Origin of the sequence: Pseudomonas sp. 7P_10.2_Bac1, assembly GCF_025465935.1 — a bacterium.
Lineage (GTDB): Bacteria > Pseudomonadota > Gammaproteobacteria > Pseudomonadales > Pseudomonadaceae > Aquipseudomonas.
In genome coordinates, this window is the sequence record NZ_JANLNV010000094.1 from 1 (window position 1) to 57,671 (window position 57,671).

Genomic DNA, 57,671 nt, shown 5'->3' on the forward strand with positions numbered 1-57,671 from the left:
TAAATAAAAACGCCCGCGCCCAACCCCCGCTCCTGCAGGGTGTTGCTGTATGGATCAGGACGTACGCCAGGTGATTTCTTCTTCGCCCTCTGCGCTGACGCGGATCCAGCGGTCGGCGTCGTCTTCACCTTGCTCCTCTTCCCACGTGCCGGGTGCGCAACGGACTTCTACGTTCAGCGCCTTGAAAGCGTCTCGGGCGCAGGCAATGTCGTCGTCCCACGGTGTTTGATCGCTTTCCAGGTACAGGCTGTTCCATTTGCCCACGGCTTTTGGCATCCAGGTCACCGGGACATTACCGGCTCTGCATTTCCATACCTGGCCTTTTTGTTTCCACTGCGAGCAGGTGCCCAGAGCGGTGGACAGCCACTCGGCGACTTCTTTGTAAGTGACCGCTTCCTTCAGGTAAATCTCGATATCGGGCTGGCGCATGGATGGTCCTCACTGCGTGTCTGAAAAATCCATTCGCGGATTAGTCGGGCCTGCCGCAGTCGCAGCAGGCCGTAAAGTGGGTTATTGAAGCACGAAGTAATCGTAACGCATGGACACCGTCACCTTTAAAGGCTCAGGGTGCTCGATGACCTGCGCCCGACGCTCGGCACTGGCGCGCCAGCCGTGGGGGGTCATGGCCAGCAAGTTCGCGCGGTCTTGAGGTTTACTCAAGCTCAGCGTGAATTCCAGGGTTTCGCTGTGTTGCAACTGCATGCCTTCAGGCACCAACGCCAAATGCTTGTCATCGGTGTAGTCGCGCACTTCGTCGTACAGCCGTTCACGCAGCTCCATCAGGTGGCCGCGGGTAGGGCCGACCCTCATCAAACCGCCACCGGGGCTGAGCAGGCGCTTGGCTTCGAGCCAGTCCAGCGGGCTGAAAACGCTCGCCAGAAATTGGCAACTGGCATCGGCCAGCGGTACGCGGGCCATGCTGGCGACCAGCCAGGTCACGCTCGGGTCACGCTTGCAGGCGCGCTTGACTGCCTCGCGGGAGATGTCCAGTGCGTAGCCGTCAGCCTCAGGCAAGGCTTCAGCGATTTGGGCGGTGTAATAGCCCTCTCCGCAGCCGATGTCGAGCCAGCGTTGCGGCGCGCGTTCAGCGGCCAGTTCGGCCAGGCGCTTGGCGACGGGGGCATAGTGGCCTGCGTTGAGAAAGTCGCGGCGGGCTTCAACCATGGCCTGGTTATCGCCTGGGTCGCGGCTGTTTTTGTGCTGTACCGGCAACAGGTTCAAATAGCCCTGGCGAGCGCGGTCAAAGCGATGGCCTGCCGGGCAGACCACGCCATTGTCGACCGCGGTGAGCGGTTCTGAGCAAATAGGGCACGCGAGCATCAGGCGAGCAACTTGATCAGGGTTTGGTAGTAGATCTCGGTCAGCACGTCGAGATCGCTGGCCAGCACCCGCTCATTGACCTGGTGAATGGTCGCGTTGACCGGCCCCAGTTCAACCACTTGCGTGCCCAGGGTGGCAATGAAGCGACCATCCGAGGTGCCACCGCTGGTGGAGGCTTTGGTTTCGCGGCCTGTCACTTGTTTGATGCTCGACGAGACGGCGTCCAGCAGGGCGCCCGGCTCGGTCAGGAACGGCAGGCCAGACAGTGCCCACTCGACGTGCCAGTCCAGGCCGTGTTTGTCGAGGATGTCGGCCACACGCTGTTGCAACCCTTCGACGGTGGATTCGGTCGAGAAACGGAAGTTGAAGACTGCAAACAGATCACCAGGGATTACGTTGGTCGCGCCGGTACCGGAGTTGATGTTGGAGATCTGGAAGCTGGTCGGCGGGAAGAACGCGTTGCCGTCGTCCCAATGTTCGGCAGCCAATTCGGCCAGCGCAGGCGCGGCCAAGTGGATCGGATTCTTTGCCAGATGCGGGTAGGCAACGTGGCCCTGAACACCGCGAACAGTGAGCTTGGCGCCCAACGAACCGCGGCGGCCATTTTTGACCACGTCACCGACCAGTGTGGTGCTCGAAGGCTCGCCCACGATGCACCAGTCCAGACGCTCGTTACGTGCTGCGAAGCGCTCGACCACGGCTTTGGTGCCGTGGTGGGCCGGGCCTTCTTCGTCGCTGGTGATCAGAAATGCGACCGAACCCTTGTGGTCCGGGTAGTCGGCCACAAAGCGTTCAGCGGCAACCACCATGGACGCCAGGCTGCCTTTCATGTCGGCAGCACCGCGGCCGCAGAGCATGCCGTGCTCGTCGATCAACGCATCAAACGGGTCGTTTTGCCAGGCTTGCACCGGGCCGGTGGGCACCACGTCGGTGTGGCCGGCGAAGCACAGCACCGGGCCTTCGTGTTTGCCATGGGTGGCCCAGAAGTTGTCGACGTCTTCGATGCGCATGGGTTCCAGCTTGAAGCCGGCATCACCCAGGCGCTGCATCATCAGCTTCTGGCAGTCGGCGTCGATCGGCGTCACGGAAGGGCGACGGATCAGATCGCAGGCAAGTTGCAGGGTCGGCGAAAGGTCGGCATGGGCCGTCATGATAGGGACTCCGAAGCGGGACAAGTGCGGGCGGCACGGCACAAAAGGGCGGTTATCTTAAAGCAAAACGGCGGCCAGAGGCCGCCGTTTAGTCGTGATGCGCAATTTAGGCTGCGGGTTGTTCTTCGCTGGCCTCTGCCGGTTTGGGCAGAGACGAGGCGAAGGCCATGATCAGCGCTGCCAGATAGGGCAGCGATTGCACCAGCAGCATCACCACCCAGAAGCGCATGTCGTTGCTGGGCAGGCCCTGGACACAGTAGATCCCCAAGGCGGCGCCCCACAGCAAGAGCATGATGAACAGCTCTTCACGGGCTTCCGAAATGGCCACCCAAAAGCCGTGGTTGTCGGCGTTTTTAGGGGTGCGAAAGAACGGAATGCTGGTGGTGAAGAAACCGTACAGCACCGCTTTGGCAATGGTGTGCGACAACGCCAGACCGGCCAGTGCTGCAGCAAACGCATCCTTGAGGTTGACCCCCACGGCGCGGCGGTACAGGAAGATGATCTTGCCGACCTTGAACGCAAACAGCGCCAACGGTGGGATAGCAAAGATCAGCAGCGGCGGATCGACCCGCGTCGGCACAATAATCATCGCCGCCGACCACAGCAGGGCGCCGACGGTGAAGAAGATGTTCATGCCGTCTGCCACCCACGGCAACCAGCCCGCCAGGAAGTGATAGCGCTGGCCGCGAGTCAGCTCGGTATTTTTGCCCAACAGCAGGCTGGAAGCGTGACGCTTGATAATCTGAATCGCACCATAGGCCCAGCGGAATCGCTGTTTCTTAAAGTCGATAAAGGTATCGGGCATCAGCCCTTTGCCGTAGCTGTTGTGGGAATAGGCTGCGGAATAACCTTTCTCGAATACCCGCAGGCCCAGTTCGGCATCTTCACAGATGCACCAGTCCGCCCAGCCCAGCTCTTCGAGCACCGAGCGACGGGTCATGGTCATGGTGCCGTGCTGAATGATCGCGTCACGGTCGTTGCGGGTCACCATGCCGATGTGGAAGAAGCCCTTGTATTCCGAATAGCAGAGCTTTTTAAAGGTGCTTTCGGCCTGGTCGCGGTAGTCCTGAGGCGACTGCACGATGGCGATTTTAGGATCGGCAAAGTGCGGCACCATGTGCTTGAGCCAGTTAGGGTCGACACAGTAATCGGAGTCGATGACGGCGATCACTTCGGCATCGGGTGCAGTGTGCGGGATCAGGTAGTTCAGTGCGCCGCCCTTGAAGCCGGCCAGCGGTGCCACATGGAAGAACTTGAAGCGCGGGCCGAGGGTGGCGCAGTAGTCGCGTACCGGCTCCCAGACGGCCGGGTCCTTGGTGTTGTTGTCGATCAGCAACACTTCAAAGTCCGGGTAGTCGAGGTTGGCCAGGGCATTGAGGGTCTGTTTGACCATCTCTGGCGGCTCGTTGTAGCACGGCACATGAATCGAGACTTTCGGTCGGTAGGCATTGTCGCTTTCGACCGGTAAAAACTCGCGGCGACGTTTGCGAATCCAAACCGCTTCGGCCAGTTCATGGGCCTCGGTGAGCAACACAATAAACACCCCGAGTGCGCCCAACCCGAGCAGGAAGCCCACGGTCAGGCTGAACCAGGTGCTGTATTGCTGGCTGTAGTCGTAGCCGATCCATACCAGCGCCGAACCGCACAGGAACGCGGTGAAAGTCAGGAAGGTACGGCCACGTTGACGCAGGGCCGAGCCGTCGATCAGCAGCAAGGCCAGGGACAGCAAGCCCATCACCACCGACCCGATGGCCAGCACGCGCCATTGCGGGATGGCAACCACAGGGCCTTCAAAGTTGAATTTTTGTTGGCGCGCTGCGTTGTAAACGCCCCAATAAGCGCCTACCGAGCCTTCATCGCTGGCTTTCCAGGGCTGGTCGAACGCCTCAATGACGAAATAGTTGTAACCGCGACGGTTCAGGTTGTTGACCAGCGTGCGCAGGTAAATCGCCTGGTCAGCCGGTGAAGCGTCGGCACCACCACGCATGCGGCCGTTGCTCGGCCAGCCCACCTCAGACAGCAGCAGCGGCTTTTTCGGGAACATTTTTTTCAGATCGCGGGCGCGGTCCAGAACAAACTGGCCCGCCTTGTCGACCGGGATAAATTCCCAGTACGGCAGAATGTGCGCGGCGATCAGGTCTACGTGCTTGGCCAGTTGCGGGTTTTTCTCCCAGATGTGCCATTGCTCGGACGTGGTAACGGGTACTTTCACCGCGGCACGCACCCGGTCCAGCAACACGATCAACTCCTCAGGGGTGATCTCTTCGCGGAACAGAGCTTCGTTGCCGACCACCACGCGCACGACGCTGCGCGAGTTATTGGCCAGTTCGATGGCTTTTTGAATTTCGCGCTCGTTGCGCTCTTTATCGGGGCTGATCCAGATACCGAGGGTCACCCGCAGCCCGAACTCCTCCGCCAACTTGGGAATGTCCCCCAATGTTTCGTCGACCGAGTAGGTCCGGATGTTGTCGGTCTGCTTGCTGATGATCTCCAGATCGCGACGCATTTCATCGTCGGTCGGGTATTGGTCTTTCTGCGGGTACTGGCCTTGCTGAAACGGCGAGTACGAAAAACCGGAGATTTGATCAGGCCAGTTGGGGGCCGAAACCGGGCGGTTGATCAGCGCCCAGAAGCCTGTGAACAGGGCAGCGATGGCCAGCACGACCACCAGGTTGAGTCCAAATTTACGCGATGACATAACGTTTACGGGTTCCAAAGGGAGTGGAACGAAGATCGATCGGCAGGTGCCAAACGGCGCGCATCCTACACTGCGCTTTGACTCACCGTACAGCGCACGGAAACAGGTCGGGCGTTGGGCAGTGGCAGCCGACTTAAGTTCTTTCTTTTTTTCGTGTAATGCTTGTCGTGTTACCTAATGTGTAATTAAAGCAGGCTTAGTCGCCCAGAGTGCGGGAAAGATACTCAACGGCGCGCATGGCCCCTATAATGCGCGCCGGTTTTTGGGGTGTTGGCGATGAGTACAGAAGATCCGCGGTTTGCCGGTGTAGCCCGGTTATATGGGCTGGAAGGCTTGGAGCGACTGCGTGCAGCGCATGTGGCGATCGTTGGTGTGGGCGGCGTAGGGTCGTGGGCGGCCGAGGCCATTGCCCGCTGCGGCGTCGGAGAAATCTCGTTGTTCGACCTCGATGACGTGTGCGTCAGCAACAGTAACCGCCAGTTGCACGCGTTGAGCTCGACCATCGGTCGGGACAAGGTCGAGGTGATGGCCGAGCGTCTGCGCCAGATCAACCCGGACTGCACCGTGCACGCGGTGGCAGATTTCGTGACCCGCGAAACCATGGCGCAGTACATCACCCCGAACATTGACTGCGTGATTGACTGCATCGACAGCGTCAATGCCAAGGCGGCGCTGATCGCCTGGTGCAAGCGGCGCAAGATCCAGATCATCACCACCGGCGGTGCGGGGGGGCAAATTGACCCGACATTGATCCAAGTGTGTGACCTGAACCGTACCTACAACGACCCTTTGGCCTCGAAAGTGCGTTCGACCTTGCGCCGCGATTATGGTTTTTCGCGCACTGTGACCCGTCATTACAGCGTGCCGTGTGTGTTTTCGACCGAGCAACTGCGCTATCCCAAGCCTGATGGCAGCATTTGTTTGCAAAAGAGTTTTGTTGGTGACGGGGTGAAGCTCGACTGTGCCGGTGGTTTTGGCGCCGTGATGATGGTTACGGCCACGTTTGGCATGGTGGCGGCGACCAAGGCCGTGGACAAGATTGTGGCGGGTGTGCGTCGGCCTTCTGAAAAGATCAAGGCAAAGCCCTCACCCTAACCCTCTCCCGGAGGGAGAGGGGACCGACCGCGTTGTTCGGCAATAATCATCACCCCGAAAAGCGCGTCGACTATGGGTTCAATGCAGTGACTTCAACGGTTCGTAAATCTGCAGCATCCCCCGATCAGTTTCCTCTCCCGGAGGGAGAGGGGACCGACCGCGTTGTTCGGCAATAATCATCACCCCGAAAAGCGCGTCGACTATGGGTCCAATGCAGTGACATCAACTGTTCGTAAATCTGCAGCATCCCCCGATCAGTTTCCTCTCCCGGAGGGAGAGGGGACCGACCGCGTTGTTCGGCAATAATCATCACCCCGAAAAGCGTGTCGACTATGGGTTCAATGCAGTGACTTCAACGGTTCGTAAATCTGCAGCATCCCCCGATCAGTTTCCTCTCCCGGAGGGAGAGGGGACCGACCGCGTTGTTCGGCAATAATCATCACCCCGAAAAGCGCGTCGACTATGGGTTCAATGCAGTGACATCAACGGTTCGTAAATCTGCAGCATCCCCCCGATCAGTTCCTTCTCCCTCCGGGAGAGGGTTAGGGTGAGGGCGCTTTCAGCCTGCCAATTCTTTCATGCGTTGCAAGACGGCATTCAGCCCGTTGCTGCGCGACGGTGACAGTTGGCGGCTCAGGCCCAATTGGTTAAACCAGTCGGGCAAATCGACCTGTTGCAGCGCTTCGCTGGACAAGCCATTGACCCGCGCCAGTAGCAATGCCACCAGCCCGCGAATCAGACGGGCATCGCTGCTGGCGGCAAATTGCCAGTGGCCGTCTTTCAGCGCGCCTGTCAACCACACCTGACTTTCACAGCCATGCACACGGTTGGCGTCGGTCTTGTCGGCATCCGCCAGTTCCGGCAGACGCTGGCCCCATTGCATCAACAGGCGGGCGCGCTGTTCCCAGCTGGCGCAGTGTTCAAAGCTGTCCAGGGCGGCCAGTGCGTCAGCAGGCAAGGTCATTGCAGTAGCTCCAGGGCCTGGTCGAGCGCGTCGAAAAAGCGCTCAAGATCTTCAGAGTCGTTGTACAGCGCCAACGACACGCGAATCGCTCCCGCCAACCCCAGGCTTTTCAGCAACGGCATGGCGCAGTGATGGCCGGCGCGCACGGCTATGCCTTGCTCGGTCAGCAGGTGGGCAAGGTCGGCGTTATGCACGCCCTCTACCACAAAGCTCACCAGCGCCAGTTGCGGCGAACCCAGCACGCGAATGCCCGGGCGCTCTTGCAATCCTTCAACCAGTAGTGCGTGTAACGCCGATTCGTGGGCGTCGATGGCAGTCTGGTCGAGGCTGCTCAGGTAGTTCAGGGTCGCGCCCAGGCCAATTACGCTGGCAATCGGCGGCGTGCCCGCTTCAAAACCCAGCGGCGCAGGACGGAAGGTGGCGTGGTGGTAATCAGCGTCTTGCACCATTTCGCCGCCAAACTGCCAATGTTTCAGGCTGGCCAGTGCGGCATGCCGACCAAACACTACGCCCAATCCGTCCGGGCCATACAGTTTGTGGCTGGAAAACACATAGAAGTCGCAGCCCAGTGCCTCCACGTCTTGCCGGCCGTGAACAACGCCCTGCGCGCCATCGACGACGGTCAGCGCGTTCTGCGCCTTGGCCAGTGCCAGTAATTGGGGCAACGGTTGCCACACGCCCAGCACGTTGGACAACTGGCTGACAGCCAGCAGGCGGGTGCGCGGGGTGATCAGGCGGGCGGCGGCATCGAGATCGATCACGCCGTCGGCATCCAGCGGCAAAACTACCAGGCTCAGTTGTTGACGCTGGGCAAGTTGCTGCCACGGCAACAGGTTGGCATGGTGTTCCAGGGCGCTGATAACAATCTCATCGCCCGGATTGAAGAGGTGTTCCAGCCCGTAAGCCAGAAGATTGAGTGCCGAGGTGGCACCGTGAGTGAAGATGATCTGCCCGCTGTCGGCCGCGTTGAGCCATTGGGCGACTTTGCAGCGGGTGTCCTCGAATGCCTGGGTGGCATGGGCGCCCGGTAAGTGCTGGGCCCGGTGCACATTGGCGGCGCCACTGGCGTAGTAGTGCGTCAGGGCGTCGAGCAGGGCTTGAGGTTTTTGCGTGGTCGCAGCGTTGTCCAGATAGGTCTGGTCCTGACGTTGCAAGGCGGCGATGGCAGGAAAGTCAGCGCGCCAGGGAGAGGGCAAAAGCATGGTGTTCAAGGCTCTGTTGACGAGGCTGCAACCAGCCAGCCTCGTCAGTGGCAGACAAACGCTTAGTTGTGAGCGTGCAGCGCTTCGTTCAGTTCGATGGCCGACTTGTGGGTTTTGCATTCCACAGCGCCGGTTTCTGAGTTGCGACGGAACAACAGGTCAGGTTGGCCAGCCAGATCACGGGCTTTGACCACTTTGACCAGTTGGTTGTTTTCATCCAGCAGCGCGACTTTGGTACCGGCGGTCACGTACAGGCCCGACTCAACGGTGTTGCGGTCGCCCAACGGAATGCCGATACCGGCGTTGGCGCCGATCAGGCAGCCTTCGCCGACTTTGATCACAATGTTGCCGCCGCCCGACAGGGTGCCCATGGTCGAGCAACCGCCGCCCAGGTCCGAACCTTTACCCACGAACACGCCAGCCGATACACGGCCTTCGATCATGCCCGGGCCTTCGGTGCCGGCGTTGAAGTTGACGAAGCCTTCGTGCATCACGGTGGTGCCTTCGCCGATGTAGGCGCCCAGACGGATCCGCGCGCTGTCAGCGATACGCACGCCAGCAGGGACCACGTAGTCGGTCATTTTCGGGAACTTGTCCACCGAGAAGACTTCCAGCAGGTCGCCACGCAGGCGGGCTTCGAGTTGACGTTCAGCCAACTCGCCCAGGTCGATGGCGCCCTGGTTGGTCCAGGCCACGTTCGGCAGCAGCGGGAATACGCCCGCCAGGCTCAGGCCGTGCGGCTTGACCAGACGATGGGACAGCAGGTGCAGCTTCAGGTATGCCTCTGGGGTGGAGGTCAATGCGGTGTCTTCGGCCAGCAGGGTGGCAACCAGCGGCTTGTGGCTTTCGGCCAGGCGGGTCAGCAGCGCGGCCTGGGCAGCGTCGACCGGCTTGACGGCTTCTGCCAGTTGAGCGGCCTGAGCGGTGGTGAAGGTGATTGCCTGATTGCCGCCGGTGTAGCCCAGGACCGGTGCGATTGCCGCGATCAGTTCGGCCGATGGGTTGATCAGGGGCTGTGCGTAGAACACTTCCAGCCATGCGCCTTGACGGTTTTGAGTGCCGACACCGAAGGCCGCGCTGAATAGGGTAGTAGACATGCAATTACCTCTTACAAAAATGAATGGGCGGGCTCTGGCCATCGGGCTTAGAGAAGGGCCGCCGCATAAAGATCAGGTTTGAAGCCAATCAGGGTTTTGTTACCGAGATCGAGCACCGGGCGCTTGATCATCGAGGGTTGGGCGAGCATCAGCTCAATGGCTTTCGCTTGGTCGAGATCGGCTTTCTGTTCGTCTTCGAGTTTGCGAAAGGTTGTGCCGGCGCGGTTGAGCACTACTTGCCAGCCGTGTTCGTCGCACCATTGGGTCAGGTGCTCACGGTCGATACCACTGCTTTTGTAATCATGGAAGTCATAACGCACGTCATGTTCATCCAGCCAGGTGCGAGCCTTTTTCATGGTGTCGCAGGCCTTGATGCCGAAAAGGTGCAACGTCTTGCTCGAATCGGTCACTGAATTGCCCTTCCTTTGGAGATGCATGGAAATACGCGGTGGCAGATTATGCCATGGGCGAGGCGCTTGGGGCGCAGGCTGACTGCAACCTTGGCAGGTTCTTGTGACATGTGAGCGTATTGAGACTTATGTTCAAGCTCGACTTCGTACATTTGAAGCTACTATGGGGCTGAATCTAAATTCATTTCTAGTTATGTTTGATTAAAAGCTGTTTAGTCAAAGCTGATCGTTCGGGAATTCTGTAGATATGCAAACCGCCTATACCGTACTCATCCTGCTGATGCTGGTAGGAGTCTCGCGTTTACTGGGGCGTGTGATCCCTCTACCTCTACCCTTGGTGCAAATTGCTGCGGGTGCCGTATTGGCCTGGCCTACCTTGGGTTTGCACGTTGCACTGGACCCTGAGCTGTTTCTCTTTCTGTTCTTGCCGCCTTTGCTGTTCTCCGATGGCTGGCGCATGCCCAAGCGTGAATTCTGGCGTTTGCGGGGGCCTATCCTGACCTTGGCCGTGGGCTTGGTGTTGTTCACCGTGGTGGGCGCGGGCTATTTCATTCACTGGCTCTTGCCGACCATTCCCTTGCCGGTGGCGTTCGCCCTGGCTGCCGTGCTGTCACCCACCGATGCCGTGGCCGTGTCGGCCATTTCCCAGAACCGCTTGCCTGGCCCGTTGATGCATATGCTTCAGGGCGAAGCCTTGATGAACGATGCGTCGGGCCTGGTGACCTTTAAATTTGCCCTGGTCGCGGCGATTACCGGGGTGTTCTCGCTGACCAATGCCAGCGTGACATTTGTGTTGGTGGCCTGCGGCGGTTTGGCCATCGGCGTGGCCTTGAGCTGGCTGGTCGGGCGCCTGCGGGCCTGGATGATCGGTCGCGGCTGGGATGACCCGGCGACCCATGTAGTCTTCATGCTGTTATTGCCATTTGCGGCTTATGTGCTGGCCGAACGCCTGGGCGCCTCGGGCATTTTGTCGGCCGTGGCGGCGGGGATGATGCAAAGCTGGCTTGATCTGTTGCCGCGGCAAACCAGCACCCGGCTGCTTAACCGCAGTGTGTGGGGGCTGTTGGAGTTTGCATTCAATGGCCTGATCTTTCTGCTATTGGGCTTGCAACTGCCAGACATCATCAAGGCGGTGGTCAGCCACGAAACCACCCTGTGGCCAACTTTGTTTTATCGCTGCCTGGATGTGATCGCGATTTTCCTGGTGCTGGTCGCGTTGCGTTTCATCTGGGTGCAAAGCATCTGGCGCTTGTTTGGGCTATTGCGTCGCTGGCGTGGCAAGGGCGAGCTGACCATGGTGCCGACGGCCCGTTCGTGCTGGTTGCTGACGGTCGGTGGGGTGCGCGGTGCGGTGACGTTGGCGGGCGTGATGTCGGTCCCGCTGTTGATCAGCGCGGGCGTTGATTTTCCGGAGCGTGACCTGCTGATCTTTATTGCCGCCGGGGTGATTCTGCTGTCGTTGGTGGCCGCCTGTATCGCTTTGCCCTTGTTGCTGCGCGGCATTCCCAAAAGTCCGGATGACGCCATGCGTAGAGAAGTGCGTGAGGCCTGGCGGCGTACCGCTGAGGCCGCGATTCATGCGCTGGAAGCCGAAGATGTGGTGGAGCCCACCGATAGCCCGCAAGATGCGGCTCAAGCGGCACTGGCGGCTGAGTTGAAGGCGCGGATCATGTCTGAGTATCGTCATCAGCTCGAAGTCTTCAATGACTCGGCTGAGGCGCAGGCGCTGGCCTCGCAGATGGACCTGCTGGAAAGCCGATTGCGGCTTAAGGCGCTCAGGGCGCAGCGTCTGGAGCTGTACAGCTTGCGTCGTCACCATGAGATCGGCGATGACGTGCTCAGTGAGATTCTGCGTGACCTGGATTTGAGCGAAGCGAATCTTGGGACGGTGAAGTAGGGCGGGTCATACACCGATTCCCTGTAGGAGCGAGCTTTTGAACGATCAAAAGATCGCGAGGCAAGCTCGCTCCTACAGGCTTGGTTTAGCGGCGGCGCTGGATGAAGTCGCGGATCCGCTCGGCAGCTTCTACGCATTCGGCCAACGGGGCGACCAGTGCCATGCGCACTCGCCCGGCGCCTGGGTTAAAGCCGTCTACTTCGCGCGATAAGTAGGAACCTGGTACTACGGTCACGTGTTCTTCGGCGAACAGGTCGCGGGAGAATTCAGTGTCATCACCAGCGACGTTTGCCCACAGATAAAAACCACCATCCGGGCGCTGTACGTCCAGTACCGGTGTCAGGACGTCGAGCACGGCATCGAACTTGGCGCGGTAAAGGTCGCGGTTGGCGCGCACGTGGTCTTCGTCGTTCCAGGCGGCAATGCTGGCCAATTGGGTTTGCACTGGCATGGCGCAGCCGTGGTAGGTGCGATAGAGCAGGAACGCCTTGAGAATCTCGGCATCACCGGCCACAAAACCCGAGCGCAACCCTGGCAGGTTGGAGCGCTTTGACAGGCTGTGGAACACCACGCAGCGCTTGAAGTCCTGGCGGCCCAAGGCGACGCAGGCGCTGAGCAAGCCTTCTGGCGGGGTCTGCTCGTCGAAGTACAGTTCGCTGTAGCACTCGTCGGCGGCGATGACGAAGTCATGTTCGTCCGCCAGCGCGATCAGCTTTTTCAGGGTTTGCAGTGGGATCAGGGCGCCGGTCGGGTTGCCTGGCGAGCACAGGAACAGGATCTGGCAGCGCTTCCAGGTGTCGACCGACACTGCGTCGAAGTCCGGGTTGAAGCCCTGTTCAGCCAGGCAAGGCAGGTAGTGAGGCTTGGCACCGGCTAAAAACGCGGCACCTTCATAGATCTGGTAGAACGGGTTCGGGCTGATCACCAAGCCGTCGTCGCTGCGATTGACCACGGTTTGGGTGAAGGCGAACAGCGCTTCACGGGTGCCGTTGACGGGCAGGATGTTGCGCGCAGGGTCCAGCCAGCCCGCCGGGATGTTGAAGCGACGCTCGGCCCAGCCAGCAATTGCTTCGCGCAGGGCCGGCAGGCCGAGAGTGGTCGGGTAGACCGCCATCTGATCCAGGTTGTCCGCGAGGGCCTTGGCCACGAAGTCGGGGGAGCGGTGTTTCGGTTCGCCGATCGACAAGGCAATCGGGCGCTTGTCAGCAGTGGGCTGCACGCTACCCAGCAGGGCACGCAGTTTTTCGAACGGGTAGGGCTGCAACTGGTTTAGAGCGTTGTTCATTGGGTGCGGGTCTCACTCGGCGGCTAGATGCTCAGGCGCCAGGTTTCTGGGGTTGAGTCTTTGTTGACCGTTAGTTGCTCCACGATGGCTTCCTGCAAACGTATGCACAGTTGTGGGTCAGACAATGGCTGATTGTTTTCGTCGGTAATGAAGAAGACGTCTTCGACGCGCTCGCCCAAGGTAGCGATCTTGGCGTTTTGCAACGACAGGTCGAACTCCAGGAAGATCATGCCAATACGTGCCAGCAAGCCGGGGCGGTCCGGGGCGCTGAGTTCCAGTACGGTGACCGGGCGCTGGGCATCGTTATGGATCGTCACTTGCGGCGGGAAGGCAAAGTGCTTGAGTTGACGAGGTACTCGGCGCTGGATGATGTTCGGGTAATCGTCCGGGTTGCGCAGGGCTTCGGTCAGGCCTTTGCGTATTTTTTCGATGCGCTCCGGTTTGTTGCCGATCGAGCCGCCGTCGTTATCGAGCACGATATAGGTGTCGAGGGTGAACTGGCTGCTGGAGGTGATGATGCGCGCGTCATGGATGTTGAGGTTGAGCTGGTCCATGGCCGCCACGGTCACAGCAAAGAAGTCGTGCTGATCGGGAGCGTAGATGAAGATCTGGGTGCCGCCCTCGGACTCGCGCTGGGTGGTTTCCTTGATCAATACCAGTGGGCCGCCATCAGCCGGTTGTTGCAGGATGGCTTCGGTGTGCCAGGCCACATCGGCAGAGGTGTGACGCAGGAAATAGTCGTCGCCCAACTGCGACCAGAGCTGTTCGACATCGTCCTGGTCGTTGCCATTGCGCACCAGGGTGTCCAGCGCCGCACTTTGCGTCTGGCGAATTTGCTCTTCACGGTCGACCGGGTTTTCCAGGCCGCGACGCAAGGCTCGCTTGGTTTCGGTGTAAAGCTGGCGCAACAGGCTGGCACGCCATGAGTTCCACAGCGTCGGGTTGGTGGCGTTGATATCAGCCACGGTGAGTACATACAGATAGTCGAGATGGGTCTCATCGACCACGGTCTGGGCAAAGTCATGGATGACTTGCGGGTCGGACAGGTCTTTACGCTGGGCGGTGGTGGACATGACCAGGTGGTTTTGCACCAGCCACACGATCAGTTGTGTGTCCCAGACAGGCAGGTGATGGCGGATGCAGAACGCTTCTGCGTCCACTGCGCCAATTTCCGAATGGTCGCCGTGGCGGCCCTTGCCAATGTCGTGGTACAGGCCGGCCAGGTAGATGAGTTCCGGTTTGGGCAGTTTGGCCATGAGCTTGCTGGCCAGCGGAAATTTCTCTGACACCTGGGTGTACTGCAACTTACGCAGATGTTTGATCAGGTTCAGGGTGTGCGCGTCGACCGTATAGATGTGGAACAGGTCGTGCTGCATTTGCCCGACGATAAAACCGAATTCGGGTAGGTAACGTCCGAGAATGCCGTAGCGGTTCATCCGGCGCAGGTTGCGATGGATGCCGATTTTGCATTTGAACAGCTCGATAAACAGGCTGGTGTTGCGGATGTCGTTACGGAAGTCGTCGTTGATCAGGTGGCGATGCTCGCGCAGCAAGCGAATGGTGTCCGCCCGCACGCCCTTGATTTCGGGGTGCTGTGCCATCAGCAGGAAGATTTCGAGCATGGCAAACGGTGTGCGTTTGAACACGTTGGGGCTGGTGGCTTCTATATAGCCGTCATGCAATTGAAAGCGTGAGTTGATCGGCGTCGGTGGCGCTTCGTCTTCGGGCGCCAGGATCACTTCTTCAAAATGCTGGATGATCAGGTCGCTGAGCTGGGCAATGCTCATGACCACCCGGTAGTACTGCTGCATGAAGTTTTCGATCGACTGCTTGGTGTCTTCGCCGGTAAAACCGAGCAGTTCGGCGATGCTGCGCTGGTGGTCAAACAGCAGGCGGTCTTCTGCGCGGCCAGCCAGCATGTGCAGGGCATAACGCACCTTCCACAGGAACTCCTGGGAGGAGGACAGCAGGTCGTGCTCACTCTCGACGAGGAACCCTTCACCTGCCAGGGCGCGCAAATTCAGCGTGCCGTACTGGCGACGGGCTACCCACAGGATGGTCTGAATGTCGCGCAGGCCACCGGGCGAGCCTTTGACGTTGGGTTCCAGGTTGTATTCGGTGTCGTTGTACTTGTGGTGCCGGGCCTTTTGCTCGGCACGCTTGGCCAGAAAGAATTCCTTGCTGGGCCACATGTGTTCGGTGCTGGTGACCTCGAGCATGCGCTGGCGCAAACGCTCAGGGCCGGCAATGGTGCGGCTTTCGATCAGGTTGGTGATGACGGTCAGGTCGGCGCGAGCTTGTTCGGCACACTCCTGGACTGAGCGCACGCTCTGGCCGACCTCCAGGCCGATATCCCAGAGCAACGTCAGAAACCGCTCGATGGAGTCGCGAAAGATCTCGTGATCATCGTTATCGAGCAGGATCAGCAAGTCGATGTCGGAGTAGGGGTGCAATTCGCCCCGGCCGTAGCCGCCTACAGCGACCAGGGCGATATCGGCCTGATCGCTCCAACTGAACTGGTCCCACGCTTGTTGCAGGATGTTGTCGATGAACCAGGCACGGTCCTCGATCAGGCGACGAATATCGCGGCCTTTACGAAAGCGTTCGTCGAGCACCTGATGTGCCTGGCGGATCGCCTTTTTGAAAGCGGCAATCGGGCTAGCCTTTAACGCCAATTCGGCCTTGAACTGGCCGCGGTCAAAAAGTTCGGGATCCACCTGCGGCATCGATTGGCTTTCCTGTCGTGGGATATAGGGAGGTTACTATCAGGCCGAAACCCGCGCGATGGTGTCATCACTGCGCAGGGTGAAGATTTCGTAGCCGGTATCGGTCACCAGCAGGGTGTGTTCCCACTGTGCAGACAGCTTGCGGTCCTTGGTGATTGCCGTCCAGCCATCGCCCAGCACTTTAGTGTCGGCTTTGCCCTGGTTGATCATCGGCTCGATGGTGAAGGTCATGCCAGCCTTGAGTTCCATGCCGGTGCCTGCGCGGCCGTAGTGCAGAATTTGTGGTTCTTCGTGGAACACCTTGCCGATGCCATGCCCGCAGAACTCGCGAACCACCGAGAAGCCGTTCTTTTCGGCGTGCTTCTGGATCACTTCGCCAATATCGCCCAGGCGGCAGCCCGGCTTGACCAGCTCAATAGCTTTGTACATGCATTCCTGGGTTACTTGCGACAGGCGCTCGGCCCACACCGGTACTTTACCGACGTGGAACATGCGGCTGGTGTCGCCGTGGTAACCGTCTTTGATGACGGTGACGTCGATGTTCAGGGTGTCGCCGTCCTTGAGTGCCTTGTCACCTGGGATGCCGTGGCAGACCACATGGTTGATCGAGGTGCAGATCGACTTGGGGAAGCCTTTGTAGTTGAGCGGGGCAGGAATGGCCTTTTGCACATTGACGATATAGTCATGGCAAATGCGGTCCAGCTCTTCAGTGGTGACACCGGGTTTTACGTGTTCAGCGATCATTTCCAGTACGTCGGCGGCCAGTTGGCCGGCGATACGCATTTTTGCGATGTCCTCGGGTGTTTTGAGGGTGACGGTCATACAGGCTCTCTTCGCGCGTAAGCGCTCATCAACGGAGTTGCGGGTGTGTGACGCGGTATTTCAGTCACGCACCGCCATAAAAACGCGATTCTAACAGACGGTCGGCTGTAAGCATGAGCCTTGCGCCATCGCTTCTATTAATAGAGTGGGGCATTCTGGCGCTATTCCAAGGCTCTAGCAAAAGGAAGGGCCTGCTTTTGATCTGCTCACGCCTGCGCAGTAATGCTGCATAAAGGGCACCATGGCGCAGTCAGCGCCGTACGCCGGGGCAAGTTCATTTTGTGGGTGGTGGCTGTTTGACAAAAGTGCTCCGACGTAAGGGCCAGTCCCGTAAAAAAGCCTTGGCGCAGCCAGTGGATTTGAGTCGCGTGGCAGGAGGCAATCCTTTGCACGACAACGGCTTAGCAATAAAGTCTGAATTCGCGCTTCGTTTTTTATGTCGCTTGTGATATAAAATGCGCCGCTTTGCGGGTATAGCCCGTCAAGCACAAACCCACACACGTATCGACACGATGACCTGGGTGCCTTCAGCGCTAAGCTGGTGGTTGGTCGTTGGGATGCGTGGAGGCCTAACCCGACTTATTAAGGAACTATCATGTCCCAAGTCAACATGCGCGATATGCTGAAGGCCGGTGTGCACTTCGGTCACCAAACCCGTTACTGGAACCCGAAGATGGGTAAATACATCTTTGGCGCGCGTAACAAGATTCACATCATCAACCTTGAAAAAACCCTGCCAATGTTCAACGAAGCTCTGACTTTCGTAGAGCGTCTGGCCCAGGGCAAAAACAAGATTCTGTTCGTCGGCACCAAGCGTTCCGCTGGCAAGATCGTTGCTGAAGAAGCAGCACGTTGCGGTTCGCCGTACGTGGATCACCGCTGGTTGGGCGGTATGCTCACCAACTTCAAAACTATCCGTGCTTCCATCAAGCGTCTGCGCGACCTTGAAGTTCAAGCAGAAGACGGCACTTTCGCCAAGCTGACCAAGAAAGAGGCGCTGATGCGCACTCGCGATCTGGAAAAGCTGGATCGTAGCCTGGGTGGTATCAAGGACATGGGCGGTCTGCCAGACGCTCTGTTTGTTATCGACGTTGACCACGAGCGCATCGCGATCACCGAAGCTAACAAGTTGGGCATCCCGGTTATCGGCGTTGTCGATACCAACAGCAGCCCAGAAGGCGTTGACTACATCATCCCAGGCAACGATGACGCAATCCGCGCTATCCAGCTGTACATGGGTGCGATGGCTGATGCTGTTATCCGTGGTCGCAACCACGTTGCTGGCGGCACCGACGTTTTCGTCGAAGAAGCTCCAGCTGCAGCGGTAGTTGAAGGCTGAGAAACTAACGCCTAGCGTTTACTCAGTGCGCAAAAAGGGGGCTTGGCCCCCTTTTTGCCACCTCGAAATCCATTTGTTGGACATGTTCCCGTCATTGCTGTATCAGATTGCGGCTGGCAGGGGGCCTCGAGGCAGGCTTCACACGAATTGAACGCCCGTTCGGTCGGGTGGAATGGTTGAAAACCTATCCAAGAGGAATTTTGAAATGGCAGAGATTACTGCAGCGTTGGTTAAAGAACTGCGTGAGCGTACTGGCGAAGGCATGATGGATTGCAAGAAAGCCTTGACCAAGGCTGGCGGCGACATCGAAAAAGCCATTGATGACATGCGTGCTTCGGGCGCCATCAAGGCAGCCAAAAAAGCAGGCAACGTTGCTGCTGAAGGCGCTATCGCGGTTAAAGTTGCTGACGATAACAAGTCTGCCGTTATCCTTGAAGTCAACTCGCAAACCGACTTCCTGGCTCTGCAGGACGACTTCAAGAACTTCGTGACTGCCAGCATCGAAAAAGCGTTCGCTGACAAGCTGTCCGACGCCGCTCCGCTGATCGCTGCTCAAGAGCCAGCACGTGAAGCACTGGTTGCCAAAGTAGGCGAGAACGTAAACATTCGTCGTCTGGTACGTGTTGAAGGTGACGTTGTTGACGCTTACCTGCACGGCAACAAAATCGGTGTTGTGGTAGCCCTGAAAGGCGGCAACGCTGAACTGGCTAAAGACATCGCCATGCACGTAGCGGCCAGCAACCCAGAGTTCCTGCTGCCAAGCGAAGTATCTGCTGAAGCGATCGAACGCGAAAAGAACGTGTTCCTGACCCTCAACGAAGAAAAAATCAAAGGCAAGCCTGAGAACATCGTTGAGAACATGGTTAAAGGCCGTATCAGCAAGTTCCTGGCTGAAGCTAGCCTGGTTGAGCAAGCTTTCGTTAAAAACCCTGAAATCAAGGTTGGCGATCTGGCCAAGAAAGCGGGCGCTGAAATCGTATCCTTCACTTACTTCAAGGTAGGCGAAGGCATCGAGAAGCCAGTCGACAACTTCGCTGAAGAAGTTGCTGCTCAGCTGGCTGCAGCCAAGCAATAAGACGGTTTTACACTGTCGACCCGAAGAGGCTGCCCGCTCACGCGCGCAGCCTCTTTTCAAATGGGAGAGGGTTTTCCCTTTTCTTGCGGAACCGATTGCAGAAGTCGTGTTCCGATGGTGCTGCTGTGCAGCGCCACGCTAGAGTAAGCGCGGGCTGAAAGTGGCTTCGCACAGATTTTTTAAAACGCGGCAGGAGAGATTCGCAATGGCTCAGCAGGGCGCTGGTTATCAAACTCGCTATAAACGCATCCTACTCAAGCTAAGCGGTGAAGCCCTGATGGGCTCTGAAGAGTTCGGGATCGATCCCAAAGTGCTCGACCGCATGGCGCTGGAAGTGGGCCAACTGGTCGGCATCGGCGTTCAAGTAGGTTTGGTGATTGGTGGTGGCAACCTGTTCCGCGGTGCTGCGCTAAGTGCAGCCGGTATGGATCGCGTCACTGGCGACCATATGGGGATGTTGGCAACCGTGATGAACGCCTTGGCCATGCGCGATGCGCTGGAACGTGCGAATATCTCCGCCATCGTAATGTCGGCTATTTCGATGGTTGGTGTGACTGATCATTACGATCGTCGCAAGGCCATGCGTCACTTGAACGCAAAAGATGTGGTGATTTTTGCTGCGGGTACCGGCAATCCGTTCTTCACAACGGATTCGGCTGCTTGCCTGCGTGCTATTGAAATTGACGCTGACGTGGTGCTTAAAGCGACCAAGGTTGACGGCGTGTACACCGCAGATCCATTTAAAGACCCGCATGCCGAGAAGTTCGATCATCTGACTTACGATGAAGTACTGGATCGCAAACTGGGTGTTATGGACCTTACGGCCATTTGTCTGTGCCGTGACCATAAAATGCCATTGCGTGTATTTAATATGAACAAGCCCGGCGCCTTGCTGAATATTGTCCATGGCGGCGCTGAAGGGACTCTGATCGAGGAAGTTCAACAATGATCAATGAAATCAAAAAAGACGCTCAAGAGCGCATGCAGAAGTCGCTGGAATCCTTGGCCCACGCATTTGGCCAGATCCGTACCGGCAAGGCGCACCCGAGCATCCTGGGTAGCGTGATGGTGCCTTACTACGGCGCTGACACCCCGTTGAGCAGCGTTGCCAACGTGACGGTAAAAGATTCGCGTACCCTGCAGGTTGTCGCCTTTGAGCGCAACATGCTGGCAGCAGTCGACAAAGCTATCCAGAGCGCTGGTCTGAACCTCAACCCGACCAACCTGGGTGAGTTGCTGCTGATCTCCATGCCGGCCTTGACTGAAGAAACCCGTAAAGGTTTCACCAAGCAAGCGCGTAGTGCAGCTGAAGATGCCCGTATTGCGGTACGAAACATCCGTCGCGATGCGTTGAGCGATCTGAAAAAACTGGTTAAAGACAAAGAAATCAGCGAAGACGAAGAGCGTCGCGCAGCGGCTGATATTCAGAAGTTGACCGACAAGGCCGAGGCAGACATTGATGCGGCTACCAAGGCGAAAGAAGCGGACCTGATGGCCGTATAAGGGTCTGGGCGTTTTATGGAAAAGACCAAGCAGACAGAGCCTTCATCGGTGCCGCGACACGTCGCGATCATCATGGATGGTAATAATCGCTGGGCGAAAAAACGCTTTATGCCGGGTGTTGCCGGGCATAAAGCGGGAGTGGATGCAGTTCGCGCAGTGATTGAAGTGTGCGTCGAGGCCAAGGTCGAGGTGCTCACACTATTCGCGTTCTCCAGTGAAAACTGGCAACGCCCCGCCGCAGAAGTCAGTGCCTTGATGGACTTGTTCTTCAAAGCGCTGCGGCGTGAGGCCCGGCGCCTGAACGACAACAACATCAGCTTGCGGATCATTGGTGATCGCTCGCGCTTCCATCCTGAACTGCAGGCGGCAATGCGTGAAGCGGAGCAAATGACGGCAGGGCCTGGTCGCTTTGTACTGCAGGTCGCCGCTAACTACGGCGGCCAGTGGGATATTGCGCAGGCGGCACAGCGGCTGGCGCGTGAAGTGCAAGCAGGGCACCTGCAGCCTGAGGACATCACGCCTGGCCTGCTGCAGAACTGTCTGGTGACGGGTGATCTGCCGCTGCCTGATCTGTGTATCCGCACGGGCGGCGAGCATCGCATCAGCAATTTCCTGCTGTGGCAGCTGGCGTATGCCGAGTTGTATTTTTCCGACCTGTTCTGGCCGGACTTCAAACACGAAGCCATGCGTAATGCGCTGGCTGATTTCGCTTCTCGCCAGCGTCGTTTCGGTAAAACGAGCGAGCAGGTCGAAGCTGGAGCCCGGGTTTAATGCTTAAGCAACGCATCATTACTGCACTGATATTGCTACCTATCGCTTTGTGCGGGTTCTTCCTGCTCGAAGGGTCCGGATTTGCACTGTTCATCGGCCTGGTTGTAACTCTGGGCGCCTGGGAATGGGCCCGTTTGGCGGGCTTTGAGGCTCAGCCGGCGCGGGTAGCTTTTGCAGTATTAGTGGCTCTGCTGCTGTTTGGGCTGTACGTTTTTCCTGATCTGGCACCGTGGGTGCTGGGTGCGGCCGTCATTTGGTGGGGCGCTGCAACCTGGCTGGTGCTGACCTTTCCAGAATCGTCCGAGCGTTGGTCGGCAACATTGACCAAGCTGGTCATCGGGCTGTTGATTTTGCTGCCGGCCTGGCAAGGCTTGGTGCTGATCAAGGCCATGGCACTGGGCAACTGGCTGATCATGGCCGTCATGGTGCTGGTGTGGGGGGCCGATATCGGCGCTTACTTCTCTGGACGCAAATTCGGCAAGCGCAAGCTGGCCCCTAAAGTCAGCCCGGGCAAAAGCTGGGAAGGTGTTTATGGTGGCTTGATCCTGAGCTTGCTGATCACGGCGGTTGTTGGTCTGGTGCGTGGCTGGAGCGTTGGCGAAATCATCGCGGCTCTGTTGGGCGCGGCGATGATTGTGCTGGTGTCGGTGGTGGGCGACCTCACCGAGAGCATGTTCAAGCGCCAGGCTGGAATCAAGGACAGCAGTAACTTGCTGCCGGGCCATGGCGGGATTCTGGATCGCATCGACAGCCTGACTGCGGCGGTTCCATTGTTTGCTGTACTGCTTTGGATAGCCGGATCATGAGTCGACCTCAACAGATTGCGGTGCTCGGGGCCACAGGCTCCATTGGCCTGAGCACATTGGACGTGATTGCGCGCCACCCCGATCGCTATCAAGTCTTTGGCATGAGCGGTTTTAGCCGTCTTCCTGAGTTGTTGGCCTTGTGCATCAAGCACAGGCCGCGGGTGGCGGTAGTGCCTGATGAGCGCGCAGCCGCTCAGTTGCAGGTCGATTTGCAGACAGCTGGGCTCGATACAGAAGTGTGGGTGGGTGAGCAAGGTCTGTGTCAGATGGCCTCTGCGCCAGAAGTTGATGCAGTCATGGCGGCAATCGTGGGTGCAGCCGGTTTGCGCCCTACATTGGCGGCAGTGCAGGCTGGCAAGAAGATTCTCTTGGCCAACAAAGAAGCGCTGGTCATGACTGGCGACCTCTTTATGCAGGCCGTGCATCGCAGTGGTTCGGTGTTGCTGCCGATCGACAGTGAGCACAACGCGATTTTCCAGTGTTTGCCTCAGGACTATGCTCGCGGGTTGGGTGCGGTCGGTGTGCGTCGGATATTGCTGACTGCGTCTGGCGGACCTTTCCGTGAAACACCGCTAGAACTGTTGCAGCATGTCACGCCGGAGCAGGCGTGCGCACATCCCAACTGGTCGATGGGGCGCAAGATTTCCGTCGATTCGGCGAGCATGATGAACAAGGGCCTGGAGTTGATCGAGGCTTGCTGGTTGTTCGATGCAAAGCCACGCCAGGTTGAGGTGGTGATCCATCCGCAAAGCGTGATTCACTCGCTGGTCGATTACGTGGACGGTTCGGTATTGGCGCAGCTCGGCAATCCGGACATGCGCACACCCATTGCCAATGCGTTGGCGTGGCCTGAGCGAATCGACTCGGGCGTTGCCCCGCTAGATCTGTTTGCCGTTGCGCGACTGGACTTCGAGCGCCCGGATGAGCAACGCTTCCCGTGTTTGCGTCTGTGTCGAGAGGCTGCCGAGGCGGGTAATAGCGCGCCGGCGACGCTCAATGCGGCGAATGAGGTGGCGGTGGCGGCGTTTCTTGATGGCAGAATCCGTTATCCTCAAATCGCACATCTCATTGAAGATGTGCTGAGCAATGAGCCTGTCATTGCAGTCAATGAGCTGGATGCTGTATTTGCGGTAGATAGCCAAGCGCGGCTGCGAGCGGAGCAGTGGTTGAGCCGTAACAACTGACAAGTGGTCGATGTCGGAGTCGGACAGAATCGCGGAGAAAGTAGATGAGTGCGCTCTATATGATTGTTGGCACCCTGGTGGCATTGGGGGTGCTGGTCACATTTCATGAATTCGGTCACTTTTGGGTGGCGCGCCGGTGTGGCGTCAAGGTTCTGCGCTTTTCTGTGGGCTTCGGTACGCCTCTGTTTCGCTGGCATGACCGTCAGGGAACCGAATTTGTTGTCGCAGCGATTCCGCTGGGCGGCTACGTCAAAATGCTCGACGAGCGCGAAGGTGATGTGCCGGTCGATCAGCTTGATCAATCGTTCAATCGCAAAACTGTAGGGCAGCGCATCGCCATTGTGGCCGCCGGGCCGATTGCCAACTTTATGTTGGCAATTGCGTTCTTCTGGGTCTTGGCAATGATGGGCAGCCAGCAGGTGCGCCCGGTCATCGGTGCCGTCGAAAGTGGCAGCCTGGCGGCGAAAGCCGGTCTGGTTGCTGGCCAGGAAATTGTTTCAATTGATGGCAAGCAGACGGTGGGGTGGTCGAACGTCAACCTGCAACTGGTTCGGCGTCTCGGTGAGAGCGGGTCCATCCAGGTTGCGGTACGCGGTCCGGATTCCGACGTCGAAACCTCCCATCAGTTGGTTCTGCATGACTGGCTCAAAGGGGCTGATGAGCCGGACCCGATCAAGTCGTTGGGTATTCGCCCATGGCGTCCCGAGCTGCCGGCTGTTCTGGCAGAGCTTGACCCCAAGGGGCCGGCCCAGGCTGCGGGCCTCAAGACTGGCGACACGTTGCTGTCCATGAACGGCCAGCCCATCAAAGACTGGCAACAAGTGGTGGACTGGGTACGTCTGCGACCCGCAGCTCGTGTCGAGTTAAGTGTCGAGCGCGACGGTGTTGCGCTCCAAGTGCCTGTGGTGCTGGCGGCTCGCGGCGAGGGTGATTCTGCAACCGGTTACCTGGGAGCCGGGGTCAAAGGCGTTGACTGGCCACCTGCGATGATTCGCGAAGTCAGTTATGGCCCGTTCGCCGCAATTGGCGAAGGGGTCAAGCGTACATGGACCATGAGCGTCCTGACGCTGGATTCACTGAAGAAAATGTTGTTCGGCGAGCTCTCGGTAAAAAACTTGAGTGGACCGATAACCATTGCTAAAGTGGCGGGCGCTTCTGCCCAGTCGGGCGTTGCTGATTTCTTGAATTTCCTGGCTTATTTAAGTATCAGCCTGGGGGTTCTTAACTTGTTGCCTATCCCCGTACTGGACGGTGGGCACTTGTTGTTTTATCTGATCGAGTGGGCGCGTGGTCGTCCCTTGTCGGATCGGGTGCAGGGTTGGGGGATGCAGATCGGTATCAGTTTGGTGGTTGGAGTGATGTTGCTTGCTCTGGTCAACGATCTGGGACGACTGTAAACACTTCGCTGAATTGCGAATCTGCCGCATTTTGCGGCAGTTTGTTTATTGCCAGTTGGAATAAGAAAGGACTTCATGAAACGTCTGCTGCTAACTGCGGTTCTCGCCGTACTGATGATCGCCGAAGTTCACGCCGAGTCCTTCACTATCTCTGATATCCGTGTCAACGGGCTCCAGCGGGTTTCCGCCGGCAGCGTGTTTGGCGCGTTACCGCTGAACGTGGGTGAGGTAGCGGATGACCGCCGTTTGGTGGAATCCACTCGTGCGTTGTTCAAAACCGGTTTCTTTCAGGATATCCAACTGGGTCGTGATGGCAATGTGCTCGTCATTACGGTTGTCGAACGTCCTTCCGTCTCCAGCATCACCATTGACGGTAACAAGGCGATCTCCACTGATGACCTGATGAAAGGCCTGAAGCAATCAGGTCTGGCTGAAGGTGAAATCTTCCAGCGTGCGACCCTCGAAGGTGTTCGTAACGAACTGCAACGCCAATATGTTGCCCAGGGCCGCTACTCGGCCACGGTCGACACCGAAGTCGTGCCTGAGCCGCGCAACCGCGTTGCGCTGAAGGTCAACATCAATGAGGGCACCGTTGCTTCCATCCAGCACATCAACGTGGTGGGGAACACGGTCTTCCCGGAATCTGATCTGGTTGATCTGTTCGAGCTGAAAACCACCAACTGGTTGTCGTTCTTCAAGAACGATGACAAGTATGCGCGTGAGAAACTGTCGGGTGACCTGGAGCGTCTGCGCTCTTACTACCTCGATCGCGGCTATATCAACATGGATATTGCCTCGACCCAGGTATCGATCACTCCTGACAAGAAGCACGTCTACATCACGGTCAACGTGAACGAAGGCGAAAAATACAATGTCGGCTCGGTCAAACTGAGCGGCGACCTCAAAGTCCCTGAAGACCAGATCAAGTCGTTGCTGCTGGTTCAACCGGGCCAGGTGTTCTCGCGCAAGCTGATGACCACGACCTCTGAGCTGATCACCCGTCGTCTGGGCAACGAAGGCTACACCTTCGCCAACGTCAACGGTGTTCCTCAGCCAGACCCGGAAAACCATACCGTTGCCATCACCTTTGTGGTCGATCCGGGCAAGCGTGCTTATGTAAACCGTATCAACTACCGCGGCAACACCAAGTCGGAAGACGAAGTGCTGCGTCGTGAGATGCGACAGATGGAAGGCGGTTGGGCGTCCACTTACCTGATCGACCAGTCCAAGGTTCGCCTTGAGCGTCTAGGCTTCTTCAAGGAAGTTAACGTCGAAACACCAGCAGTGCCAGGCACTGACGACATGGTTGACGTGAACTACGCCGTAGAAGAGCAAGCGTCGGGCTCGATCACTGCCAGCGTTGGTTTTGCCCAAAGCGCCGGTCTGATCCTGGGTGGCTCGATTACCCAGAACAACTTCCTGGGTACGGGTAACAAGGTCAGCATCGGCCTGACCCGCAGCGAATACCAGAGCCGTTACAACTTCAGCTACGTTGACCCGTACTGGACGCCGGACGGTGTGAGCCTGGGCTACAACGTGTTCTACCGTACCACTGACTACAAAGAGCTGGACGTCGACGTTGCCAACTACTCGGTGGACAGCCTGGGTGCTGGTGTCACCATGGGCTACCCGATCAGCGATACCTCTCGCCTGACCTACGGCCTGACCGTTCAGCAGGATGAAATCAGTACTGGTCGCTATACCGTTGACGAGATCTTCGACTTCGTGAACCGTGAAGGTGACAAGTACCTCAACTTCAAGGCGTCGATTGGCTGGTCCGAATCGACACTGAACAAAGGTGTATTGCCAACCCGCGGTACCTCGCAGAGCCTGGTGCTGGAAACAACAATTCCTGGCAGTGATCTGCAGTTCTACAAACTGGACTATCGTGCACAGCTGTTCCAGCCGCTGACCGATACCTTCACTGCACGCCTGCACACTGAACTGGGCTATGGTGATGGTTACGGTTCGACTGAAGGCTTGCCGTTCTACGAGAACTACTACGCAGGTGGTTTCAACTCGGTACGTGGTTTCAAAGACAGTGCTCTGGGCCCACGCAGTACGCCAAGTACGGGTAAAAACCCGGGCACGATTGCCGACCCGGACCAAGACCCGCTGCCATTCGGTGGTAACGTGCTGATCCAGGGTGGTGTAGAAGTTCTGTTCCCGATGCCGTTTGTGAAAGATCAGCGTTCCCTGCGCACTTCCGTATTCTGGGATGTGGGTAACGTGTTTGACACCAACTGCAAGGGCGAAACCAAGAATTGCGATATCAGCTTTAGCAATATGGCCAGTTCTGTGGGTGTTGGTGTGACCTGGGTAACTGCACTTGGCCCGCTGAGTTTCAGCTTGGCCATGCCGATCAAGAAACCGGATGACGCAGATACTCAAGTGTTCCAATTCTCCCTCGGCCAGACTTTCTAAAAGCCTGACTTTAGATACAGACAACGGATTTTTTAGGAGTGCATCGTGCGTAAGTTGACTCAATTGGTTCTCCTGGCTTCGCTCTTGGCAGCTGGCCCGGCTTTTGCCGACATGAAAATTGCAGTGCTGAACTATCAAATGGCACTGCTTGAATCCGACGCTGCCAAGCGTTATGCAGTGGATGCCGAGAAAAAGTTCGGTCCGCAACTGACCAAGCTGAAAAACCTGGAAAGCAGTGCCAAGGGCATCCAGGACCGTCTGGTCAGTGGCGGCGACAAGATGCAGCAAGGCGAGCGTGAGCGTCTGGAGCTCGAATTCAAGCAAAAGGCTCGTGACTTCCAGTTCCAGTCCAAGGAGCTGAACGAAGCCAAGGCAGTTGCTGACCGTGAAATGCTGAAACAGCTGAAGCCAAAACTGGACAGCGCTGTTGAAGAAGTCATCAAGAAAGGCGCCTATGACCTGGTGTTCGAGCGTGGTGCTGTGATTGATGTGAAACCTCAGTACGACATCACTCGCCAAGTTATCGAGCGCATGAATCAGCTGAAGTAATTATGACCGCGACTATTAAGCTCGGCCGATTGGCCGAGTTCCTCGGAGCCACCTTGCGTGGCTCTGCGGAGAAAGAAATTACTGGGCTGGCCACTTTACAAGAGGCCGGCCCAGCTCAGTTGAGCTTTCTGGCAAACCCCCAATACCGTAAATACCTGGTTGACTGCCACGCTGGGGCTGTATTGCTCAAGGCCGCGGATGCCGAGGAGTACGCGGGTGACGCGCTGGTTGTGCCCGATCCTTACCTGGCTTATGCCCGCATCTCGCATTTATTCGATCCCAAACCCAAAGCCACTGCCGGTATTCACCCTACGGCCGTGATTGCTGACGATGCGGTGGTCGACCCGATGGCGAGTATCGGTGCGTTCGCCGTGATCGAGAGCGGAGCGCGCATTGGCGCAGGTGTCACCATTGGCGCTCATTGCTTTATCGGTGCTCGTTGCACCATTGGCGAAGATGGCTGGCTGGCTCCTCGCGTTACCCTTTATCACGATGTTCACATCGGCAAGCGGGTAGTGATTCAGTCAGGCGCCGTGCTGGGGGGTGAAGGTTTTGGTTTCGCCAACGAAAAGGGCGTGTGGCAGAAAATCGCCCAGATTGGCGGTGTCACCCTTGGTGATGATGTCGAGATTGGCGTCAATACCGCCATTGATCGTGGCGCTTTGGCCGATACGTTGATCGGCAATGGCGTCAAGCTGGATAACCAGATTCAAATCGCTCACAACGTTCAAGTGGGTGACCATACGGCGATGGCCGCCTGTGTGGGCATTTCCGGAAGTACTAAAATCGGTAAGCACTGCATGCTTGCAGGCGGTGTTGGTTTGGTCGGTCACATTGAAATTTGTGACAACGTGTTCTTGACTGGCATGACGATGGTGACTCATTCGATCACCGAGCCAGGAGCCTATTCTTCCGGTACTGCCATGCAGCCGGCTGCGGAGTGGCGCAAAAGTGCGGCGCGTATACGTCAGCTGGATGACATTGCACGACGGCTAAAACATCTGGAAAAGCGCGTTGGGGAAGTGACCCCAAGCGGTAAAGCTTCTTCAGAAGGCTAATACAATTTCCATATCAAGAGTGCATAGCCACTGGTTTGCTTCCTTGATTTGCTAGAGGAGCGCGCCTTAGTCGCGCGCGCCCAATCTTTATTACAGGCTTCCCCACGAAATGATGGACATCAACGAGATTCGCGAATATCTGCCCCACCGTTACCCGTTCCTGCTGGTGGACCGAGTGGTGGATCTGGATGTCGAGAACAAGCGCATTCGTGCCTACAAGAATGTCAGCATCAACGAACCTTTTTTCAACGGTCACTTCCCGGCGCACCCGATCATGCCCGGCGTATTGATCATTGAAGCCATGGCTCAGGCAGCTGGCATTCTGGGTTTCAAAATGCTGGATGTTAAACCGGCCGACGGCACACTCTATTATTTCGTAGGCTCTGACAAACTGCGTTTCCGTCAGCCAGTGCTGCCAGGTGACCAACTGATCCTCGAAGCCAAGTTCCTGAGCTGCAAGCGCTCTATCTGGAAGTTCGAGTGCCAGGCTTCGGTTGACGGCAAGCCAGTCTGCTCAGCTGAAATCATCTGTGCGGAACGCAAACTATGAGTTTGATTGACCCTCGCGCAATCATCGATCCGACGGCCGTACTGGCCGACGACGTCGAGGTCGGCCCTTGGTCGATCATCGGCGCAGGTGTGGAAATCGGCGAGGGGACTGTGATTGGGCCGCATGTGATTCTCAAGGGCCCAACCAGGATCGGTAAACACAATCGCATCTACCAGTTTTCATCGGTAGGCGAGGACACACCTGATCTGAAGTACAAGGGCGAAGAGACACGCCTGGTGATTGGTGACCACAACGTTATTCGCGAAGGCGTCACCATTCATCGTGGCACTGTGCAGGACCGTGCCGAAACAACGCTGGGTGATCACAATCTGATCATGGCCTATGCCCATATCGGGCATGACAGCGTGATTGGCAATCATTGCATCCTGGTGAATAACGCCGCCCTGGCGGGCCATGTGCACATGGGAGACTGGGCGATCCTGTCTGGCTTCACTTTGGTTCACCAGTTCTGCCACATTGGCGCGCACAGTTTTTCGGGCATGGGCACGGCCATTGGTAAAGATGTTCCGGCATTCGTGACGGTATTTGGCAGCCCGGCCGAAGCGCGCAGCATGAATTTTGAAGGCATGCGCCGTCGTGGTTTCAGTGATGAAGCCATTCATGCCCTGCGCCGTGCTTACAAAGTGGTGTATCGACAAGGCCTTACGGTAGAGCAGGCACTGGCTGAGCTCGCGGAACCTGCTGTGCAGTTCCCTGAAGTGGCGATGTTTGTCGACTCCATTCGTTCCTCCACCCGCGGCATTACGCGCTAGCCATGGCCATGTTGCGTATTGCGCTGGTGGCAGGCGAGGCTTCCGGCGACATTCTCGGCTCCGGGCTGATGCGAGCGCTGAAGGCCCGTCATGCAGACATCGAATTCATCGGCGTCGGTGGCCCCTTGATGGAAGCCGAGGGCATGACCTCTTACTTCCCCATGGAGCGCCTGTCAGTGATGGGGCTGGTAGAAGTTCTGGGTCGCTTGCGTGAATTGCTCAAACGTCGCAAAGACCTGGTTCAAACGCTGATTGCCGAAAAGCCGGATGTGTTTATCGGTATCGACGCCCCGGACTTTACTCTCAATATTGAGCTGCAATTGCGCCGTGCCGGAATCAAGACCGTGCACTATGTCAGCCCGTCTGTGTGGGCGTGGCGGCAGAAGCGGGTGCTTAAAATCCGCGAAGGCTGCGATTTGATGCTGACGCTGTTCCCGTTCGAGGCCAAATTCTACGAAGAGAAGGGTGTGCCGGTGCGTTTTGTCGGTCACCCATTGGCCGATGCCATCCCGCTTGAAGCCGACCGAGCTGCTGCGCGCGCCGAGTTGGGGTTGCCGGATGGGCCGCTGGTTGCATTGATGCCGGGCAGTCGTGGCGGTGAAGTCGGCAAGCTGGGCGGCTTGTTCCTGGACGCTGCTCAGATGATTCACAAGACGCGACCTGACGTGCGTTTTGTCCTGCCCTGTGCCAACAACGCTCGGCGCATTCAGCTTGAGCAACTGCTGGTCGGGCGTGACTTGCCCTTGACCTTGCTCGATGGGCAGTCGCACCTGGCGCTGGCTGGCTGTGATGCGGTGTTGATCGCGTCCGGTACAGCGACCCTTGAAGCGTTGCTGTACAAGCGTCCCATGGTGGTTGCTTATCGCTTGTCATCGCTGACTTTCTGGATTCTCAAGCGGCTGGTCAAAAGCCCCTACGTGTCATTGCCCAATCTGTTGGCCCAACGGCTTTTGGTCCCAGAGTTGTTGCAGGATGCGGCGACGCCTCAAGCGCTGGCAAACACCTTGTTGCCGCTGGTCGATGGCGGCCAGGAGCAAACGCGTGGTTTCGACGAAATCCATCGCACTTTGCGCCTCGATGCATCCAATCAGGCCGCTGATGCGGTGCTGGGCCTGATCGCAAAATCTTAATGAGTACAGTGACTATGCAAATCGGATTGGACTTCAACCTGGTCAATCAGGTCGAAGACCTGGTGGCCGGCGTTGATGAAGTCGGTCGTGGACCGCTGTGCGGTGCCGTGGTCACGGCAGCGGTCATTCTTGACCCGATGCGGCCCATTGCGGGCCTTAACGACTCGAAAAAACTCACCGAAGCACGTCGTGAAAAGCTCTTCGATGAAATTTGTGAAAAAGCCCTGAGCTGGTGCATCGCACGAGCGGAAGTTGAAGAAATCGACGAACTGAACATTCTGCACGCCACCATGCTGGCCATGCAGCGAGCAGTGGAAGGCCTGAGTATCACCCCCAAGCTGGCGATGATCGACGGCAACCGCTGCCCCAAGCTGGCGATGCCGGCCGAGGCGGTGGTCAAGGGCGATAGCAAGGTCCCGGCCATTGCTGCGGCCTCGATTTTGGCCAAGGTTAGCCGTGATCGTGAAATGGCTGCCTTTGAGCTGCAATACCCTGGGTATGGCATTGGCGGGCACAAGGGCTACCCGACGTCCGTTCATCTGGAAGCGCTGGAGCGTTTGGGCCCGACGCCTATTCATCGTCGCTCGTTTGGCCCGGTGCGGCGTGCTTACGAAATGCGCGAAGGCCTTGCCAAGGTTTAGTTGCAAGGCTGATGTTTTTGCCAAGGCCCGGTACAATCCGGGCCTTGTTGTTTCCCAAAGCTGATAGACAGGATCACCATGCCGGCTTCATTCGTTCACCTGCGCCTGCACACTGAATACTCCCTGGTCGATGGCCTGGTGCGGATCAAACCGCTGATCAAAACCCTGGCGAGCATGAATATGCCCGCTGTCGCGGTGACGGATCAGAACAACATGTGTTCCCTCGTCAAATTCTATAAAACAGCCATGGGCGGTGGTATCAAGCCGATTTGTGGGGCTGACCTGTGGCTGTCGAACAAAGATCCGGATAGCCCGCTGAGCCGTATCAGCCTGTTGGCGATGAATGCCGTGGGCTATCGCAACCTGACTGAGCTGATTTCTCGGGGCTTTATCGATGGCCAGCGCAACGGCCAGGTCATCATTGAGCGCGAGTGGGTGGCGCAAGCTGCCGAAGGCTTGATCATGCTGTCGGCTGCCAAAGAAGGCGAGATCGGCCTGGCGCTGCTCAGCGGTAACACTGAAGAAGCGCACACCCTGGCGCTTGAATGGATGGCGGTGTTCCCGGAGCGTTTTTATCTGGAAGTTCAGCGTACCAATCGTCCCAATGACGAAGAGCATCTGCATGCTGCCGTTGCGCTGGCCGATGCCATCGGTGCGCCGCTGGTGGCCACCAACGATGTGCGCTTCATCAAGCCAGAAGACTTCGAGGCTCACGAAACCCGCGTTTGCATTGGTGAGGGCCGGGCGCTGGACGACCCGCGCCGCTCCAAGAACTACAGCGATCAGCAGTACCTGAAAAGCGCCGAGGAAATGGCCGAGCTGTTCAGTGACCTGCCCGAGGCGCTGGCCAACTCGGTGGAAATCGCCAAGCGCTGCAACATTGAGGTGAAGCTGGGGACTCACTTCCTGCCCAACTTCCCGATTCCCGATGGCATGACCATCGATGAGTACTTCCGCAAAGTATCGTTTGAAGGCCTTGAAGAGCGCTTGAGCGTTCTGCTGCCCAAAGACACCACTGAAGATTACGACGCCCGACGTCAGGTGTATGTCGATCGGCTGAATTTCGAGCTGGATATCATCATCCAGATGGGGTTCCCCGGTTACTTCCTGATCGTTATGGACTTCATCCAGTGGGCGAAAAACAACGGCGTGCCGGTCGGCCCGGGACGGGGGTCGGGTGCTGGGTCGCTGGTGGCCTATGTGCAGAAAATCACCGACCTTGATCCGCTGGAATATGACCTGCTGTTCGAGCGATTCCTTAACCCGGAACGGGTATCGATGCCCGACTTCGACGTTGACTTCTGCATGGATGGTCGCGACCGGGTGATTGAATATGTGGCTGAAAAGTACGGCCGCAACGCAGTAAGCCAGATCATCACCTTTGGTTCGATGGCGGCGAAAGCGGTTATTCGCGATGTGGCGCGGGTTCAGGGCAAGTCCTATGGCCTGGCGGATCGTCTGTCTAAGATGATTCCGTTCGAAGTGGGAATGACCCTCGAAAAAGCCTACGAACAGGAAGAAGTGCTGCGTGACTTCATCAAGGTGGATGAAGAGGCCGCAGAAATCTGGGAAATGGCGCGCAAGCTCGAAGGCGTTGTGCGTAACGTCGGTAAACACGCCGGTGGTGTGGTTATCGCACCGACCAAGTTGACAGACTTCTCGCCGATTTACTGCGATGAAGAGGGTGACGGTCTGGTAACCCAGTTCGACAAGGACGACGTTGAGTCGGCAGGCCTGGTGAAGTTCGACTTCCTGGGGCTGCGGACCCTGACGGTGATCGACTGGGCGCTGAAAACCATCAACCGTGATCGCGCCAAGCTCAATGAAGAGCCGCTGGACATCGCCTTCATTCCGCTTGATGACAAGCCGACGTATCAGTTGCTGCAGAAGGCTGAGACCACAGCGGTGTTCCAGCTTGAATCACGCGGCATGAAAGAGCTGATTAAAAAGCTCAAGCCCGACTGTCTTGAAGACTTGATCGCACTGGTGGCCCTGTTCCGTCCGGGGCCGCTGCAATCGGGCATGGTTGATGACTTTATCAACCGTAAGCACGGTCGCGCCGAACTGGCGTATCCGCATTCCGATTATCAATATGAAGGCCTCAAGCCAGTATTGGCGCCAACCTACGGCATCATCCTGTACCAGGAGCAGGTGATGCAGATTGCTCAGGTCATGGCCGGTTACACCCTTGGCGGCGCGGACATGTTGCGTCGAGCCATGGGTAAGAAAAAACCCGAAGAAATGGCCAAGCAGCGCGGTGGTTTCATTGAAGGCTGTGGCAAGAACAATATTGATGCGGACCTTGCCGGTAACATTTTCGACCTGGTAGAGAAATTTGCCGGTTATGGCTTCAACAAATCCCACTCCGCGGCCTACGGCCTGGTGTCTTACCAGACGGCCTGGCTGAAAACGCATTACCCGGCGCCGTTCATGGCTGCGGTACTGTCGGCGGATATGCACAACACCGACAAGGTTGTGACCTTGATCGAAGAAATTCGCACCATGAAGCTGCGTCTCGACGCACCGGATGTGAATGCTTCGGAGTTCAAGTTCACGGTTAACGACGAAGGCCGAATTATTTACGGCCTGGGTGCGATAAAGGGCGTGGGTGAGGGGCCGGTGGAGGCCATTACCGAAGCGCGCAAGGACGGTCCGTTTACTGACCTGTTCGATTTCTGCGCGCGTGTTGACCTCAAGCGTATTAACAAACGCACCCTGGACGGTTTGATCCGCAGCGGCGCTCTGGACCGTCTGGGACCTTACTTCCACGATGAGCCAAAAGCGTATCAAGCTCACATCGATCAAAACCGCGCCGTGTTGCTGGCGGCGATGGAAGAGGCGATCAAGGCCGCTGAACAAACCGCGCGGACTCACGACAGCGGGCATGCGGATTTGTTTGGCGGATTGTTTGTCGAAGAAGACGCGGATGTGTATGGCAACCATCGCAAGGCGAAGGAACTGACCCTCAAAGAGCGTCTCAAGGGTGAGAAAGATACCCTTGGGCTGTATCTGACCGGTCACCCGATTGATGAATACGAAGGCGAAATCCGCCGCTTTGCCCGTCAGCGCATTATTGATCTGAAACCGGCACGCGACACACAGACTGTCGCCGGTATGATCATTGCCCTGCGGGTGATGAAGAACAAGAAAGGTGACAAGATGGGCTTTATCACTCTGGACGACCGTTCAGGGCGTATCGAAGCCTCCTTGTTCGCCGAGGCCTTCCATTCGGCGCAATCGTTGTTGCAGACTGACGCAATGGTGGTGGTCGAAGGCGAGGTCAGCAATGATGACTTTTCCGGTGGCCTGCGTTTGCGGGTCAAGCGGGTGATGAGCATGGAAGAAGCGCGCACCAGCCTGGCTGAAAGCCTGCGTCTCAAAGTGACGCAAGCGGCGCTGAAAGGGGACCAATTACGCTTTCTGGGCGAATTGTTCAAAAAACATCGCGGGGCGTGCCCGATCACCATGGACTACACCGGCGCAGACGCCAAGGCTTTGCTGCAGTTTGGCGAAACCTGGCGGATTGATCCGGCAGACAGCTTGATTCAAGCGTTGCGTGACCAGTTTGGGCGAGACAACGTCTTCCTCCAATACCGTTGACGGTCAGGGGCGAATCACGCGCCCTGATCTCGACCTGAATTTTTAATCTCGACCTGAGAGCGCCTCTCCCTTAAGGTAGGCGCGATACAGATCAACCGGCTGCCCCAGTCGGGTTGGACTCACCAGCAAATGCTGGGTTTCACGCCCGCTGGCATGCTTTGCCGCCGACCCAAGACGGATGCTTATGAACCCGAATTTTCTTGATTTCGAACAGCCGATTGCTGACCTGCAAGCCAAAATCGAAGAGTTGCGCTTGGTCGGTAATGACAATTCGCTGAACATCAGCGATGAAATCTCTCGCCTGCAAGACAAAAGCAAAACGCTGACTGAAGATATTTTCGGCAAGCTGACCAGCTGGCAAATTGCTCGTCTGGCCCGTCATCCGCGTCGTCCTTACACCTTGGACTACATTGATCACATCTTCACCGAATTCGATGAGCTACACGGCGACCGTCACTTCTCCGATGACGCTGCCATCGTCGGTGGTATTGCGCGTCTGGATGGCCAGCCAGTCATGGTGATCGGTCACCAGAAAGGCCGTGAAGTGCGTGAGAAGGTTCGCCGCAACTTCGGCATGCCGCGTCCGGAAGGCTACCGTAAAGCCTGCCGACTGATGGAAATGGCCGAACGTTTCAAAATGCCGATCCTGACCTTCATCGACACGCCGGGTGCTTACCCGGGGATTGACGCCGAAGAGCGTAACCAGAGCGAAGCGATTGCCTGGAACCTGCGTGTCATGGCTCGCCTGAAAACCCCGATCATCTCCACTGTAATCGGTGAGGGTGGTTCGGGCGGTGCATTGGCGATTGGCGTCTGCGACCAATTGAACATGCTGCAGTATTCGACTTACGCGGTGATCTCGCCGGAAGGCTGTGCATCGATTCTGTGGAAGACCGCCGAAAAGGCGCCGGACGCAGCAGAAGCCATGGGTATCACTGCTGAGCGCCTGAAAGGCCTGGGCATCGTTGACAAGGTCATCATCGAGCCGTTGGGCGGCGCGCATCGTGATCCGGCGGCGGCTTCTGCCACCATCCGTGGCGAGCTGATCTCGCAACTGGACATGCTCAAAAAGCTCGACACCGAAACCTTGCTCAAGCGTCGTTATGATCGCCTGATGAGCTACGGTCTCTGATCATAGCTGGCCCTCACCCCAACCCTCTCCCGGGGGGAGAGGGAGCTGATTAGCGGTGTTTTAGAGCGCGCAGCCGGTCAGTTCCCCTCCTTCCGGGAGAGGAGCTGATTAGCGATTTTCCAGAGCGCGCAGCCGGTCAGTTCCCCTTCTTCCGGGATAGGGACTGATTAGCGATTTTCCAGAGCGCGCAGCCGGTCAGTTCCCTCTCCCTCCGGGAGAGGGCTAGGGTGAGGGGCTTTTGATCCAGGCGGTGCTTGATATGTCCAACCTCTCAATCCAGCTGCTTCAAACCTTAAAACCCTGGCGCAACGCCAAGGCCTGGCACGTCGCGCTTTCCGGCGGGCTTGATTCAACAGTCTTGCTTCACCTCCTCGCACAACTGCGTCAAACCCATGCGCTTCCTGCTCTGACTGCCGTCCATGTTCACCATGGCTTGCAGGCGGCCGCTGATGCCTGGCCGGCACATTGTCAGGCGCTGTGCGATTCGCTGGGCGTGCCGTTGCAGGTGTTTCATGTTCAGGTCCGTCCTGGGGCCAGCCTTGAACGCGCTGCACGAGAGGCACGCTATCGGGCCTTTGAAGCTGTTACCCAGGCGGACGAAGTGTTACTGACCGGTCAGCACCGGGACGATCAGGCGGAAACGCTCCTGTTTCGCCTATTGCGTGGGGCCGGGGTGAGCGGACTGTCGTCGATGCCCCATGAACGGGCGCTCGGACTGGGGCGCATGTGCCGACCCTTGCTGGATGTTTCTCGCGCTGAACTGGAAGCCTACGCACGCTCGCACGCCTTGAACTGGGTGGAAGATCCTTCAAATACCCAGACAGCGTTCTCGCGTAATTATTTGCGTCATGAAGTCATCCCAGCGCTTACCAAGCGCTGGCCACAAGCAACTGCAAGCATGGCGCGCACGGCTGCTCATTGTGCCGAGGCGCAAGGGTTGCTCGATGAGTTGGCGCAACAGGATCTTGCCGCCGCCAACACTCCCCATACCGAGTTCGCCTGGCTTGGTCTGCCATCTCTGGCGCTGGCGCCGATTGCCGCACTGTCAGCAGCCCGCCAGCGCAATGTATTGCGCTATTGGCTGGCCGGGTTCACTCAACTGCCGGACACGGATCATTGGGCTGGCTGGGAAGCCCTGCGCGATGCCCGTGAGGATGCACATCCGATCTGGAAATTGGCCGATGGCCAACTGCATCGTGCCAGCGGGCACGTCTGGTGGCTGGCCGGTGACTGGCTGCGCCAACCCTGTGGGCCAATTCTCTGGCACAACCCCGAAGTCCCGGTGTCGCTGCCGGGTAATGGTCAATTGCGTTTGCTCGGTGACATTCCCGCTGGCCCCTTGCACGTGAGCTATCGTCAAGGAGGGGAGGTGATGGCGCTGGCGCAGCGCGGGCATCGAGATCTCAAGCGCTTGCTCAATGAGCAGGGCGTGCCTGGATTTGTCCGGGGCAGATTGCCGCTGTTGTACCGCAATGATCAGTTATTGGCGGTGGCAAACCTCAACGGATTGGCGTTCGGCCCTTGTGGGCATTGGCAATTGCAGTGGTTGCCAACTTCGAGCGATCAAGGTTTGAGCTGAAAGGGGCTTTCCGGTAGACTACGCTCCCTTCTTGATACAACTTCTGTAGATTCACCAGAATTGCAGATGTTGCCGATTACCAAGCAGTCTTTGCTGGGCGATTTTAAAAAAATGTGTGGCTTGTATCGAACCGTCGGTTTCCTTCGGTCTGTTTCAACGCAGCAGTTTTTCGAAAGGTGCACTGTGACTAATGCTGGTGATTGGGGGCTTCGGCCTTCCTTCGCTCTCCCCGGCGGCTCTGACCGCTTTAACGCAGACTTCTAGGGTTTTTCATGACGCGCTACATCTTCGTCACGGGCGGTGTTGTTTCTTCATTGGGGAAAGGCATTGCCTCGGCTTCATTGGCAGCCATCCTGGAGGCGCGGGGACTTAAGGTCACCATGCTGAAGCTGGACCCCTACATCAACGTTGATCCGGGCACCATGAGTCCGTTCCAGCACGGTGAAGTGTTCGTCACCCATGACGGCGCCGAGACTGACCTGGACTTGGGCCACTACGAGCGGTTCATCCGCACGACCATGACCCAGAACAACAACTTCACCACGGGCCGCGTTTACGAACACGTCCTGCGCAAGGAGCGCCGTGGTGATTACCTGGGGGCAACCATCCAGGTGATTCCGCACATCACCGACGAAATCAAGCGTCGGATCATCAAGGGCGCCGGCGATGCCGACGTAGCGATGGTCGAGATTGGCGGCACTGTGGGTGACATTGAGTCTCAACCGTTCCTCGAGGCTATCCGTCAGTTGCGCATCGAAGTGGGCGCCAAGCGCGCCATGCTGATGCACCTGACCCTGGTTCCGTACATCGCCACCGCTGGCGAAACGAAAACCAAGCCAACGCAACACTCGGTTAAAGAATTGCGCTCCATCGGCCTGCAGCCAGACGTTCTGATCTGCCGTTCCGACCACCACGTTGATGTGTCCTCGCGTCGCAAGATCGCGCTGTTCACCAACGTTGAAGAGCGTGCAGTCATCTCGCTGGAAGACGCCGATACCATCTACAAGATCCCTGGCATGTTGCACGCCCAGGGCCTGGATGATTTCGTCGTTGAGCGTTTTGGCCTGCAATGCAACACCGCTGATCTGTCCGAGTGGGACAAGGTGGTCGACGCCAAGCTCAATCCAGAGCGTGAAGTCACCATCGCCATGGTGGGCAAGTACATGGAGCTGCTGGATGCGTACAAGTCGCTGATCGAAGCGATGAGCCACGCCGGTATTTCCAACCGTACCAAGGTCAACCTGCGCTATATCGATTCTGAAGACATCGAAAACAAAGGCACTGAACTGCTCGAAGGCGCTGACGCCATTCTGGTTCCGGGTGGCTTCGGTCTGCGCGGCGTAGAAGGCAAGATCACCGCGGTTCAATATGCGCGTGAAAACAAGGTGCCATACCTGGGTATCTGCCTGGGCATGCAAGTGGCGGTCATCGAGTTCGCACGTAACGTGCTGGGCTGGAAAGATGCCAACTCCACCGAATTCGATCGCAGCAGCGGCCATCCGGTTGTGGGTCTGATCACTGAGTGGGAAGACGCCACTGGTGCAGTCGAAACCCGCACCGAAGCCTCTGATCTGGGCGGCACCATGCGTCTGGGCGCACAGGATTGCCAGCTGGAAGCCGGTTCCCTGGTGCATGAATGCTATGCCAAGGACGTGATTGTTGAGCGTCACCGTCATCGCTACGAAGTGAACAACAACCTGCTGCCACAACTGATCGAAGCAGGCCTCAAAGTGACCGGCCGTTCCGGTGACGGCGCGTTGGTAGAAGTGGTTGAAGCACCGGATCATCCTTGGTTCGTCGCTTGCCAGTTCCACCCTGAGTTCACCTCGACTCCGCGTGATGGCCACCCTCTGTTCAGCGGTTTCGTTAAAGCAGCATTGGCGCAACACGAGAAGAAGGCTTAATCAGCATGGCGCAAAAAATTATCCGCGTAGGCAATATCGACATTGCCAACGACAAGCCAATGGTCTTGTTCGGTGGCATGAACGTGCTGGAAAGCCGTGATATGGCCATGCAGGTGTGCGAAGAGTACGTACGTGTTACCGAAAAGCTCGGTATTCCTTACGTCTTCAAGGCCAGTTTCGACAAGGCTAACCGTTCATCGATCAACTCGTATCGAGGCCCCGGCCTCGAAGAGGGCATGCGGATATTCCAGGACATCAAGCAAGCGTTTGGTGTGCCGGTGATCACCGACGTCCACGAGCCTGCGCAAGCAGCCGTGGTCGCCGAGGTCTGCGACATCATCCAGTTGCCGGCTTTCCTGTCGCGCCAGACTGACCTGGTCGTGGCCATGGCCAAGACCGGTGCCGTGATCAACATCAAAAAAGCCCAATTCCTCGCGCCACAGGAAATGAAACACATCCTGAGCAAGTGCGAAGAAGCGGGCAATGATCAACTGATCCTCTGTGAGCGTGGCTCCAGCTTTGGCTACAACAACCTTGTGGTCGACATGCTGGGCTTCGGCATCATGAAACAATTTGAGTACCCGGTGTTTTTCGACGTGACCCACGCGCTGCAAATGCCGGGTGGTCGTGCCGATTCCGCCGGTGGTCGTCGTGCTCAGGTCACTGATCTCGCCAAGGCCGGCATCAGCCAAGGCCTGGCGGGGTTGTTCCTCGAGGCGCACCCGGATCCTGACAACGCCAAATGCGATGGCCCTTGTGCCTTGCGTCTGGACAAGCTGGAGCCATTCCTGGCCCAGCTGAAGTCGCTGGATGAGTTGGTTAAAAGTTTTCCGACAATAGAAACGGCCTGATCGGCCGTTCTCCGGTAAAGTACCGCACGATTTTCGGGCCCTTGTGGCCCGAGTTTCATCGTCCGTAAGGCTGCCCGTTATTCGATCCTTGCCGACGGTGGCAATATTTCCCTCAGCTGCGTCGTTTTCGTCAACTTTGGAGTGGTTACAACAATGGCAAAAATCGTCGACATCAAAGGTCGTGAAGTTCTCGACTCCCGTGGCAATCCCACTGTGGAAGCCGACGTGCTTCTCGACAACGGCATCATCGGCAGTGCTTGCGCGCCTTCCGGTGCTTCCACCGGCTCGCGCGAAGCGTTGGAGCTGCGTGATGGCGACAAGAGCCGTTACCTGGGCAAAGGCGTTCTGAAAGCGGTTGCCAACATCAACGGCCCGATCCGCGACTTGCTGCTGGGTAAAGACCCAGTTGATCAAAAAGCGCTGGACCACGCGATGATCGCGCTGGACGGTACTGAAAACAAAGGCTCGCTGGGTGCCAACGCAATCCTGGCGGTGTCTCTGGCGGCTGCCAAGGCTGCGGCTCAGGACCAGGACCTGCCGCTGTACGCGCACATCGCCAACCTCAATGGCACGCCGGGTGTTTACTCGATGCCAGTGCCGATGATGAACATCATCAACGGCGGTGAACACGCCGATAACAACGTCGATATCCAGGAGTTCATGGTTCAGCCGGTTGGCGCCAAGACTTTCTCCGACGCGCTGCGCATGGGCACCGAAATTTTCCATCACCTCAAGGCTGTACTGAAGGCCCGTGGCCTGAACACTGCAGTGGGTGACGAAGGTGGTTTCGCACCTAACCTGGCGTCCAACGAAGATGCACTGAAAGTGATCTCTGAAGCCATTGCCAACGCCGGTTACACCCTGGGCACCGACGTGACCCTGGCACTGGACTGCGCGGCCAGCGAATTCTACGAAGACGGCAAGTACAACCTGTCCGGCGAAGGTCAGGTGTTCAGCTCCGAAGGTTTCGCCGAGTACCTGAAAGGTCTGACCCAGCGCTACCCGATCATCTCCATCGAAGATGGCCTGGACGAATCCGACTGGGATGGCTGGAAAATCCTGACCGACAAAATCGGCGAGAAAACCCAGCTGGTCGGTGACGATCTGTTCGTAACCAACACCAAGATCCTGAAAGAAGGCATCGATAAAAAGATCGCCAACTCGATCCTGATCAAGTTCAACCAGATCGGTACCCTGACCGAAACTCTGGAAGCCATTCAAATGGCCAAGGCTGCCGGTTACACCGCGGTGATTTCGCACCGTTCGGGTGAAACCGAAGACGCAACCATTGCCGACCTGGCAGTAGGTACTTCGGCTGGCCAGATCAAGACCGGTTCTCTGTGCCGTTCAGACCGCGTTTCCAAGTACAACCAATTGCTGCGTATCGAAGAGCAACTGGGTACTAAAGCCAAGTACAACGGTCGTGGCGAGTTCCGCGGCTAAGCAGTTGGTGGTAAAAAGACAACAGGTTGTGTCAGAAAGCTCGCCTTTGTGGGTGTTTTGACACTAATCTGATGCTTATCACGTACAAGCCTGGTTCTTCCAGGCTTTGTATTGTTGGTTGTTTACGTTTGTCGGCATGGCTGTCTTTTCACTGGATACCTGATATTCGATGCGCAGTCCCAATTGGTTGTTCCTCATTTTGCTCTTGCTTCTGGCTGGCCTGCAGTATCGCCTGTGGGTGGGGAATGGGAGCTTGGCGCAGGTGACTGACCTGACGCAGCAAATTGCTGATCAGCATGCTGAAAACGAAGTGCTGTTGGAGCGTAACCGCGTGCTGGATGCGGAAGTCCTTGAGTTGAAAAAAGGTATGGAGACCGTTGAAGAACGGGCTCGCCATGAGTTGGGCATGGTTAAAGAGGGCGAAACCCTCTACCAGTTGGCCCAATGAGAATCGCCTCACCGGCCTTCTGGGCCGTGATTCCTGCCGCGGGCGTTGGTGCCCGTATGGCCGCGGACCGTCCCAAGCAATATTTGCAACTGGGCGGGCGCAGTATTCTTGAACACAGCCTTGGCTGTTTCCTTGATCATCCTGGCCTTAAAGGCCTGGTGGTCAGCCTGGCGCTGGATGATCCGTTCTGGCCGTCCTTGCAGTGTGCGGCAGACCCGCGTATCGCGAGGGTTGAAGGTGGTCGCGAACGAGCTGATTCAGTGCTCAATGCCTTGTTGTACTTGCATGAGCAGGGCGCCAGTGATGATGACTGGGTGTTGGTACACGATGCGGCACGGCCCAACTTGTCACGTGACGACCTGGACAAACTGCTCTATGAGTTGGCCGATGATCCGGTCGGTGGTTTGCTCGCAGTCCCGGCCCGGGACACGCTAAAACGCGTGGACAAAAATGGCCGCGTTGTCGAAACCGTTGACCGCAGCTTGATCTGGCAGGCCTACACGCCGCAGATGTTTCGCCTGGGGGCACTGCATCGCGCCTTGGCTGACAGCCTGGTGGCGGATGCGACCATCACCGACGAATCTTCCGCAATGGAATGGGCTGGACAGGCGCCACGCCTGATCGAAGGGCGTTCAGACAACATCAAAGTCACCCGCCCGGAAGATCTGGAGTGGTTGCGGCTGCGTTGGGCCAAACGCTGATCCCCACTGCAGGTTTCAGGACACCGAATACTCTTCGCGCTTGGCCAAGCCTTCCTTAAGGTAGTCCACCAGTTTTCTGACTTTGGGCGACAGGTGTCGCTGCTGCGGATACATCGCCCAAACGGCCGTGTTGGGTGGCTGATGTACATCCAGCAAGGAGATCAACGCGCCGGTCTTCAAATGCTCCAGCACGTAATAGTCCGGTAGCTGACACAGACCAACGCCTAGTAATGCAGCGTCCAATACCGCTTGCCCACTGTTACAGCGCCAGTTGCCTTGCACCCGTTGCGAATACTCTCGCCCGTCCTGTTCCAGTTGCCATATGTCTGAACTACCGATCAGGCAGTTATGCCGGCTCAATTCCGACAAGCTGTGCGGGCGGCCGTAGCGCTCCAGATAAGACGGCGACGTACACATGTACATGCGTCTTGGCGCCAGGCGGGTCGCGACCAGGCTTGAGTCGTGCAGTCGGCCTAGCCGAATCGCCAGGTCGAGGCTTTCGTGCACCAGGTCCAGGGGGCGGTTGGTCAGTTCAATGTCGACCCGCAATTGCGGGTACAAGCCCATGAAGCGGGTCACCAGCGGCACGATAAAACGTTCTCCGTAGGCGACCGCGCAGGTCATGCGCAGCATGCCTTTGGGTTCGCTGGTCAAGTCACCAACGGCACGCAATGCCTCTTCACGGCCATCTTGCAGGCGCTGACAGTGTTGTAAAAAGGTTTGTCCGGCTTCTGTCAGCGTGACCCGGCGAGTACTGCGATAGAACAGGCGGGTCTGCAAGCGCTCTTCAAGGCGGGCCACTTGACGACTGATATGTGAAGACGACACGCCCAGGCGTTCTGCCGCTGCCGTAAATTGGCTGCATTCGGCCACTGCCACAAATTCGTCTATACCTTCCCAGCGGTTCTCATTCACGGTTGATTATCCCTGTGAGGCAATAATGTTTTGCTTTTGACCGGATTATTAATCACTCAGTGCTGATTTACACTCGGCATCTTGTTTTTACTTTGCTGGAGACGATGGATGATCAAGTCACGTGCTGCCGTAGCGTTCGAGGCCAAAAAGCCACTGGAAATCGTAGAAGTGGATGTCGCCATGCCCAAGGCTGGCGAAGTGCTCTTGCGCGTTGTGGCGACGGGTGTTTGCCACACCGATGCTTACACCCTGTCGGGCGCGGACCCGGAAGGTATCTTTCCGTCGATTCTGGGCCATGAAGGCGGTGCAATCGTTGAAGCCATCGGTGAGGGCGTAACCTCAGTGGCCGTTGGTGATCACGTCATCCCGCTGTACACCCCGGAATGCCGTCAATGTAAATTCTGCCTGTCAGGCAAGACCAACCTGTGTCAGTCGATTCGTTCGACCCAAGGCAAAGGCCTGATGCCAGACGGCACCACGCGCTTCTCGTACAAGGGGCAGCCGATTTTCCATTACATGGGCACGTCGACGTTTTCCGAGTACACCGTGCTCCCGGAAATTTCCGTGGCCAAAATCCAGAAAGACGCCCCATTGGAAAAAGTCTGCCTGCTGGGTTGCGGCGTGACCACCGGCATTGGCGCAGTGCTCAACACCGCCAAGGTCAAGCCGGGCGACACCGTGGCTATCTTCGGCTTGGGCGGCATCGGTCTGTCGGCGGTGATTGGCGCGGTCAAAGCCAAGGCTTCGCGGATCATTGCCATCGACATCAACCCGGCTAAGTTCGAGATTGCCAAGCAACTGGGTGCGACCGATTGCGTCAACCCGAAAGACTTTGATCGCCCAATCCAGGAAGTGATCGTCGACATGACTGACGGCGGCGTTGACTTCTCCTTTGAGTGCATCGGCAACGTGCAACTGATGCGTGCGGCGCTGGAATGCTGCCACAAAGGTTGGGGCGAGTCGGTGATCATTGGCGTTGCCGGTGCAGGCCAGGAAATCTCGACCCGTCCATTCCAATTGGTGACGGGCCGCGTTTGGCGCGGTTCGGCGTTCGGTGGCGTGCGCGGCCGTACCGAGTTGCCAAGCTATGTCGACATGGCACAAACCGGCGAAATCCCGCTGGACACCTTCATCACCCACACCATGGGCCTGGAAGACATCAACAAGGCATTCGACCTGATGCACGAAGGCAAAAGCATTCGGACCGTAATTAAATTCTGACCAATAGCAGCAAGCCGGGGTAGCCCACTCGCTGAATCTGTAGGGGCGAGCTTGCCTCGCGATCTTTTTAACGATCAAAAGACCGCGAGACAAGCTCACTCCTAGGGTGGGCTTATCGTGCGCTTTGCCGCTAAAAGCTTGGAGCTGCTTCTATGTCCTTAACAAACATTTCCTGCCAGAAAAGCTTCGGCGGCTGGCACAAGCGTTATCAGCACCGTTCGCACGTGCTGGGCTGCGACATGGTGTTTGCGGTGTACCTGCCCCCGCAAGCGGAGCAGGGCGCCAAGTTGCCCGTGCTGTATTGGTTGTCGGGGCTGACCTGCACCGACGAGAACTTCATGCACAAGGCTGGCGCCTTGAAGATGGCCGCCGAGTTGGGCCTGATTATCGTGTGCCCGGACACCAGCCCGCGCGGCGAGGGTGTGCCGGACGATCCAGACGGTGCGTGGGATTTCGGCCTGGGGGCGGGCTTTTATGTGAATGCCACCCAGCAACCGTGGGCGCAACACTACCGAATGCATGACTACGTGGTGCATGAATTGCCTGAACTGGTTGAGGCACATTTCCCGGCATCGCAAAAACGCAGCATCAGCGGGCACTCGATGGGCGGACACGGGGCTCTGGTGTGCGCGTTGCGCAATCCGGGGCGTTATCTATCGGTGTCGGCATTTGCGCCGATCAGCAATCCAATGGATTGCCCCTGGGGTCAAAAGGCTTTCAGCAACTACTTGGGCGACGAGCGTGCGCGCTGGCGTGAATGGGACGCCTGTGTGCTGATCAGCGAGGCCACTGAGAAGCTGCCGTTGCTGGTGGATCAAGGTGATCGAGACGACTTTTTAGCGGTCCAGCTCAAGCCCGAAGCACTGCAACAGGCCGCCAGATTGGCCGATCATCCGCTGACGTTGCGCCTGCAGCCGGGTTACGACCACAGCTATTTCTTTATCGCCAGCTTTATTGACGACCACTTGCGTCATCACGCGCGTGCACTAAGCGCCTAATGTCGACCAAAGTAGGTAGAATCACGCCCTGACTTAATCGGGGCGTTTTTTTATGCGTATTGGCCACGGCTATGATGTGCACTGTTTTGCTGAAGGCGACTTTATAACCCTGGGCGGCGTGCGAATTGCTCATAAATTCGGGCTGCTGGCCCACTCTGATGGCGACGTGCTGCTGCACGCGCTCAGCGATGCATTGCTGGGGGCGGCGGCGCTAGGTGACATCGGCAAGCACTTTCCGGATACCGACCCGCAGTTCAAGGGAGCGGACAGCCGCGTCCTGTTGCGCCATGTGGTGGGGTTGATCCATGCCAAAGGCTGGAAAGTCGGTAATGTCGACAACACCATCATTGCTCAGGCGCCGAAAATGGCACCGCACATTGAAACCATGCGTGCGCAGATTGCCGCGGATCTTGAGGTTGACTTGGACCAGGTAAACGTAAAAGCCACCACCACCGAAAAACTCGGTTTTGTGGGCCGTGAAGAAGGTATCGCCGTGCACTCCATCGCTTTGTTGGTTCGCGCATGAACGAGTTTGATCTGCTGGGGCCGACAGCTTACGGCGCGCCGTTGGGCACGGCGGTGCTCAAAGCCACGGCTGAGGACTTTCAGGTCGATGAAGTGCTGGATATCCCGTTGTCTGGCGACGGCGAGCACCTGTGGTTGTGGGTTGAGAAGCGCGGTCTGAATACCGAGGAAGCCGCGCGGCGGATTGCCAAGGCCGCAGGCGTGCCTTTGCGTACCGTCAGTTACGCCGGTTTGAAGGATCGTCAGGCGCTGACCCGCCAGTGGTTCAGCGTGCAATTGCCAGGCAAGGCCGACCCTGATCTGTCGGGCGCCGAAAATGACACGCTGAAAATCCTCAAGACCTCTCGACACAAACGCAAATTGCAGCGCGGCGCCCACGCGGCGAACGGCTTCACGTTGCGCCTGACGCAACTGGACGCCGACAAGGATGCCTTGCAGCAACGTTTGGAATTGATCGCCCGGCAGGGTGTACCGAACTATTTCGGTACCCAGCGTTTTGGCTGGGAAGGCGGCAATGTGGGCGAGGCGCGCGATTATGCAGCGCGCAAGGCCTTGCCGGAGCAGCGCAACGTCCGTTCACGGCTGCTGTCTACCGCGCGCAGTTACCTGTTCAACCAGGTGTTGGCTGCCCGGGTGGCCGATGGCAGCTGGCAGCGTGCCCAAGTGGGAGATCTGTTGGCGTTTACCGACAGCCGGAGTTTTTTTCCGGCAGGCGAAGCCGAGTGCAATGATCCACGATTGGCTATTCTTGATCTGCATCCGACCGGCCCGCAGTGGGGCGAGGGTGAGTCACCGACCGCGGGTGCAACCCAAGTGCTGGAGCAAACCATTGCCGAGCGTGAAGCTGATTTACGCGACTGGCTGGTTCGGGCAGGAATGAGCCACGAGCGACGTATTCTGCGGCTGCCCATTGGTCGATTGACGTGGCATTATCCGCAACCAGATATTTTGCAACTGGAATTTGTACTGCCGGCCGGATGCTTCGCCACTGTCCTGGTGCGTGAACTTGTTGATCTGGTGTCTTTGGGGCAAACGGACAGCCTATGCGTATTCTGATTTCTAATGATGATGGGGTCAGCGCCCCGGGGATAGCCGCGCTCCATGAGGCCTTGGCTGATTATTGCGAGTGTGTGGTGATTGCCCCCGATCAAGACAAAAGTGGCGCGAGCAGCTCGCTGACGCTGGACCGCCCGTTGCATCCGCACACCTTGAGCAATGGCTTTATCAGCATCAATGGCACGCCAACCGACTGTGTCCACCTTGGCCTCAATGGTCTGTTGGAGCAACAGCCGGACATGGTGGTGTCAGGGATCAACCTGGGTGCCAACCTGGGCGATGACGTGCTGTATTCAGGCACCGTGGCTGCGGCACTTGAAGGGCGCTTCCTGGAGCGTCCTTCGTTTGCGTTTTCGCTGGTCTCGCGCCAGGTCGATAATTTGCCGACGGCTGCTTATTTTGCACGCAAGCTGGTGGACGCTCATGGCCAACTGGACCTGCCACCGCGTACGGTGCTCAACGTCAATATCCCCAATCTGCCGCTGGATAAAATCCGCGGTATCCAGTTGACCCGCTTGGGCCATCGCGCGCGCGCGGCTGCGCCAGTGCGCATGGTCGATCCGCGGGGTAAGGCTGGTTACTGGATTGCCGCGGCAGGCAATGCTGAAGACGGCGGCCCCGGCACCGACTTTCATGCCGTGATGCAGGGCTATGTGTCGATAACGCCGCTGCAACTGGACCGCACTTTTGGTGACGCCTTCAAAAGCCTCGATGGCTGGCTGGAGGGCTTGGGCTGATGGCGCGTGAGCAGGATGGCCTGATGATGCATCGCGGCATTGGCATGACCTCGGAGCGTACACGTGAGCGGCTGATCCAGCGCCTGCGTGAAGAGGGCATCGTTAACCAGAATGTGCTTGAAGTCATTCGGCGCATCCCCCGTCATCTGTTTGTCGATGAAGCCCTGGCCCACCGTGCCTATGAAGACACGGCGCTGCCCATCGGCAACAACCAGACCATCTCCCAGCCTTATATGGTGGCGCGCATGAGCGAGCTGCTGCTGGAGGACGGCCCGCTGGACAAGGTCATGGAGATTGGTACCGGTTCGGGTTACCAGACCGCAGTGCTATCGCAGTTGGTGGAGCGCATCTTTTCGGTCGAGCGTATCAAGGTGTTGCAGGATCGCGCCAAAGAACGCTTGCTCGAGCTTAACTTGCGCAACGTGGTGTTTCGCTGGGGTGATGGCTGGGAAGGGTGGCCGGCGCTGGCTCCGTACAATGGCATTATCGTCACAGCCGTGGCCACAGATGTACCGCAAGCCTTGCTCGATCAATTGGCACCGGGCGGCCGCCTGGTGATCCCGGTCGGTGCTGGTGATGTCCAGCAACTGATGCTGATCGTACGCGAGGAGCATGGTTTTGCCCGGCGTGTCATTGGCAATGTGCGCTTTGTACCGCTGCTTAATGGGCCGCTGGCCTGATTCTTTAGCGCCGCCCGGCTGAATTATAAAGCCGGGTACAGGTCATACAGCGCAGTGGGCAGGCCGTGTCCTGCCACTGTTTAAGCTTTAAACAATATGTGTACCCAGTGGCTTTGCCGTCTGCAAAGCTTTACAGCCAGTTATACTTGCGCCCAATGGGGGCCACGACTGGCGTTCTAATTTTTAGCCATCTTCAAAGGGAGCGGCGGGTGAGTCTCACAGTCATTACGCAGCGTATGGGGACCATAAGCTATCAAAGAGTAGTGGCGGGTCTGGTGTTAAGTGCCTCCCTGGCGATGTTGGCGGCGTGTTCCAGCGCATCCAAGAGTGGTGCAAGTGTCGTTGACCGTAATGGGGTTGCCCAGCGGCCGGCAGTGACCACTGGTCAGTACGTGGTCAAGCGTGGCGACACCCTGTTCTCGATTGCCTTTCGCTATGGATGGGACTGGAAGGCGCTGGCGGCAAAAAACAACATTGCTGCGCCGTACACGATCGTGCCGGGCCAAGCGATCCGGTTTGATGGACGTGCCGGGACAGTGCCTTCGGGAGGCACAACAACGACTGTGGTTTCGTCTTCATCGGGCAGTAAAACCACCGTGACCAAACGTCCTGTAGCCACCACGGCCACACCGGTGACGACTGCGCCATTACCGGCAGGCCCAGCACCCAAAGGCTGGGGATGGCCTGCAGACGGTATTTTGATCGGCAAATTTTCTTCAAACGGTAGTTTGAATAAAGGTATTGATATTGCCGGAGATTTGGGACAGCCTGTTTTAGCTGCGTCTGATGGGGCTGTTGTTTACGCCGGAAGTGGATTGAGGGGCTACGGCGAATTGGTCATCATCAAACACAGCGATACCTATGTCAGTGCCTACGGTCATAACCGCAGGCTTTTGGTTCGGGAGGGGCAGCAGGTCAAGGTCGGGCAGAAAATTGCCGAAATGGGGTCAACTGGTACAGACCGGGTGAAACTTCACTTTGAAATTCGCCGCCAAGGTAAGCCTGTAGATCCACTGCAATTCCTTCCACGCCGTTGATCGGTTACCAGCCTGTTCCTGATGTAGATGAAAGGAACAGGCTCCAGCGTTGCCAAGGATAAAGGCGATGCTTGAGCTTGAGGTCGAACTCACCAAAGGACTAGAACAATGGCTCTCAGTAAAGAAGCGCCGGGGTTTGACATCGACGATGAGGTGCTCCTTATGGACGCTAGCATCGATAGTGACTTGATGTCAGAAGAAAACGATTTACCCCCTACAGCTCGCACCAAGTCGAAAAAAGGTACTGCTTCAAAACAGCACAAGTACATTGATTACACCCGGGCGCTTGATGCGACCCAGTTGTACCTCAATGAAATTGGCTTCTCCCCGTTGCTCTCACCCGCAGAAGAAGTCCATTTTGCGCGCTTGTCGCAAAGTGGTGATCCGGCCGGCCGCAAACGCATGATTGAAAGCAACTTGCGACTGGTGGTGAAAATCGCCCGCCGCTATGTCAATCGTGGGCTATCGCTGCTGGACCTGATTGAAGAGGGCAACCTGGGACTGATTCGGGCAGTCGAGAAGTTTGACCCGGAACGCGGGTTCCGCTTCTCGACCTATGCCACCTGGTGGATCCGCCAGACGATTGAACGGGCAATCATGAACCAAACCCGTACCATCCGCTTACCGATCCACGTTGTAAAAGAACTCAATGTCTACCTGCGAGCCGCGCGCGAACTGACGCAAAAGCTCGATCACGAACCCTCCCCCGAAGAAATCGCCAATCTGCTCGAAAAACCCGTCTCGGAGGTCAAGCGCATGCTTGGGCTCAATGAGCGTGTGTCTTCGGTAGACGTGTCCTTGGGCCCGGACTCCGACAAAACGTTGCTGGATACCCTGACTGATGATCGCCCTACAGATCCTTGTGAACTGCTGCAGGACGATGATTTGTCGCAGAGCATCGATGAGTGGTTGTCGGAGCTGACTGACAAACAGCGTGAGGTGGTGATTCGCCGCTTTGGGCTGCGTGGGCATGAGAGCAGCACCCTTGAAGATGTCGGCCTGGAAATTGGCCTGACCCGTGAGCGTGTACGTCAGATCCAGGTTGAAGGTCTCAAGCGCTTGCGTGAGATTCTTGAACGCAACGGTTTGTCGAGCGAATCACTGTTTCAGTAAACATCGTTTGCTGACCAAAACCCCGAGCCATCGGGGTTTTTTTATGGAAGTTATTTTTTATCCCAAGTCAATTTAGGTTCGCTCTTTAAAAGATGTGGGTGGTAAATGGTATGCCCTGTACGAAATTGAGCTTTATCTGCGATTAGATGTAAGCCTTTACTTACGTTTTCTGTAAGCCAATAGCGAAATGCCCCGGTTTAAATGGCTTTTTCTTACTCTTGAAGTTTTTTAACTGGCTGATATTTAAGAGATTTATGTTTTTTTGGGGCTGTTTTCTGTAATAAATATCTATAACTGCTGCGGTTGCAGCAATTTTAGAAGCCTCTAGTATCTTAACTGTGTCGACGGATAGACACGGCGTTCAAGGAAGAGCGTTAAGGACATTGCAGGATGCAATTCATCAGGATGATGAGAAGGAACAAAAGGGATTAGGGAAAAAATGTGGGCGGGTCAAACCGCCCCTTTTTTTACCTGGCAAAAAGTGTTCAGGCAGACCCCTTAAAGGTCCTGACCTTAACCTGCATTCAAAACAAAACGCCCAAGGCTTTAATGGCCTTGGGCGTTTTGTTTTGTGGGGTTAAGCACCGGCCGCAAGCAAGCCGGTGTTCAAGCGCCGGTTTACAGCGTCGGGTAGTCAATGAAGCCGACTGGCCCTTGGGAGTAGAAGGTTTCCGGGTGCGCTTCGTTGAGCGGCGCATCGGCCTTCAAGCGTGCTGGCAGGTCAGGGTTGGCGATAAAAGGTACGCCAAACGCGACAGCATCCGCTTTGCCAGCTTCGATCCAGGCATTGGCACTTTCTTTGGTGAAGCGCTCGTTGACGATGTAAGGGCCGCCAAACGCTGCCTTGAGCTGCGGGCCCAGGCTATCTGCTGCTTCGTGCTCACGGGCGCAGATGAACGCGATACCGCGCTTACCCAGCTCTTTGGCCACGTAGCCGAAGGTTTCTGCGCGGTTGTCATCGCCCATGCTATGCAAATCTGCGCGTGGCGACAGGTGCATGCCAACTCGGCCAGCCCCCCAGACTTCGACGACAGCATCGGTCACTTCAAGCATCAGGCGAGCACGGTTCTCCAGCGAGCCACCGTATTGGTCGGTACGCTGGTTGGTGCTGCTTTGCAGGAACTGATCGAGCAGGTAGCCGTTGGCGCCGTGAATCTCAACGCCGTCAAAGCCCGCAGCTTTGGCGTTCTCGGCACCAGTGCGGTAGGCCTCGATAATGTCTGCGATCTCGGCTGTTTCCAGGGCGCGTGGCACTTCGAAGGCGGCCTTTGGACGTACCAGGCTGACATGGCCTTCGGCTGCGATGGCGCTAGGGGCAACCGGCTTTTCACCGTTCAGGTACTGCGAGTGGGAAATGCGCCCCACGTGCCACAGTTGCAGGAAGATCCGCCCACCAGCGGCATGGACTGCCTGGGTGACGTTTTTCCAGCCACGGACCTGATCGTTGGACCAGATGCCGGGGGTGTCCGGGTAGCCAACGCCCATCGGTGTTACCGACGTGGCTTCGCTCAGGATCAACCCTGCCGAGGCACGTTGAACGTAGTATTCAGCGATCAGTGCTCCTGGAACGCGGCCTTCTTCGGCACGGCAGCGGGTGAGCGGTGCCATGATGATGCGGTTAGGCAGCTCGATATCGCCCAGTTTGATCGGATCAAAAATCGTGGTCATCTTTGTAGCCCTCTCAGGGATCAATGTGTGGCAGTTACCAGATCGGCATTACCGCTCTGGCGAAAAGTAATCAGGGTGACCAGCAGGGCCAGCACCGCTAGCGCAGCAGCGGCCAGAGGCACGCTGGTGAGGCCGAAGCCGTGGGCAATCACACTGCCGCCGACCCAGGCACCCAGAGCGTTACCGACGTTGAACGCGCCAATGTTCAGGGTGGACACCAGGTTCGGTGCCGCTTTGCCGAAGGTCACGACGTTGACTTGCAAGGCCGGCACTGCGGCAAACGAAGCCGTGGCCCACAAGAACAGCGTGATCTCGGTTGGAATCAGCGCCACGCTGGTCCAGGTCAGCACGGTCGATACCACAGCCATCGCGATAAAGACGCCGATCAGCGTCGCACCCAAACGCTTGTCCGCCAGCTTGCCGCCGATAATGTTGCCGACAGTCAAGCCCAGGCCGATCAGCAGCAAGGTCCAGGTCACGCCAGTAGGGGAAACGCCGGTCACGTCACCCAGCAACGGGGCGACATAGGTAAAGAGGGTGAACATCGACGCTGAAAACAGTGCTGTCATGCTCAGCGACAACCAGATTCCGGCGCCTTTGAGCGCGGCCAGCTCAGCGCGCATGTCGAGTTTTTCTTCATCCCGCTTGGCGGGCAGGAAGCGGATCAGGCCGATCAACGCCACCACACCAATGACCGTCACGGCAAAGAAGGTCGAGCGCCAGCCTGTTGCCTGGCCCAAGGCCGTGCCCAGCGGTACGCCCAGGACGTTGGCCAGGGTCAGCCCGGTGAACATCAGCGCGACCGCCGAAGCCCGCTTGTTGGCCGGCACCAGGCCTGCAGCCACTACGGAGCCGATACCGAAGAAGGCGCCGTGGCACAGGGCGGTAATGACCCGTGCCAGCATCAGCACGTTGTAGTCACTGGCCACTGCGCAGAGCAGGTTGCCAATAATGAATATGCCCATCAGCGCCACCAGGGCGGCCTTGCGGGGCAGCTTGGCGGTGGCCAGCGCCATGAACGGCGCACCAATGGCCACACCCAACGCGTAACCGGTCACTAGCCAGCCAGCGCCCGGGATAGAGACGCCCAGATCGGCCGCGACATCGGGCAGCAAGCCCATGATCACAAACTCGGTGGTCCCGATGGCGAAGGCGCTAAGCGCCAGGATAAGTAGCGAGAGAGGCATGTAATTCCTTGTTAAAGCTCTTGGCTCAGTGTTGCGAGGAAGGCCTGGACGGTCTCCTCATTGCGTTTGAAGAAGTGCCACTGGCCGACTTTTTGGCTGCTGATCAAGCCAGCGCGCTGCAAAGTGGCGAGGTGGGCGGAGACGGTGGATTGCGACAACCCGAAGCGTTGGTCGAACTGGCCTGCACACACACCATGCTCAGTGCTGTGGTGCTGGTCAGGGAACTCGACCTGCGGGTCTTTCAACAGGCGAATGATTTCTCGGCGTACTGGGTGTGCCAGCGCTTTTATTATTTCGTCGAGGTCGATCGGCATAGTGGGGTGCTCAATAAGATGTAGCGTTATATCGCGATGAGGCGAACTTTAAATCGTAATATCGCGATATACAAATATGTATTTGATCTGAGATCAGCTCAAATCGGTATATCGGGTTATAACGATATTTGTAGGTCGTGCGGAATAGCGGAGTGCTAAACTGCGCGACATGAATTATCTCGCACATTTGCACCTTGGCGGCCAGCGGCCTGAAGAATTGCTGGGCAGTCTGTATGGTGACTTCGTAAAAGGGCGCCTGCAGGGCCAGTACAGCCCGACGATAGAGTCTGCAATCCAGTTACACCGCAGCATTGACGTATTTACGGATAGCCACCCGTTGGTTGATCAATCGCTGTCGCGCTTCACCCGCACACGGCGGCGTTATGCGGGCATCGTGCTGGACGTCTTCTTCGACCATTGCCTGGCGCGAGATTGGTCGCAATACGCTGACGGCCCGCTGGAGCGTTTCACCTCAACGTTCTATGCGCTGCTGGTGACACAGCGCCACCTGCCCAAGCGTCTGGCCAGCATTGCGCCGCACATGGCGGCCCACGACTGGTTGGGTTCATATCAAGACTTTGGGGTGCTGGAGCAAGTTTTTCAGGGCATTGCCCGACGCCTTTCACAGCCAGAAGAATTGGCTGGCGCGATGCACGATCTGCGCGCGCTCTACGGGCCACTGAGCGAGGACTTCAGTGCCTTCTACCCGCAACTGCAGGCGTTTGCTGCCCGTGAAAAACTCAGCCTGGCGGCTGCCCTGCAGACACCGCCAAACCTGTAGAAGGGAGCTTGCCTCGCGATCCTTTCAAAAAGCCCTGCCGCTTTGCTCCTCAGGCCTACATCACGATTAAACCGCCGCCACCGGCTCGCACTCAGGTTGCGGATGGGCTTCAGGGGCTCCGCAGATCACCTGGCGAATCGCTTCCTGCGCTCTGAACGCCAGCATCGCGCGTTCTTGCTGCTGACACGCAATCGGCTCCAGCAAATGAATTTCAACCTGTCCCTGATCGTGAGCCAGCAAGCGCAGCAAATGCGAGAGCAAATCGTCATCGCCAATAAACGGTGCGATTGGATCGCTTTTGCCATTGCGGACATAACGAATGGCCACCGGTTGCAACGGCACGTCAGTGTCTATGGCCGCTGACAACAAGCGGCCATGGAAGGTGCGTACTGAGCGCCCGTCGGTGGTCGTGCCTTCCGGAAACATCAATAACGGGTGCTGTTGCTGCAGATGACGGCCCATCTGCTCACGGATGCTTTGGCTGTCCCCCGCGCCCCGGCGGATAAACAGGCTTCCGGCCTTGTCCGCCAGCCAGCCCGCCACGGGCCAGTGGCGCACTTCGGCCTTGGACAGAAATGAAAGCGGCGTCAGTTGCCCGAGCAGAGCAATGTCGGTCCAGGACACATGGTTACTCACCCACAGCATTGGCGTGGCAGGTCGATCACCGAAAACCGTGACTTGAAACGGCAGGGCATTGCTCAGCCGCTTCATGAAGAACTGCGTCCAGCGCTGTCGCCGGTCCATGGCGCTGTTGAGGTGTAAGCGTTCAAGCAGGGCGAAAATACTGGCCATGCCCAGCCCCAGGCTGACCACCGCCAGCACACGCACTACTCGCGCACACAGGCGCAGGCGACGCATTACATGGCAGCCTTGAAGTGGCGGGCATAGCGCGGGCACAGCTCATCGCGCTTGAGCAGGATAAACACGTCCGCTACCTGGAAGTCTTCGTCCCAGCAGGGTTCGCCGCAAATCTTCGCACCCAGGCGCATGTAGGCTTTGAGCAATGGGGGCATTTCGGCGATGACGTTCGCTGGAACGTCCAGCGCTGGCAGCGGTTTTTTAGGCTCGGCGCGCAAGTATTCCGTGCACAGGTAACGCTCGCGCAAACGCTGCATGATGGCCTGGGCCTGAATACCGCCGTCTTGCATCGGGATACTCGCGCAGCCCATCAAGTAGTGATAATCGCCCTGGTTGAGCACTTCAGCCAGCTCGCCCCACAGCACGGCGATGGTGCCGCCATTGCGATAGGCCGGGTCGACACAGGTGCGGCCGATTTCAAGTATAGGGCCTTGCAGGTGCGCCAAGCCGTGAAGGCTGAATTCTTCTTCGCTGTAAAAATGCCCGATGTTTAGCGCTGCGCTGTGGTTCAGCAAGCGAGTGGTCGCCACCAGCAAACCGGTGTTGAGGTCGCGAACCCCGATGTGTTCGCAATGTGCGTCGTAGTCGTCAATGTCCAATTCCCGGTCTGCGCTTTTCAGCTTGGCGTTCAATTCGCCGCTGAAAACACGGAAGCGCAGGGCTTGAGCCTCACGCAAGGCCTCTGGGCCAAGCAAGCGTTCAGCCTGCAGTCGGCGTTCTTGAGCGGTGTCGCGGATACGGGCGATCTGGGACATTGCGAATCTCCGTGCAGGCATCGAGCCTGCCTTGTCGACTGAGGTGTGCAACGTCAGGCTAAGGAGCGGCAATGTCATGACCATGACAATTGAGTGATGCTTGTATGACAGCCCCCGGCATGGAACTGGCGATGCACAGGCGTGCTCTAACCCGCAGTAAAAAAATATGCCCAGATGGCGCACAAGCACGCACACTAGCGCCTGTTTACTTGTCGATGAGTTTTTATGTCTAAGACGTTTTTATCCGCCGCTTGCGCGCTGCTGCTCACCTTGGGCGTGAGCCTGTCTGCGCAGGCCAGTT

The 57,671-nt window shown here is 57.6% G+C and carries 51 protein-coding genes and 1 pseudogene (1 of these 52 running past the window's edge); 35 read left to right on the forward strand and 17 right to left on the reverse strand.

Annotated elements, in window-relative coordinates:
* Window positions 1-54: 54 nt before the first annotated feature.
* The 4 genes from NTD86_RS23140 to NTD86_RS23155 form a co-directional block, all read right to left on the reverse strand.
* Complete coding sequence (locus NTD86_RS23140) at window positions 55-429, reverse strand: hypothetical protein (protein WP_262205713.1); 375 nt, start codon at window positions 427-429, stop codon at window positions 55-57.
* Between the two features lie 81 nt (window positions 430-510).
* Window positions 511-1,320 (reverse strand): putative RNA methyltransferase, encoded by an 810-nt coding sequence (locus NTD86_RS23145; protein ID WP_262205714.1) that lies wholly within the window; start codon window positions 1,318-1,320, stop codon window positions 511-513.
* Window positions 1,320-2,471: a succinyl-diaminopimelate desuccinylase gene (gene dapE / locus NTD86_RS23150; protein ID WP_262205715.1), complete on the reverse strand. Its 1,152-nt coding sequence runs from the start codon at window positions 2,469-2,471 to the stop codon at window positions 1,320-1,322. Before dapE ends, NTD86_RS23145 begins: the two co-directional genes overlap by 1 nt.
* A 106-nt stretch (window positions 2,472-2,577) precedes the next feature.
* Window positions 2,578-5,169 (reverse strand): glycosyltransferase, encoded by a 2,592-nt coding sequence (locus NTD86_RS23155; RefSeq protein ID WP_262205716.1) that lies wholly within the window; start codon window positions 5,167-5,169, stop codon window positions 2,578-2,580.
* A gap of 276 nt (window positions 5,170-5,445) precedes the next feature.
* Between NTD86_RS23155 and tcdA the strand changes: the two genes are divergently transcribed.
* A complete protein-coding gene (tcdA, locus tag NTD86_RS23160; protein ID WP_262205717.1) occupies window positions 5,446-6,264 on the forward strand; it encodes a tRNA cyclic N6-threonylcarbamoyladenosine(37) synthase TcdA in 819 nt (272 codons plus the stop codon).
* Between the two features lie 559 nt (window positions 6,265-6,823).
* On the opposite strand, the gene NTD86_RS23165 is transcribed toward tcdA, so the two are convergent.
* From NTD86_RS23165 to NTD86_RS23180, 4 genes are all read right to left on the reverse strand, one after another.
* Window positions 6,824-7,228: a SufE family protein gene (locus NTD86_RS23165; RefSeq protein WP_262205718.1), complete on the reverse strand. Its 405-nt coding sequence runs from the start codon at window positions 7,226-7,228 to the stop codon at window positions 6,824-6,826.
* The gene (locus tag NTD86_RS23170; protein WP_262205719.1) at window positions 7,225-8,430 is read right to left on the reverse strand and encodes an aminotransferase class V-fold PLP-dependent enzyme; all 1,206 of its coding nucleotides are present in this window, start codon (window positions 8,428-8,430) and stop codon (window positions 7,225-7,227) included. The genes NTD86_RS23165 and NTD86_RS23170 overlap by 4 nt, the downstream gene beginning before the upstream one ends.
* 62 nt (window positions 8,431-8,492) lie before the next feature.
* On the reverse strand, window positions 8,493-9,527 hold the full coding sequence (gene dapD / locus NTD86_RS23175) for a 2,3,4,5-tetrahydropyridine-2,6-dicarboxylate N-succinyltransferase (RefSeq protein WP_262205720.1): 1,035 nt from the start codon (window positions 9,525-9,527) through the stop codon (window positions 8,493-8,495).
* A gap of 47 nt (window positions 9,528-9,574) precedes the next feature.
* A complete protein-coding gene (locus tag NTD86_RS23180) occupies window positions 9,575-9,964 on the reverse strand; it encodes an ArsC family reductase (RefSeq protein ID WP_262205721.1) in 390 nt (129 codons plus the stop codon).
* A 220-nt stretch (window positions 9,965-10,184) separates the two neighbouring features.
* Between NTD86_RS23180 and NTD86_RS23185 the strand changes: the two genes are divergently transcribed.
* A complete protein-coding gene (locus NTD86_RS23185; protein WP_262205722.1) occupies window positions 10,185-11,834 on the forward strand; it encodes a Na+/H+ antiporter in 1,650 nt (549 codons plus the stop codon).
* An 85-nt stretch (window positions 11,835-11,919) separates the two neighbouring features.
* Here the strand turns inward: NTD86_RS23185 and dapC are convergent, their stop codons facing one another.
* The 3 genes and pseudogenes from dapC to map form a co-directional block, all read right to left on the reverse strand.
* A complete protein-coding gene (gene dapC / locus NTD86_RS23190; protein WP_262205723.1) occupies window positions 11,920-13,119 on the reverse strand; it encodes a succinyldiaminopimelate transaminase in 1,200 nt (399 codons plus the stop codon).
* Window positions 13,120-13,142: 23 nt separating this feature from the next.
* Complete coding sequence (locus NTD86_RS23195; RefSeq protein WP_262205724.1) at window positions 13,143-15,845, reverse strand: [protein-PII] uridylyltransferase; 2,703 nt, start codon at window positions 15,843-15,845, stop codon at window positions 13,143-13,145.
* Window positions 15,846-15,884: 39 nt separating this feature from the next.
* Window positions 15,885-16,688: pseudogene (map, locus tag NTD86_RS23200) on the reverse strand (type I methionyl aminopeptidase); the annotation flags it as partial.
* A 574-nt stretch (window positions 16,689-17,262) separates the two neighbouring features.
* Here map and rpsB point away from each other — a divergent pair.
* The 23 genes from rpsB to ispD all read left to right on the forward strand — a co-directional run bounded on the left by rpsB (window position 17,263) and on the right by ispD (window position 43,525).
* Entirely contained in the window at window positions 17,263-18,006 is a 744-nt protein-coding gene (rpsB, locus tag NTD86_RS23205; protein ID WP_019411593.1) for a 30S ribosomal protein S2, read from the forward strand.
* A gap of 205 nt (window positions 18,007-18,211) precedes the next feature.
* Window positions 18,212-19,081, forward strand: a complete 870-nt coding sequence (gene tsf, locus NTD86_RS23210) for a translation elongation factor Ts (protein ID WP_262205725.1) — start codon at window positions 18,212-18,214, stop codon at window positions 19,079-19,081.
* A 205-nt stretch (window positions 19,082-19,286) separates the two neighbouring features.
* Complete coding sequence (gene pyrH / locus NTD86_RS23215; protein WP_048368099.1) at window positions 19,287-20,030, forward strand: UMP kinase; 744 nt, start codon at window positions 19,287-19,289, stop codon at window positions 20,028-20,030.
* Window positions 20,027-20,584 carry a ribosome recycling factor gene (frr, locus tag NTD86_RS23220; protein WP_262205726.1) on the forward strand — a complete coding sequence of 186 codons (558 nt, stop codon included), beginning with the start codon at window positions 20,027-20,029 and terminating at the stop codon, window positions 20,582-20,584. The genes pyrH and frr overlap by 4 nt, the downstream gene beginning before the upstream one ends.
* 15 nt (window positions 20,585-20,599) lie before the next feature.
* Complete coding sequence (uppS, locus tag NTD86_RS23225) at window positions 20,600-21,355, forward strand: polyprenyl diphosphate synthase (RefSeq protein ID WP_262205727.1); 756 nt, start codon at window positions 20,600-20,602, stop codon at window positions 21,353-21,355.
* Window positions 21,355-22,161: a phosphatidate cytidylyltransferase gene (locus tag NTD86_RS23230; RefSeq protein WP_262205728.1), complete on the forward strand. Its 807-nt coding sequence runs from the start codon at window positions 21,355-21,357 to the stop codon at window positions 22,159-22,161. Before uppS ends, NTD86_RS23230 begins: the two co-directional genes overlap by 1 nt.
* Window positions 22,158-23,345, forward strand: a complete 1,188-nt coding sequence (gene ispC / locus NTD86_RS23235) for a 1-deoxy-D-xylulose-5-phosphate reductoisomerase (RefSeq protein ID WP_262205729.1) — start codon at window positions 22,158-22,160, stop codon at window positions 23,343-23,345. The genes NTD86_RS23230 and ispC overlap by 4 nt, the downstream gene beginning before the upstream one ends.
* Before the next feature lie 44 nt (window positions 23,346-23,389).
* Window positions 23,390-24,742: a sigma E protease regulator RseP gene (rseP, locus tag NTD86_RS23240; RefSeq protein ID WP_262205730.1), complete on the forward strand. Its 1,353-nt coding sequence runs from the start codon at window positions 23,390-23,392 to the stop codon at window positions 24,740-24,742.
* Between the two features lie 75 nt (window positions 24,743-24,817).
* Entirely contained in the window at window positions 24,818-27,166 is a 2,349-nt protein-coding gene (bamA, locus tag NTD86_RS23245) for an outer membrane protein assembly factor BamA (protein WP_262205731.1), read from the forward strand.
* Window positions 27,167-27,211: 45 nt separating this feature from the next.
* Window positions 27,212-27,715: an OmpH family outer membrane protein gene (locus NTD86_RS23250; protein ID WP_262205732.1), complete on the forward strand. Its 504-nt coding sequence runs from the start codon at window positions 27,212-27,214 to the stop codon at window positions 27,713-27,715.
* 2 nt (window positions 27,716-27,717) lie between these two features.
* A complete protein-coding gene (gene lpxD / locus NTD86_RS23255; RefSeq protein WP_262205733.1) occupies window positions 27,718-28,773 on the forward strand; it encodes a UDP-3-O-(3-hydroxymyristoyl)glucosamine N-acyltransferase in 1,056 nt (351 codons plus the stop codon).
* A 109-nt stretch (window positions 28,774-28,882) separates the two neighbouring features.
* A complete protein-coding gene (gene fabZ, locus NTD86_RS23260; RefSeq protein WP_019411583.1) occupies window positions 28,883-29,323 on the forward strand; it encodes a 3-hydroxyacyl-ACP dehydratase FabZ in 441 nt (146 codons plus the stop codon).
* A complete protein-coding gene (gene lpxA / locus NTD86_RS23265; protein ID WP_262205734.1) occupies window positions 29,320-30,096 on the forward strand; it encodes an acyl-ACP--UDP-N-acetylglucosamine O-acyltransferase in 777 nt (258 codons plus the stop codon). Before fabZ ends, lpxA begins: the two co-directional genes overlap by 4 nt.
* A 2-nt stretch (window positions 30,097-30,098) precedes the next feature.
* A complete protein-coding gene (gene lpxB, locus NTD86_RS23270) occupies window positions 30,099-31,226 on the forward strand; it encodes a lipid-A-disaccharide synthase (RefSeq protein WP_262205735.1) in 1,128 nt (375 codons plus the stop codon).
* Between the two features lie 14 nt (window positions 31,227-31,240).
* A complete protein-coding gene (gene rnhB, locus NTD86_RS23275; RefSeq protein ID WP_262205736.1) occupies window positions 31,241-31,867 on the forward strand; it encodes a ribonuclease HII in 627 nt (208 codons plus the stop codon).
* Between the two features lie 78 nt (window positions 31,868-31,945).
* Complete coding sequence (dnaE, locus tag NTD86_RS23280) at window positions 31,946-35,467, forward strand: DNA polymerase III subunit alpha (RefSeq protein ID WP_262205737.1); 3,522 nt, start codon at window positions 31,946-31,948, stop codon at window positions 35,465-35,467.
* A gap of 184 nt (window positions 35,468-35,651) precedes the next feature.
* Complete coding sequence (locus NTD86_RS23285; RefSeq protein ID WP_262205738.1) at window positions 35,652-36,599, forward strand: acetyl-CoA carboxylase carboxyltransferase subunit alpha; 948 nt, start codon at window positions 35,652-35,654, stop codon at window positions 36,597-36,599.
* 259 nt (window positions 36,600-36,858) lie between these two features.
* On the forward strand, window positions 36,859-38,178 hold the full coding sequence (gene tilS / locus NTD86_RS23290; protein ID WP_262205739.1) for a tRNA lysidine(34) synthetase TilS: 1,320 nt from the start codon (window positions 36,859-36,861) through the stop codon (window positions 38,176-38,178).
* 272 nt (window positions 38,179-38,450) lie between these two features.
* On the forward strand, window positions 38,451-40,082 hold the full coding sequence (locus NTD86_RS23295; protein ID WP_262205740.1) for a CTP synthase: 1,632 nt from the start codon (window positions 38,451-38,453) through the stop codon (window positions 40,080-40,082).
* Between the two features lie 5 nt (window positions 40,083-40,087).
* Complete coding sequence (kdsA, locus tag NTD86_RS23300; protein WP_262205741.1) at window positions 40,088-40,933, forward strand: 3-deoxy-8-phosphooctulonate synthase; 846 nt, start codon at window positions 40,088-40,090, stop codon at window positions 40,931-40,933.
* Window positions 40,934-41,086: 153 nt separating this feature from the next.
* The gene (eno, locus tag NTD86_RS23305; RefSeq protein ID WP_262205742.1) at window positions 41,087-42,376 is read left to right on the forward strand and encodes a phosphopyruvate hydratase; all 1,290 of its coding nucleotides are present in this window, start codon (window positions 41,087-41,089) and stop codon (window positions 42,374-42,376) included.
* Window positions 42,377-42,545: 169 nt separating this feature from the next.
* On the forward strand, window positions 42,546-42,824 hold the full coding sequence (gene ftsB / locus NTD86_RS23310; protein ID WP_003440483.1) for a cell division protein FtsB: 279 nt from the start codon (window positions 42,546-42,548) through the stop codon (window positions 42,822-42,824).
* A complete protein-coding gene (gene ispD, locus NTD86_RS23315; RefSeq protein WP_262205743.1) occupies window positions 42,821-43,525 on the forward strand; it encodes a 2-C-methyl-D-erythritol 4-phosphate cytidylyltransferase in 705 nt (234 codons plus the stop codon). Before ftsB ends, ispD begins: the two co-directional genes overlap by 4 nt.
* 15 nt (window positions 43,526-43,540) lie before the next feature.
* Here the strand turns inward: ispD and NTD86_RS23320 are convergent, their stop codons facing one another.
* Complete coding sequence (locus NTD86_RS23320) at window positions 43,541-44,440, reverse strand: LysR family transcriptional regulator (RefSeq protein ID WP_262205744.1); 900 nt, start codon at window positions 44,438-44,440, stop codon at window positions 43,541-43,543.
* Between the two features lie 108 nt (window positions 44,441-44,548).
* Between NTD86_RS23320 and NTD86_RS23325 the strand changes: the two genes are divergently transcribed.
* The 8 genes from NTD86_RS23325 to rpoS all read left to right on the forward strand — a co-directional run bounded on the left by NTD86_RS23325 (window position 44,549) and on the right by rpoS (window position 51,807).
* Entirely contained in the window at window positions 44,549-45,661 is a 1,113-nt protein-coding gene (locus NTD86_RS23325) for an S-(hydroxymethyl)glutathione dehydrogenase/class III alcohol dehydrogenase (protein ID WP_262205745.1), read from the forward strand.
* Window positions 45,662-45,813: 152 nt separating this feature from the next.
* Complete coding sequence (gene fghA, locus NTD86_RS23330; protein ID WP_262205746.1) at window positions 45,814-46,659, forward strand: S-formylglutathione hydrolase; 846 nt, start codon at window positions 45,814-45,816, stop codon at window positions 46,657-46,659.
* Between the two features lie 52 nt (window positions 46,660-46,711).
* Entirely contained in the window at window positions 46,712-47,185 is a 474-nt protein-coding gene (gene ispF / locus NTD86_RS23335; protein ID WP_262205747.1) for a 2-C-methyl-D-erythritol 2,4-cyclodiphosphate synthase, read from the forward strand.
* A complete protein-coding gene (truD, locus tag NTD86_RS23340; protein WP_262205748.1) occupies window positions 47,182-48,240 on the forward strand; it encodes a tRNA pseudouridine(13) synthase TruD in 1,059 nt (352 codons plus the stop codon). The genes ispF and truD overlap by 4 nt, the downstream gene beginning before the upstream one ends.
* Window positions 48,228-48,977: a 5'/3'-nucleotidase SurE gene (gene surE / locus NTD86_RS23345; RefSeq protein WP_262205749.1), complete on the forward strand. Its 750-nt coding sequence runs from the start codon at window positions 48,228-48,230 to the stop codon at window positions 48,975-48,977. The genes truD and surE overlap by 13 nt, the downstream gene beginning before the upstream one ends.
* A 44-nt stretch (window positions 48,978-49,021) precedes the next feature.
* Complete coding sequence (locus NTD86_RS23350; protein ID WP_262205911.1) at window positions 49,022-49,657, forward strand: protein-L-isoaspartate(D-aspartate) O-methyltransferase; 636 nt, start codon at window positions 49,022-49,024, stop codon at window positions 49,655-49,657.
* Window positions 49,658-49,866: 209 nt separating this feature from the next.
* Window positions 49,867-50,694: a peptidoglycan DD-metalloendopeptidase family protein gene (locus tag NTD86_RS23355; protein ID WP_262205750.1), complete on the forward strand. Its 828-nt coding sequence runs from the start codon at window positions 49,867-49,869 to the stop codon at window positions 50,692-50,694.
* 108 nt (window positions 50,695-50,802) lie between these two features.
* Window positions 50,803-51,807: an RNA polymerase sigma factor RpoS gene (gene rpoS, locus NTD86_RS23360; protein WP_262205751.1), complete on the forward strand. Its 1,005-nt coding sequence runs from the start codon at window positions 50,803-50,805 to the stop codon at window positions 51,805-51,807.
* Between the two features lie 618 nt (window positions 51,808-52,425).
* Here the strand turns inward: rpoS and NTD86_RS23365 are convergent.
* The 3 genes from NTD86_RS23365 to NTD86_RS23375 are packed head-to-tail and all read right to left on the reverse strand — an operon-like array spanning window position 52,426 to window position 54,976.
* On the reverse strand, window positions 52,426-53,475 hold the full coding sequence (locus tag NTD86_RS23365) for an alkene reductase (protein WP_262205752.1): 1,050 nt from the start codon (window positions 53,473-53,475) through the stop codon (window positions 52,426-52,428).
* A 20-nt stretch (window positions 53,476-53,495) separates the two neighbouring features.
* Entirely contained in the window at window positions 53,496-54,662 is a 1,167-nt protein-coding gene (locus NTD86_RS23370) for an MFS transporter (RefSeq protein ID WP_262205753.1), read from the reverse strand.
* Window positions 54,663-54,673: 11 nt separating this feature from the next.
* On the reverse strand, window positions 54,674-54,976 hold the full coding sequence (locus NTD86_RS23375) for an ArsR/SmtB family transcription factor (protein WP_262205754.1): 303 nt from the start codon (window positions 54,974-54,976) through the stop codon (window positions 54,674-54,676).
* Window positions 54,977-55,145: 169 nt separating this feature from the next.
* Here NTD86_RS23375 and NTD86_RS23380 point away from each other — a divergent pair, with 169 nt between their 5' ends.
* Window positions 55,146-55,757, forward strand: a complete 612-nt coding sequence (locus NTD86_RS23380) for an ACP phosphodiesterase (RefSeq protein WP_262205755.1) — start codon at window positions 55,146-55,148, stop codon at window positions 55,755-55,757.
* A gap of 66 nt (window positions 55,758-55,823) precedes the next feature.
* Here the strand turns inward: NTD86_RS23380 and NTD86_RS23385 are convergent, their stop codons facing one another.
* Window positions 55,824-56,615 carry a lysophospholipid acyltransferase family protein gene (locus tag NTD86_RS23385; protein ID WP_262205756.1) on the reverse strand — a complete coding sequence of 264 codons (792 nt, stop codon included), beginning with the start codon at window positions 56,613-56,615 and terminating at the stop codon, window positions 55,824-55,826.
* Window positions 56,615-57,370, reverse strand: coding sequence for an L-ornithine N(alpha)-acyltransferase (gene olsB, locus NTD86_RS23390; protein ID WP_262205757.1), 756 nt, complete (start codon window positions 57,368-57,370; stop codon window positions 56,615-56,617). Before olsB ends, NTD86_RS23385 begins: the two co-directional genes overlap by 1 nt.
* A 225-nt stretch (window positions 57,371-57,595) precedes the next feature.
* Here olsB and NTD86_RS23395 point away from each other — a divergent pair, with 225 nt between their 5' ends.
* Window positions 57,596-57,671, forward strand: partial view of a YceI family protein gene (locus NTD86_RS23395; RefSeq protein WP_262205758.1) — the 5' portion only. The gene runs 515 nt beyond the window's last position; only the first 76 of its 591 coding nucleotides appear in the window; its start codon is at window positions 57,596-57,598; the stop codon falls past the right edge of the window.

Coding starts and splice junctions, on each gene's coding strand:
- tcdA (WP_262205717.1), top strand. CDS start 5,446: ATGAGTACAGAAGATCCGCGGTTTGCCGGTGTAGCCCGGTTATATGGG.
- dapD (WP_262205720.1), bottom strand. CDS start 9,527: ATGTCTACTACCCTATTCAGCGCGGCCTTCGGTGTCGGCACTCAAAAC.
- rseP (WP_262205730.1), top strand. CDS start 23,390: ATGAGTGCGCTCTATATGATTGTTGGCACCCTGGTGGCATTGGGGGTG.
- surE (WP_262205749.1), top strand. CDS start 48,228: ATGCGTATTCTGATTTCTAATGATGATGGGGTCAGCGCCCCGGGGATA.
- NTD86_RS23170 (WP_262205719.1), bottom strand. CDS start 8,430: ATGCTTTTGCCCTCTCCCTGGCGCGCTGACTTTCCTGCCATCGCCGCC.
- eno (WP_262205742.1), top strand. CDS start 41,087: ATGGCAAAAATCGTCGACATCAAAGGTCGTGAAGTTCTCGACTCCCGT.
- dapE (WP_262205715.1), bottom strand. CDS start 2,471: ATGACGGCCCATGCCGACCTTTCGCCGACCCTGCAACTTGCCTGCGAT.
- NTD86_RS23165 (WP_262205718.1), bottom strand. CDS start 7,228: ATGACCTTGCCTGCTGACGCACTGGCCGCCCTGGACAGCTTTGAACAC.
- frr (WP_262205726.1), top strand. CDS start 20,027: ATGATCAATGAAATCAAAAAAGACGCTCAAGAGCGCATGCAGAAGTCG.
- NTD86_RS23380 (WP_262205755.1), top strand. CDS start 55,146: ATGAATTATCTCGCACATTTGCACCTTGGCGGCCAGCGGCCTGAAGAA.
- kdsA (WP_262205741.1), top strand. CDS start 40,088: ATGGCGCAAAAAATTATCCGCGTAGGCAATATCGACATTGCCAACGAC.
- tilS (WP_262205739.1), top strand. CDS start 36,859: ATGTCCAACCTCTCAATCCAGCTGCTTCAAACCTTAAAACCCTGGCGC.
- ftsB (WP_003440483.1), top strand. CDS start 42,546: ATGCGCAGTCCCAATTGGTTGTTCCTCATTTTGCTCTTGCTTCTGGCT.
- NTD86_RS23185 (WP_262205722.1), top strand. CDS start 10,185: ATGCAAACCGCCTATACCGTACTCATCCTGCTGATGCTGGTAGGAGTC.
- NTD86_RS23295 (WP_262205740.1), top strand. CDS start 38,451: ATGACGCGCTACATCTTCGTCACGGGCGGTGTTGTTTCTTCATTGGGG.
- bamA (WP_262205731.1), top strand. CDS start 24,818: ATGAAACGTCTGCTGCTAACTGCGGTTCTCGCCGTACTGATGATCGCC.
- rpsB (WP_019411593.1), top strand. CDS start 17,263: ATGTCCCAAGTCAACATGCGCGATATGCTGAAGGCCGGTGTGCACTTC.
- pyrH (WP_048368099.1), top strand. CDS start 19,287: ATGGCTCAGCAGGGCGCTGGTTATCAAACTCGCTATAAACGCATCCTA.
- NTD86_RS23385 (WP_262205756.1), bottom strand. CDS start 56,615: ATGCGTCGCCTGCGCCTGTGTGCGCGAGTAGTGCGTGTGCTGGCGGTG.
- lpxA (WP_262205734.1), top strand. CDS start 29,320: ATGAGTTTGATTGACCCTCGCGCAATCATCGATCCGACGGCCGTACTG.
- rnhB (WP_262205736.1), top strand. CDS start 31,241: ATGCAAATCGGATTGGACTTCAACCTGGTCAATCAGGTCGAAGACCTG.
- ispC (WP_262205729.1), top strand. CDS start 22,158: ATGAGTCGACCTCAACAGATTGCGGTGCTCGGGGCCACAGGCTCCATT.
- NTD86_RS23370 (WP_262205753.1), bottom strand. CDS start 54,662: ATGCCTCTCTCGCTACTTATCCTGGCGCTTAGCGCCTTCGCCATCGGG.
- NTD86_RS23195 (WP_262205724.1), bottom strand. CDS start 15,845: ATGCCGCAGGTGGATCCCGAACTTTTTGACCGCGGCCAGTTCAAGGCC.
- ispF (WP_262205747.1), top strand. CDS start 46,712: ATGCGTATTGGCCACGGCTATGATGTGCACTGTTTTGCTGAAGGCGAC.
- rpoS (WP_262205751.1), top strand. CDS start 50,803: ATGGCTCTCAGTAAAGAAGCGCCGGGGTTTGACATCGACGATGAGGTG.
- lpxB (WP_262205735.1), top strand. CDS start 30,099: ATGGCCATGTTGCGTATTGCGCTGGTGGCAGGCGAGGCTTCCGGCGAC.
- NTD86_RS23140 (WP_262205713.1), bottom strand. CDS start 429: ATGCGCCAGCCCGATATCGAGATTTACCTGAAGGAAGCGGTCACTTAC.
- NTD86_RS23155 (WP_262205716.1), bottom strand. CDS start 5,169: ATGTCATCGCGTAAATTTGGACTCAACCTGGTGGTCGTGCTGGCCATC.
- NTD86_RS23365 (WP_262205752.1), bottom strand. CDS start 53,475: ATGACCACGATTTTTGATCCGATCAAACTGGGCGATATCGAGCTGCCT.
- tsf (WP_262205725.1), top strand. CDS start 18,212: ATGGCAGAGATTACTGCAGCGTTGGTTAAAGAACTGCGTGAGCGTACT.
- lpxD (WP_262205733.1), top strand. CDS start 27,718: ATGACCGCGACTATTAAGCTCGGCCGATTGGCCGAGTTCCTCGGAGCC.
- olsB (WP_262205757.1), bottom strand. CDS start 57,370: ATGTCCCAGATCGCCCGTATCCGCGACACCGCTCAAGAACGCCGACTG.
- NTD86_RS23350 (WP_262205911.1), top strand. CDS start 49,022: ATGACCTCGGAGCGTACACGTGAGCGGCTGATCCAGCGCCTGCGTGAA.
- NTD86_RS23285 (WP_262205738.1), top strand. CDS start 35,652: ATGAACCCGAATTTTCTTGATTTCGAACAGCCGATTGCTGACCTGCAA.
- fghA (WP_262205746.1), top strand. CDS start 45,814: ATGTCCTTAACAAACATTTCCTGCCAGAAAAGCTTCGGCGGCTGGCAC.
- dnaE (WP_262205737.1), top strand. CDS start 31,946: ATGCCGGCTTCATTCGTTCACCTGCGCCTGCACACTGAATACTCCCTG.
- fabZ (WP_019411583.1), top strand. CDS start 28,883: ATGATGGACATCAACGAGATTCGCGAATATCTGCCCCACCGTTACCCG.
- NTD86_RS23180 (WP_262205721.1), bottom strand. CDS start 9,964: ATGCATCTCCAAAGGAAGGGCAATTCAGTGACCGATTCGAGCAAGACG.
- NTD86_RS23375 (WP_262205754.1), bottom strand. CDS start 54,976: ATGCCGATCGACCTCGACGAAATAATAAAAGCGCTGGCACACCCAGTA.
- ispD (WP_262205743.1), top strand. CDS start 42,821: ATGAGAATCGCCTCACCGGCCTTCTGGGCCGTGATTCCTGCCGCGGGC.
- dapC (WP_262205723.1), bottom strand. CDS start 13,119: ATGAACAACGCTCTAAACCAGTTGCAGCCCTACCCGTTCGAAAAACTG.
- uppS (WP_262205727.1), top strand. CDS start 20,600: ATGGAAAAGACCAAGCAGACAGAGCCTTCATCGGTGCCGCGACACGTC.
- NTD86_RS23325 (WP_262205745.1), top strand. CDS start 44,549: ATGATCAAGTCACGTGCTGCCGTAGCGTTCGAGGCCAAAAAGCCACTG.
- NTD86_RS23145 (WP_262205714.1), bottom strand. CDS start 1,320: ATGCTCGCGTGCCCTATTTGCTCAGAACCGCTCACCGCGGTCGACAAT.
- NTD86_RS23230 (WP_262205728.1), top strand. CDS start 21,355: ATGCTTAAGCAACGCATCATTACTGCACTGATATTGCTACCTATCGCT.
- truD (WP_262205748.1), top strand. CDS start 47,182: ATGAACGAGTTTGATCTGCTGGGGCCGACAGCTTACGGCGCGCCGTTG.